Source organism: Burkholderia sp. YIM B11467 (genome assembly GCF_052952715.1).
Map to the genome: position 1 here is coordinate 55,048 of NZ_JBQVSQ010000016.1, position 57,671 is coordinate 112,718.

Consider the following 57,671-nt stretch of genomic DNA (forward strand, 5'->3'; position numbering starts at 1 on the left):
GCGGTCAAGGATGTCCGGATTGTCGAGGCGGTAACGGGCTTCGCCCGGCTCGGGCGTGCTGATCGAACCGTCCGCGCGCTGCGCGCAGCGGCGCGTCGGCGGCAGCTCGAGCGTGGTTTCGGCGCGTTCGCCATGCGGCAACGCGAAATAGAAATGGTGGCCGGCGTAGTAGGGCAGCGGCGTGTCGCCGCGATTGGTCGTCGTGAGCGCGACGTCGAGCGTGTGCGCGTCGGCCAGCCGGTAGGTCGTCTCGAACCGGAAATCGAACGGGTAGCTCGCGCGCAGCGCGTCGTTCGCGTCGAGCGTCATCGACAACGCGGTGCCGTCGGCCGACGGTTGCGCGGCGAACGGCAGGTCGCGCGCGAAGCCGTGCATCGGCAGGTCGCGGACCACGCCAGCGGCGTCGCGCCAGCGGCCGATTTCGCCGTCGACGCGGTGGCGGCCGAGGAACGGGAACAGCAGCGGATTGCCGCCGCGCACGCGCGCGAGGTTGCTCCAGTCGGCCGTTTCCGGCCAGAAGATGACCGGTTCGCCGTCGATGTCCCATGACAGCAGGCGGCCGCCGAATTGCGGGGCGACCCGGACGAGCGACGGGCCGGCGTGAAGTTCGTGAATGTCGTGTTGCTGGAAGATCGGCATGGCGAATCGGGTTGGGCGGGTGGACGGGGCACGGCGCGCTCCATTATCGGGCCGCGGCCGGTTGGGGAAAACCCTTCTCGGGAAATTGCGAGTTTTTGACAATGTCAACGGTCCGGATAATGCATCTAAACCGGTGAAGTTGCCGGGTCATGACACTTCGAGGAGGCGCCATGGATCTGGCAATGGCAATGGGACTCGCACTGTTCGGCATGTTCACCGGCAGCACGGTATTATTTTTCTACCAGCTCGGCCGCTGACGGCAATTCCTGCCGAAGTCGAAAGGCCCGCCATGCAAATGGCGGGCTTTTTGCTTTCTGTGCGCTTACAAATTGCAAGCGTTTGTGTGCATTGCCGCAATATCCGGCCAAATGCCTTGGCGCAGTAATCCTGGCTCGGCATAATCGGGGCGCGTTTTTTTCGGACGCGCATCGCGTCGTCCGTCATTCTTCCCGCTTAATCTTCACTAAAAGGACCGACGCGTGAGCCTCTGGTTTCTGGTATTCCTGAGCGTCCTGCAGGGCGTCACCGAACTCTTCCCCGTCAGCAGCCTTGGCCATACGCTGCTCGTGCCGGCGCTGTTCGGCATGCACATCGACAAGCATGCGCCGCAGCTGCTGCCGTTCCTCGTGGCGCTGCACCTCGGCACCGCGCTGGCGCTGCTGTGGTACTTCCGCGCGCGCTGGATCGCGCTGATCGGCGGCTTCTTCGCGCAGCTCGGCGGGCGCAAGAACGACGACGGACACCTGATGTGGGCGCTGATCATCGGCACGATCCCGACCGGTATCGTCGGGCTGCTCCTCGAGAAGCGCATCGAGCGCGTGTTTCACGACCTGCGGATCGTCGCGATCGCGCTGATCGTGAACGGTGTGCTGCTGTGGCTCGGCGATCGCATCCAGCGCAGCCGCGCGCATCAGGCGCCCGAGAAGATGACGTTCAAGCAGGCGTTCTTCGTGGGCCTCGCGCAGATCGGCGCGCTGATTCCGGGTTTCTCGCGCAGCGGGCTGACGATGATCGCCGGCAATGCCGCCGGGCTGACGGCGGAGAAGGCCGCGGAATTCTCGTTCCTGCTCGGCACGCCGATCATCTTCGCGGCGGGCGTGCTCGAACTGCCGAAGCTGTTCCATGCGCGCGACCAGCTCGCCGATGCGCTGCTCGGCGGCGTGCTGACGGCGATCGCCGCGTATCTGAGCGTGCGGTTCCTGATGCGCTATTTCGAGGGGCGCGGCCGGCTCGCGTCGTTCGGCGTGTATTGCGTGATTGCCGGCGTGTTCTGTCTCGGCTGGTTCATGCTGCATCCGCAGCCGGTTTGATGTTGCGATGGCCGGTCTCGCATGATCTGGCGCGATGATCGGGTATAATTTCGGGCTCGGCTCCATGCCGGGCCCGTTTTGTTTCGGGGCTTCGAGTTTGGCGGTGCTGTGCTGTCGCTCGAAGTCGCACGCGAAACGCGGTCCGTGTCAGGCCGTGTCTTTTCTCCTCGACCGCCCTTAGCTCAGTTGGATAGAGCAACGGCCTTCTAAGCCGTAGGTCACACGTTCGAATCGTGTAGGGCGGGCCAGCTTGATCCCTTGAAGACCATCACCGGTCCACCCAAGTCACACAACCCCCTCACTCCACCGTCACCGATTTCGCCAGATTCCTCGGCTTGTCGATATCCGCGCCGCGCAAGCACGCAGCGTGATACGCGAGCAACTGCAACGGCACCACATGCAGGATCGGCGACAACAGCCCGTAGTAATCCGGCATTCGCAGCACCGACACGCCTTCGCCGTTGTCGATCCGCGTATCGGCATCGGCGAACACGTAAAGCTGCCCGCCGCGCGCCCGCACTTCCTGCATGTTCGACTTGAGCTTCTCGAGCAGCGAGTCGTTCGGTGCGATCGTCGCGACCGGCATGGTGTGGGTCACGAGCGCCAGCGGCCCGTGCTTCAGCTCGCCCGCGGGATACGCTTCCGCGTGGATATACGAAATCTCCTTCAGCTTCAGCGCACCCTCGAGCGCGATCGGGTAGTGCAGCCCGCGCCCGAGAAACAGCGCGTTCTCGTGCTGCGCGAATTCCGCCGCCCAGCTCTCGATTTGCGGTTCCAGCCCGAGCACGTCGTCGAGCGCGGCGGGCAGGCGTCGCAGTTGCATCGTGTAGCGCGCGAGCTGCGCGTCGTCGACGTAGCCACGCAGCCGCCCGAGCGTGACGGCGAGGATGAACAGCGCGACGAGCTGCGTCGTGAACGCCTTGGTCGATGCGACGCCAATTTCAGGGCCGGCCCGCGTCAGGAAGCGCAGGCCGGTTTGACGCATCATCGCGCTGGTCGGCACGTTACAGATTGCCAGCGTATCGATATGGCCGAGCGCCTGCGCGTACTTGAGCGCGGCGAGCGTGTCGGCGGTTTCGCCGGATTGCGACACGCTCACCACCAGCGTGTTCGGGAGCGCGAGCGCATCGCTGTAACGGTATTCGCTCGCGATCTCGACCTGCGCGGGCAAACGCGCAATCGTTTCGAGCCAGCGGCGCGCGGTCAGGCCGGAATAGTGACTCGTGCCGCACGCGAGAATCAGCACGTTGTCGATCTGCTCGAACGCCCGCGCGGCGTCCGGGCCGAATACGGCCGGATCGAACAGCCCCGCATCGGGGATGGTCGCGGCCACGGCCTGCGGTTGTTCGAAAATCTCCTTTTGCATGAAATGCCGGTACGGCCCGAGTTCGACGACGCCCTGCGCGGAGGAAACGGTCTGTATCGCGCGCTCGACCGGTGCGCCGCGACGATCGAGCACACGCACGCCACCCGGCGTCAACTCGACGATGTCGCCTTCCTCGAGAAAGATGAAGCGGTCGGTGATGCCGGCGAGCGCGAGCGCATCGGACGCGAGAAAGCATTCGCCGTCCTTCACGCCGACGACGAGCGGCGAGCCGGCCCGCGCACCGATCAGCCGCTGCGGCTCGTGCTTGCTGAACACGGCGATCGCGTAGGCGCCGTGCAACTGCGACGTCGCATCGCGCACGGCGGCGAGCAGGTCGCCGCGATACTTGCTGTGGATCAGGTGGGCGACGACCTCGGTATCGGTCTGGCCGTCGAATTCGTAGTGCTCGTCAGAAAGTTGCTTGCGCAACGTTTCGTGGTTCTCGATGATGCCGTTGTGCACGAGCGCGATTTCGTCGCGCGAAAAGATCGGATGCGCGTTGCAGGTGGCCGGCGCGCCATGGGTCGCCCAGCGTGTGTGCGCGATACCGGTGCTGCCGGTCAGGCCGGCGCTGCGCACGTGCGCGTCGAGATCGGCGACGCGCGACATGCTGCGCTCGCGGCGCGCCTGGCCGTCGACGACCGTCGCCACGCCGCATGAATCGTAGCCGCGATATTCGAGGCGGCGCAAACCTTCAATCAGAATCGGGACGATGTCCCGTTGCGCGACCGCGCCGACGATGCCACACATCACACGTCTCCTTCCCTTTAAACATCATGGACCGCGTGCACCCTTGAATCAGCGCGACGCGGTTGCCGATGCCGCCGCCGTCGTGAACCCGCATCGGGCGGGTGCGACGGGGTCGGCCATCCGGCTCTCGAATGCCAGATAAAGCGACTCCTCCAGTACGTTCCAGTGCGCGCCGTGGCGGTACGGGCCGGATCGCGCGTGCCAGCAGGCAACCGTGCCCCAGTCGTTCATCTTGAACGCGACGAGCGCGATCAAGCCCCACGGATAATCGGTGCCGGCAAGTTGCTTCCAGGACTTGCCGTACTTCTGCATCCACTGCGCGTAGATCGTCTCGTTGGATTGTTCGGGTACCTGAATGCCGGACAGGAGCGGGAAGATCTGCGCAACTTTCGACGGATAAAAACTCGTATCGCTGACCTGCGCCGTACTGACGCGAAAACCGGATTGCGTGCCGCGCCAGAACACCTTCACGATGGCCGACGCGAGCCGGTCGGCGCGCTGGCTCCACGGGCCGGCATGCGTGTAGTCGGCGCGCCGGAGGTAGTACGCCGAGAGCGCCTGGAACGCGCTGTGCACCTCGACGTTGTCCATCAGCAGCGCGACGTGCAGCGACGACGAGATCTGATAGACACCGGTAGGCTTGTCGAGCAGCGTGTCCAGATGCGTGCCTGCACGGTTCAGGCTGAGTTCCCAGGCGGCGGGCATGCCGTCGGGTGGCGCGAAGCGGGCGAGCAGTTCGATCCAGGTCGCCATCATCGCGTCGTCGGCATCCGCTTCGGCGCATGCGTTGTACTGGCCGTTCTTCACACAGTAACGATTGAAGCCGCCGTCCAGACGCTGGCGCGGTAACAGCCAGGCGATCCATGCGAGTGCGGCTTGATGTGCGTCGAGCTGCGCATCGGACGCGGCGAGCAGCGCTTTCGCGGCGAAATACGGATCGATGCCGACGCCGTTCAGGCGCACGGTGATCGCCCCGTCGGGGCGTTGGTACAGCCCGTTGAGCTGGAGCTCGGCGGCGCCCGCGTGCAGTGCGAAGCCGCACGCGGCGACCCAATAGGCGACACGCCACCGACGGCACAGCCGGGCGGCGGCCGCCACGCATGCGCGTGCGGTCGGGAAAAGCGCGGGCCGGTTCATGATCGGGGGCTCCTGCGCGGTGGTCCTTCGCAATCGTCTCCGGGCGCGGCGTTGGCCGCGTCGCGCCCGGCGAGCGTGTCGACGTTGTGGCTCAGTGCACCCTGGCGCGGGTGAACTTGAGGCTGGTGCCGCTCCTCGTGCTCACGAGCCGGTTCGTCGCATGTGCGCTTGAAGGCGGCCCGCGGATCGCGGATTTCAACGGGGAACGGCGGCACGTTCGTCGCGCAGGGGCGGCTGCCTTTTGCCCCAGGCGGACGCGTCGTGTCGCCTCCCGGCTCGTTGCTTTGACGTCCCCGTTTGTCTGATGTCGTGCGAGTGCTCCGGGACGCACCTGTCCTGTATTAAGCAAGGCGTGAGCCATCGGCCGCGATGGCCCGTACAGCAAGGGGCGGAGGGCCGGCCGCGAGTGCGGCCAGGGTGGCAGCAGCGTGTTTTGATTCACCTGCGAATCAGCTTTTGCGCAAGGGGGGCGACCACGCGCGGCCGGCATTGCGGCCCACACGCGTTGTGCAGCGGGCGATTCATCTGCTGAACCTGTTCTGCCTTGCCGGGCAGGGCTTTACATGGTTGATGCGCGACGCGAAATTAGTTGCGTGTGCATCTGTCTAGAATCCGGCGCGGTGCCGACTTCCACTTGCGCCGGATGGGCCGGACTCCGATACAACCGCCGATTCCGGATTTGCGTTACACATTCGCAACATTTCCCGATCGTCGATTCGTGTGACGCGAACGACGCCGTATATCGGTAAATTCTGCGTGCTTGACCATGGCCGAGCGATCGAGTGCGTACCGTTCACTGCACAGACAAAAGTTGCGAATCGAGACGACGCAAAGCGTTTCGCAGCATGCGTGCGCTTCGATGCGCAATGGGCCATCGACACGAATTCGCCATTCATCGGACGACGTCGTCGGACGGATCGCGCGCACGACCGGAGGTTTGTCCGTGTCGCGTTCGCCCGGCGATGCAGCGCTCGTAGCAGTTGTGAAACATTCCGTTACGCACCGCATGTACACCATGTGTTCCGTGCGAACCGAGCCCGGTCGCAGGGCGGCTGGTTTGATTATTGCTGTATTGGAAGAGGCGTGACGAACGGACGTGACGCTCGACGCTGCGAGGAACGACTCATGACGTGACTGATCAAGTGCAACGGGACGCCGGTAGTACGACGATTCGCGTGGCGGAGACCGCGCGGACAGGACGGCGCGCTCGCCCCGCGACACCACCACGTGTTGACCGCGTGCGAGTACGGGAGGCGCCGTCTGAATACATGCTTCGCGCCGCAAGCAGGGTCGATCAGCGCGAAGTGGCTAAACGAGGATAACGATGAAAAAGATCTTGCTTGCGTTCGGGACTCGGCCTGAGGCCATCAAGATGGCGCCGCTGGTGCGCGCGCTGAAGACGCAAACAGATGTGGACGTCAGGGTATGCGTGACCGCGCAGCATCGGGAAATGCTCGATCAGGTGCTGACGCTGTTCGACATCAAGCCCGACTACGATCTCAACCTGATGCGGCAAGGTCAGACGCTGACCGACGTGACGACCGGCATTCTTCAGGAGATCGGTATGGTCTTCGACGAATTGCGTCCGGACGTCGTGCTGGTACACGGCGATACGACGACCACACTCGCGGTCAGTCTCGCGGCGTTCTACCGCTATTTGCCAGTCGGGCACGTGGAGGCCGGTTTGCGTAGCGGCGATGTCTGGTCGCCGTGGCCGGAGGAGTTGAATCGCCGCGTGACCGATGCCGTATCGTCGTGGCATTTCGCACCGACCGGGAAGGCACGCGACAACCTGCTCAGCGAGGGCGTGCCGGGAGGCGCCGTCGTGCTGACCGGCAATACGGTGATCGATGCGTTGCACGAGGTCAAACGCATGCTGGACCACACCACCGCGCTGACGGAAAAGGTTGCCGGGAATTTTCCGTTTCTCGAACCGCAGCGTCGTGTCGTGCTGATTACCGGCCATCGCCGCGAGAGCTTCGGCGAGCCGTTCCGGAATTTCTGCGGGGCGTTGAGTACGCTCGCAAATCGTTATCCCGACGCGCAGTTCGTCTATCCGCTGCACATGAATCCGAACGTGCGCGAGCCGGCGCGCGCACTGCTCGGCGGCGTGCCGAACATTTACCTGATCGAACCGCAGGAATATCTATCGTTCGTATTCCTGATGTCGCGCGCGCATTTCATCATCACCGATTCGGGCGGCATTCAGGAGGAAGGGCCGGCGCTGGGCAAACCGGTGCTCGTCACGCGCGACACGACCGAGCGGCCCGAGGCGATCCAGGCCGGCACCGCACGACTCGTCGGCACGGATCAGGAGCGGATCGTGCGGGAGGCGTCGCGGCTGTTCGACAGCGACAGCGCCTACGAGGAAATGGCGCGCGCGAGCAATCCGTATGGCGACGGCCATGCGAGCGAGCGGATCGTCCACGCGCTGATGCGTACGCCGGGCGCGAGCACGAAGACGACGAGCTTTTCGATGGGCGCGGCGGAGATGCCGCATAACGCGCTCACGCTGGGGTTGCAGGCGTTGCGGTCGCGATGAACGTGGCGGTTCGGTAGCGGCCGAATCGTTCGGTGTCGTCGCGCGAGGGACCTGTCCGGCCGAGAGGCCGGACATTCGCGTTTGCGCGACCGTACCGGGCCGGCTTGTTTGGCGCGCGCGACGTCGTAGCGCGCCAGAGCGAATCTCCTCGCGAACTCAACATTGAAGTCGTGGAATGTCCGTTTCCCGGCGTCGTGCCACGCACGGATAAGCCGGGGAATACCTGCTCCGCACCCTCCTGAAATCACATCGAAGCCCTTCGCGTCGCGCTGCTCGGCGGCGGTTCGATTGACCGCCGACTTCCTTCCCCAATTGCCTGAAACTCCAGAATCGCCGCAATCCGACGACAAATCGCAAATGGTTCGATAATGCGAGCGGCGATCCATGCGGACGAGCGGCCGGCCGGGATGTCGTTGCAATGTTGCGCAGGCAACCGGCTGGCCACATCGTTTGCAGCATCCGCCCGATCGTGTTTGCAGGCGACACGGTCCACGAAACGGCGCCACGCCTACCTGGTCGTTCGGAATGTGCGCCGCGCCGTTCGAATCCCCACTCGATGCCTGCCCGGTGCGGGCGTCGCAACCAGGAGGTGAACGATGATCACGCTGACCGTCAACGGTAGCGAGCAGCATTTCGACGGCAATCCCGACCTGCCGTTGCTCTGGTATCTGCGCGACGTCCTCGGCCATACCGGCACCAAGTTCGGCTGCGGCATGGCGCTGTGCGGCGCGTGCACCGTGCATCTCGACGGCGTTGCGATCCGGTCGTGCATCACACCGGTCGCGGCCGCTTCCGGCAAGCGCGTGACGACGATCGAGGGACTGTCGACGGACCTGACTCATCCGCTGCAGCAGGCATGGCAGGAACTGAACGTCGCGCAGTGCGGCTACTGTCAGTCCGGACAGATCATGCAGGCCGCGTCGCTGCTGAAGACGAACCCCCATCCGACCGACGCCGACATCGACGATGCGATGTCCGGCAACATCTGCCGCTGCGGCACCTATACGCGCATTCGCGCGGCGATCCGGCTGGCGGTGCGCCGCGGAGGTGCCGCATGAGCTCGCCCGAACTCTCCGTCCATAACGAAAGCCGCCGCGCGTTGCTGCTCGGCTTCGCATCCGGCGGGCTGCTGCTCGCATTCGGCGTGCCGTCGCTCGCGCGTGCGGCCGCGCCGATGCAGCCGCCCGTCAGCGCGAATCCCCAGTATGGCGGCGCGGGGATGCCGCACGGGCTGCGCGACGATCCGCATCTGTTCGTTGCGATCGCACCGGACGGCACCGTCACCGTGACCTGCATCCGCTCGGAGATGGGGCAGGGCGTGCGCACGAGCGTCGCACTGGTGGTGGCGGACGAACTGGGTGCGGACTGGGCGCGCGTGAAGGTCGCCCAGGCCGTCGGCGACGAGCCGCGCTACGGCAACCAGAACACCGATGGCTCGCGCAGCCTGCGCCAGAGCTTCGCCGCGCTGCGCCGCGCGGGTGCGGCCGCACGCACGATGCTCGAGCAGGCCGCTGCCGCGGCGTGGGGCGTCGACGCGCGCCAGGTCAAGGCGACGGTGCACGAGGTCGTCGATACGAAGAGCGGGCGCAAGCTTGGTTTCGGCGAGCTTGCGGCGAAAGCGGCCGCGCTGCCGGCGCCGGATCCGGCAACCGTGGTGCTGAAAGCGCCGGCGGAATTCCGCTATATCGGCAAGGGCGAAACGGCGCTGATCGACGGGCGCGACATCGTCGGCGGCCGCGCGCGCTACGGGATCGACACGCGGCTCGACGGCATGCTGTATGCGGTCGTCGCGCGGCCGCCGGCCTATGGCGACACGGTGGCGTCGTTCGACGCATCGGCCGCCGAAAAGCTACGGGGTGTCGTCAAGGTCGTGCAGCTCGCGTCGACGCCGCTGCCGTCCGGCTTCCAGCCGCTCGGCGGCGTGGCCGTCGTCGCCCGCGACACGTGGACGGCTATCCAGGGGCGCGCGCAATTGAAGATCGACTGGAAGCGCGGGCCCAATGCGGGTTACGACTCGGCCGCGTATCGGAAGACGCTCGAAGCGGCCGCCGCACAGCCGGGCGACGTGATCCGCAACGACGGCGACACGGCGGCGGCACTCGCCGGCGCCGCGAAACGGGTGCGCGCGACGTACTACATTCCGCATCTCGCGCACGCGACGATGGAGCCGCCCGCGGCTGTCGCGCGCGTGGCCGACGGCCGCTGCGAAGTGTGGACCTGCACGCAGGCGCCGCAGACCACGCGCGACGAGCTCGCGAAGGCGCTCGGACTGCCGACGGAGCGCGTGACGGTCAACGTGACGCTGCTCGGAGGCGGTTTCGGCCGCAAATCGAAGCCCGACTACGTGGTGGAGGCGGCGCTGCTGTCGAAGGCGGTCGGCGCGCCCGTCAAGCTGACGTTCACGCGCGAGGACGACATCGCGCACGACTATTTCCACGCCGTGTCGCTCGAAGCGTTCGACGGCGGGATCGATGCGTCGGGGAAAGTGGTCGCGTGGCAGCATCGCACGGTCGCGCCGTCGATCCAGTCGACCTTCCGGGCCGGTGTCGTGCACGAGCAGCCGGGCGAGCTCGCGCAAGGGATCGCGGACCTGCCGTTCGCGATTCCGAACGTACGGATCGAGAATCCGGCCGCGGAAGCGCACACGCGGATCGGCTGGTTCCGCTCGGTCTACAACATTCCGCACGCGTTCGGGATTCAGAGCTTCGTATCGGAGCTGGCGCACGCGGCCGGCCGCGACCCGAAGGATTTCCTGCTCGAGCTGATCGGGCCCGCGCGTCGTTTCGAGCCGCATATTACGGTGAAGAACGTGAACTACGGCGAGGACCCTGCGCTGTATCCGGTCGATACCGGGCGGCTGCGGCGCGTGGTCGAGACGGTCGCGCGCGAGGCCGGCTGGGGGCGCAAGCTGCCGAAGGGGCATGGGTTCGGGATCGCCGCGCATCGCAGCTTCGTGTCGTACACGGCGGCGGTGTGCGAGGTGCAGGTCGGCGCGGACGGCAGGATCTCGGTGCCGCGCGTCGACATCGCGATCGATTGCGGGCCGCAGGTCAATCCGGAACGCGTGCGCTCGCAGCTCGAGGGCGCGGTGGTGATGGGGCTCGGCATTGCGCTGCACGGCGAGATCACGTTCAAGGACGGCCATCCGGAACAGAGCAACTTCAACGGCTTCCAGGTGCTGAGGATGAACGAGGCGCCGCGCGAAATCCGCGTGCATCTGGTCGCGCCGGACGACTTTGCGACGCCGCTCGGCGGCGTGGGCGAACCGGGCCTGCCGCCCGTCGCGCCCGCGCTGACCAACGCGATCTTCGCGGCGACGGGCACGCGCATCCGCAGCCTGCCGGTCGCTGACCAACTCTCGAAACCGCAGGCGGGTTGACGCGCGGTCGCGCGCCGGGGCCTTCATACGGCCCGGCGCGCGCATACGCTTGAACCGGCCGCCGAAAAGACGTGCGCTGACCGACCGTCGCCCGTTTCGCGAGACCGGGGCAACGACATGGCCGGGCGCCACACAACGGGTTCGCTCGTTCTCCCGGCCATCGCGTGTGGCCGATTCATACGTTTTATTTACACGTGAATTTGATTGGTTTCACCGGGACCGTCCGGCGAGGACGGCCGCTGCCCGGAATCAACTGCGGGAATTCAATCGCCGACTTCAAGTAACGCATTCCTCGTAAAAACAGCATCAATTGGCCTCGGAGTGCGGGTTTGCCCGATGGTGCGGTATCGTACAAAGAGAGGGGCGAAAGTGTCAGATGATTGGCCCGTTGAATTCAGTGCGTAAAAATATTGATGTGGAGCATCTGATGTCGCGCGGCTGTTTTGTCATGTTTGGTTAAATCGGTGACCGGCATCTGGCTTAAATGTATTGCCGATCAATTATCCGGTGAGTATTCCTTCTGCTTGATGGCGAGCAGTGCGTCGGAACGCCAGCGCGCAATGGTATCCGCACGTCTGGAGCTGCGGGGCGCTGAATCGGATGTCCAGCATCGCGAGGATTAGCTACGTATCGGCGGATGTTTCTGTCGAATGCCGATCGATGGCGGCAATATTTTTAATAAATATATTCACATTTTTTGTTGGCGTGGATGCCGTACGCCGCTTGAATGAATCGATTCGTGGCGCATGGCGAATCAATGTAATCCCGTTAGATGAAATTTAAGTTATTAACGTGATTGACCTGCGTCGCGGATGCGGCGTGGTTCGATGCCTCGCTAGATGGGTTATCTAGCATTCTCAATCTGGAGAAAAGCAATGCAAGAACTGAATCAGCAGGAAATCGCTCAAGTTTCCGGCGGCTACTACAGCGGCGGCTCGATTTTCGACACGCTGGGTAACGTGGTCGAGCTGTACGGCCAGACGCTGTACAACGTCGGCGAAGCACTGACGACGGCTGTCGTCGGCACGGGTAACACGCTGCTCGGCCTGCTGACCGGCCAGCACGCGTAAGCCGGATGCGATTTCCGCGCAATCGCGCGCCACGCGTCGCCATTGCGTGAATCGCTCGCCGCGGCACCGAAGCGGTGTGCCGCGGCGATCTTCCCCGGCAACCGGGATGCATGTGTCGAACCCAACTGACTGTCCGTAATCCCGTATCTTGACGACCCCGACTTCTCTCTTCCGGCACGAAGCGCAACAGGCTCAGCGCGCCGGCGCGCTGGGCGAGATCGTGCTGGTGCGCCCCGTGTCGCTGACGCTGCTGGCGACGGCCGCGGTGGCGATGGCCGTCTGCGTGCTGCTGTTCTTCTCGTTCGGCACCTATACGCGCCGCACGACGGTCAGCGGCATCGTCATGCCGGATGCGGGGCTGGTCAAGGTCTATGCGCTGCAGCCGGGCATCGTCGTCGAGCGGGACGTGAAGGAGGGGCAGCACGTCGCGCGCGGCCAGACGCTCTATACGGTGTCCACCGACCTGCAGAGCGCGGCGGAAGGCGCCACGCAGGCTGCGCTGATCGCGCAGGCGCGCCAGCGCAAGGCGTCGCTGCTCACGGAAATGGGCAAGACGCGCAGCCTGCAGCAGGACGAACGCGCGACGGTACAGGCGAAGATCGCGAACCTGGGCGGCGAACTCGCACGGCTCGACGATCAACTCGCGGCGCAACGGCTGCGCACGTCGATCGCGGCCGACGGCGCGAAACGCTATCGCGGCCTGCTGGCCCAGGACTACATTTCGAAGGATCAGGCGCAGCAGCGCGAGGCCGACCTGCTCGACCAGCAGTCGAAGCTGAACGGGCTGCTGCGCGAGCGCGCGTCGACGGCGCAGTCGCTGACGGAAGCGAACAACGAACTGGCCGGCCTCGGCCTGAAGCAGCAGAACCAGCTCGCGCAGATCGATCGCAACGTGATCGACGTCGACCAGAACCTGATCGAGAGCGAGGCGAAGCGCCGGATCGTCGTCACCGCGCCGGAAACGGGCGTCGTGACGGCGGCGATTGCGGACGTCGGCCAGTCGGTCGACCCGTCGCGACCGCTCGCGAGTGTCGTGCCGGGCGGCGCGCGCTGGCAGGCGCATCTGTTCGTGCCGAGCACGGCGATCGGCTTCGTGCGGGTCGGCGAGCCGGTGCTGATCCGCTATCAGGCGTTCCCATACCAGAAGTTCGGCCAGTCTCGGGCCGTGGTCGTGTCGATCGCGCGCACGGCGCTGTCGGCGGCCGAACTCGCGAACGACGGCGGCCCGGCGGCGACGCCGGGCGAGGGGCGCGACGCGACCTTCTATCGTGTGATCGTCGCGCTCGACGCGCAGCACGTCACCGCATATGGCGCGCAGCAACCGTTGCAGGCCGGCATGACGCTGCAGGCGGACATCCTGCAGGAACGCAGGCGCCTGTACGAGTGGGTGCTCGAGCCGCTTTACAGCCTGACCGGCAAACTCTGACGAGGTCGCGCATGGCATTACTCGATCGACTGTCGTTCGGCCTCGGCCCCAGGCTTCCGATGATCCTGCAGACCGAAGCGGCCGAATGCGGGCTCGCGTGTCTCGCGATGGTGGCGGGCTTTCACGGCCACCATGTCGATCTCGCGACGCTGCGCGGGCAATTTCCCGTCTCGCTGAAGGGCGCGGGCCTCGGGCGCGTGATCGAGGTCGCGCAGCGCCTCGCGCTCGGCACGCGCGCGGTGAAGCTCGACCTGGCTCAGCTCGGCCAGCTTCGCCTGCCGTGCCTGCTGCACTGGAATTTCAACCACTTCGTCGTGCTGAAGGAAGTGAGCGGCAAGACCGCGACGATTCACGATCCGTCGCACGGTATCCGCAAGGTGCCGCTCGCCGAAATTTCGCGCGCGTTTACCGGCGTCGCGCTCGAGCTGTGGCCGGCCTCCGGGTTCGCGCCGCGCGCGGCGCGCCCGGCAGTCAGGCTGCGCGAACTGCTGGGCCCGGTGTCGGGGCTGTCGCGCGCGCTCGCGCAGATCCTGGTGCTGGCCATCGCGCTGGAAGTCTTCATGCTCGTGCAGCCGTTCTTCCTGCAGTGGGTGATCGACGAAGTGATCGTCAGCGCCGATCGCGACCTGCTGACGGTACTGGCGCTCGGGTTCGGCCTGCTGCTGCTGATGCAGCAGGCGACCGGCACGATTCGCGCATGGGCGCTGATGTATGTCGGCGTCACGCTGAACATCCAGTGGCGCGCGAACGTGTTCACGCACCTGCTGAGCCTGCCGGTGCGCTATTACGAGCGGCGCCATCTCGGCGACGTCGTGTCGCGCTTCGGCTCGATCGACACGATCCAGCAGACGCTGACCACATCGTTTCTCGGCGCGGTGATCGACGGGTTGATGACGATCGTCACGCTCGCGATGATGTTCGTGTACAGCCGCGTGCTCGGATGCGTCGCGCTGGCGACGATGGCGTTGTACGCGCTCGTCCGGTGGCTGTGGTACGGCCCGCTGCGCCGCGCAACCGAGGACCAGATCGTGCACGCGGCCAAGCAGCAGAGCCATTTCCTCGAGACGGTGCGCGGGGTGAAGACGATCAAGTTGTTCAACCGCCAGACGGAGCGCCGCGCGAGCTGGATCACGCTGCTGGTCGAACAGGTCAATGCCGGCCTGCATGTGCAGAAGCTGCAGATCTTCTATCAACAGCTCAACGGCCTGCTGTTCGGCATCGAGAACGTGCTGATCATCTGGCTTGGCGCGCGGATGGTGATGGACGGCCAGTTCACGGTCGGCGTGCTGATGGCGTTCAACGCATACAAGAACCAGTTCGACAGCCGGGTCGGCAGCCTGATCGACAAGTACTTCGAAGTCAAGATGCTGCAGCTCCAGGGCGAGCGGCTGGCCGACATCGTGTTCGCGGAAGCGGAACCCGGCGCGAGCGTGCGCAACGTGCCGGGCGAAGCGGATGCGCTCGACGCGAGCATCGAGATCGACGGGCTGTCGTTCCGCTACGCGGACGGCGAGCCGCTCGTGCTGGACGGCGTGAGCGCGAAGATCGTGGCGGGCGAGTCGGTCGCGATCGTCGGGCCGTCGGGTTGCGGCAAGACGACGCTGATCAGCGTGCTGCTCGGCATTCACGAGCCGACGGGCGGCACTGTACGGATCGGCGGTCTCGACGTCGGCCGGCTCGGCATCGAGCGGCTGCGCGCGCTGGTCGGCACGGTGCTGCAGGACGACGTGCTGTTCGCGGGCTCGATCGCCGACAACATCAGCTTCTTCGATCCGGACGCGGACCCGCGGTGGGTCGCCGAATGCGCGCGGATCGCGGCCGTGCATGACGACATCGCCGCGATGCCGATGGGCTACAACACGCTCGTCGGCGACATGGGTACCGTGCTGTCCGGCGGCCAGAAGCAGCGTGTGCTGCTGGCGCGCGCGCTGTACAAGCGACCGGGCATTCTCGTGCTCGACGAGGCGACGAGCCATCTCGACGTGCAGCGCGAGATGCAGGTCAACGCGGCCGTCACGCAGCTCGCGATGACGCGGCTGATCGTCGCGCACCGGCCGGAGACGATCGCGTCCGCGCAGCGCGTCATCATGCTGCAGGGCGGCAAGGTCGTGCTCGACCAGTCGACCGCGGCGATGCGCGCGGCCGCGGCGGCCAGGTCGTCCGCCGGTGCGTCGGGCGCGGCGCCGGCGGCGACGCACGACGCGGGCTCGGCCGCGCCGGTCGCGGGGCGTTGAGCGATGAAACGCCGACTCGCTACCGTGCTGGCCATCGTCGCGCTCGCGGCATCCGTGCCGCCTGCGTGTGCGCAGATGCTCGACGTGTATGGAACGCGCAATGAAGTCGCGGCGACGCCGGCAGCATCGATGGCGTCGGCCACCGCGTGCGGCGCGCTGCATGCCGACGACCGTCCGCTGGCGCTCGAGGACGCGATCCTGCTGGCGATCTGCTCGCATCCGCAGTTGAGCCGCACGTGGTCGGATGCGCGCGCGGCGGCGGCCGAGGTCGGCGTGTCGAAGGCCGCGTACTGGCCGACGCTGAATGCGACGGCGGGCATCGAGCGCGACAACGTGACGACCGCCTACAGCGGCGGCTTCTCGCAGGATCAGCGCAGCACCAGCCGCTACGGCATGCTCAACCTGAGCTGGGTGCTGTTCGATTTCGGCAAGCGCGGCGCGAATCTCGACCGTGCGCGCGCGCTGCTGCGCGCCGCCAACGCGGCGCACGACGACGCGTTGCAGAGCGTCTTCTACGATGCCGCGCAGGCGTTTTACGGGTTGCGCGACGCGCAGGCGGCGCTCGATGCGGCGCAGGCGGTCGAACATGCGGCTCAGGAAAGCCTGGCCGAGGCGAGCGCGCGGCACGACGGCGGCGCGGGCACGCTGAGCGATGCACTGCAGGCGCAGACCACGTATCGCAAGGCGTTGCTCGATCGCGTCAGCGCCGAGGGCGACCTGCAGAACGCAATCGGAACGCTCGCGACGACGCTGGGCGCCGACGCCGACACGCCGCTGCGGATCGCCGATGCGGAGCCGTCGCCCGATCGCGACGACTTCACGCGCGGCGTCGCCGACCTGATTGCCGAAGCGAAGCGCCATCACCCGAAGCTGATCGCCGCGCGCGAGAAGCTCGAAGCGTCACGCGAACAGATTCGCGCGGTGCGCGCGCAGTCGCTGCCGACGATTTCGCTGATGGGCAGCCTCGCGCGCAACAACCCGTCATACCAGCAGCAGGCATCGTTGTTCCAGTTGCAGAGCAGTCACAGCAATTCGATCGGCATCCAGATCTCGATTCCGCTGTTCGAAGGTTTCGCATCCGGCTACCGCGTCGCCGAGGCGAAGGCGCAGGCGGACGCGCAGGAAGCCGACGTGCGCAACACCGAACTCAAGGTGTCGCTCGACGTGTGGAAGAGCTACCAGAGCCTGCAGACCGACACGACGAACCTGGACAACTCGCGGCATCTTCTCGACACCGCGCTGCATTCGCTCGACATCGCGCGCGGCCGTTACAAGGCCGGCGTCGGCACGTTCACGGAACTGCTGAACGCGCAGTCGGCGCTGGCGGACGCACGCCGGCAGCGCGTGCTCGCGGTGTCGAAGTGGCGGATCGCGAGACTGAAGCTGGCCGAAAGCCTTGGGAGATTGGGATTATGGAACGACGCGGGTTGAGCGGCGCCGGACCGGACGCGGGCGACGCGCGGCAGCGCGGCTGCGCGTTCCTGTTCCCGGGACAAGGGGCGTTCTATGCGGGCGCGTTGCGGCAGCTTGGCCGCGACCATCGAAGCGTGCGGCAGACGCTCGACACGATCGACGCGGTCGCGAGCGAGCGGCTCGGCCGCCCGCTGACCGGCGCGCTGTGGCGCGACGATGCCGGGCTCGACACGTGGCTGCGCGAAGCGCCCGATCTGCTGCAGCTCGGGATCTTCGGCGCGTCGGTCGGGATGTTCGGCGTGCTGCAGGCGCGCGGCGTCGTGCCCGACGTGTTGATCGGGCACAGCTTCGGCGAGATTGCGGCGTTGGTGTGCGGCGGCATGTACTCGATCGAGCAGGGCGCGCGGATCGTCTGCGACCGGATCGCGTCGTTGCGGGCGGCGGCGCCGGCCGGCGGGATGATGGCCGCGATTTCCGCGGGTGCCGACGCGACGCGCGAGCTGATCGATGCGAGCGTCGTGACGCATGCGGTGCGCAACGTGTGCGTCGCGGTCGAGAACCACGCATCGCAGACCGTCGTGTCCGGTCCGCGCGATGAGCTGGAACGCTTCGTCGCGGCGTGTGCGGCGCGCGGCACGACCGCGCAGACGATCAGGTCCCCCTATGGATTTCATCACCCCGATCTGGCCGGCGCGCGCGAACAGTTCGCCGCGCGCCTTGCCGCGTATCGCCACGGCACGCTCGCGATTCCTGTGTATTCGCCGATCCTCGGCCGCCGCTACAGCGGCGCCGACGATCCGGGCGCACGCCTCGCGTCGCACTTCGTGCTGCCGGTGCGATTCGCCGATGCGATTCGCGCCGCGTGCGCCGACGGCATCGGGCGCTATGTCGAATGCGGCGCGCTCAACGCGCTGGCGCGAATCGTCGTGCGCATCGCCGGGCCCGGCACGGTCAGGACGTTCGGCGGCCCGTCGAACGCGACAGAGGAAACCAGCGTCGTCACGACGATCACCCGTTATTTCGAGGAGAACAGCATCATGAAGGACGATATTCGCATCGGCAATACCGGCTTCGGTTTCGACGCGTTCTGGCATGCGCGCGGACCGCACATCGTCGACTGGCTCAAGGGCGAACTGCGTCACGCGTTCGATGCGGCGGGCACGACGCCGGCGAGCGCCGCGCCGAATGCCACGTCGATCGCCGCCGCATTCGCACCGGAAGAGCCGGTCAGCGCGCCCGCGCCGCGTCTTGCGGCCGTGGCTGCGCCGGCGCTGACGGCCGTGCCGGCGCCGTCGGCGCCCCACGAGCCGCTCGCGGCGGTGGCCGCGAAACCCGCGCACGTACCGCGCGAGCGACTGTTCTCGGAGCTCGTCGTTATCTACGCGGAGGCGATGGAATATCCGGCCGAGGTGTTCTCCGAAACAATCGAGCTCGAAGCCGAACTCGGCATCGACTCGGTCAAGCAGACCGAGATCATTCAGCGCATCACCGCGCGCTACGCGCTGCCGCCGCTGCCCGCGAATTTCCGCAGCGGCGATTTCAAGGCGATGGGGCAGATCGTCGATTTCGTCTACGAGAACCAGGGGAAGGCGGTCGTTTGACGGCCATTGGCCGAAGCGTTGGTCGGCAGGGGGGGCCCTGCCCGGTAATGACAAGTTCTCGATAGGCAGGCGATCCATGTCGAATACCAGCATGCGCGGCAAGCTCGTTCTCGTGACGGGCGGTGCGAAAAACGTGGGCAAGGCGATCTGCAGGCGATTCGCCGAGCAGGGCGCGCACGTGATCCTGAATTTCTTCCACTCGCTCGACGCGTCGAAGGAGACGGCCGAGGAACTGCGCGCGCTCGGCGCGACCGTCGACGTGATCCGTGCGTCGGTCGCGCAGCAGGCGCAGGTCGACCGGATGTTCGACGAGATCGAACGGCGCTACGGCCGGCTCGACGTGCTCGTCAACAATGCGGCGTCCGGTGCGCTGCTCGGCGTCGACGAGATCGGCGCCGAGCATTTCGATCGCGCGCTCGACACGAACCTGAAGGGCGCGTTCTGGTGCGCGCGCCGCGCCGCGGCGTTGATGGCGCGCTCGGGCGGCGGTGCGATCGTCAACGTGTCGTCGGTCGGCGCGACGCTGGTGCCGGCGAACTATCTGGTCGTGGGCACCGCGAAGGCGGCGCTCGAATCGCTGACGCGCTATCTCGCGGTCGAGTATGCGGGGCGCGACATTCGCGTGAACGGCGCATCGTCGACGCTGATCGACGGCGACGTCGCCGCGCAGTTTCCTGACCCGGAAAACACCAAGCGTTCGAGCATCGCGGCGACGCCGCTGAAGCGGCTCGCGCGCGCCGAGGATCTGGCCGATCTCGTGGTGTTTCTCGCATCGGACGCGGCGCGCTGGATCACCGGGCAGGTGGTCGTTGCCGACGGCGGGTTGTCGCTGTGCAGCGAGGGGTTGTCGCCGCGCGCCGAGTGGGCGACGTCGACGCGTGGCGATGGCGCGGCCGATGCGGCAGCCGCTGCAGCCGCTGCCGCTGCGGCGCAACCCGCCGCAGCGATGGCGTCGACGGCGCAGGCGGCACCACACGAAGATGGGCGCGCCGAGGCATCGGCCGACGGCCTGCCGGACAGCGACGACATCGCCGTGGTCGGCATGGGGCTCGCATTACCAGGCGCGAGCGATCCGGACGCGTTTTGGCGCGCGCTGCTGGACGGCCCCGAGCTGTTCGGCAACGTGCCGCCGGATCGCTGGGACTACCGCTCGTTCTATTCGCCCGACACGTCGGCGGAAGACAAGAGCTATCAGTCGCGTTCCGTTTTCATCGAGCATTTCGAGCCGTGTCCGGCGGTGCGCGCCGAACTCGACGCGGGCACCGCGCCGCGCGAACTGACGACGCTGTGGCTGCGTCACGCGCTGTGCCAGTCGCTCGACGGCGTGACGCTGCGCGACGCCGATCGCGTTGCGTTTCTCGTCGGCTACACGGCGGATGGCAGCCAGCACCTCGAAGAGGGGATGGTGCTGGCCGCCGCGCGCGAGCGCCTGAACGCGGTGCTGATCGACGCGGGCGTCGACGCGGCCGAGCGCACGCGCCGCGTGGCAGCGATCGACGCGGTGCTGAGCGCACGCTATGCGCGCGGCGCCGGCGATCTCGCATCGTTCTTTCCACATCGTGTCGGGCTGAACGCGATGAAGGGCGTGCTGCCGGACGACGCGCAATGCATGATGGTCGATACCGCCTGTTCGTCGTCGCTGTATTCGATCGATCTCGGGATCAAGGCGCTGCTGCTCGGCAAACAGGACGTCGTCGCGTGCGGTGGCGCGTTCGCGCTCGCGCCGCGCGGCTCGATCCTGTTCTCGAAGCTGCACGGCCTGTCGCGCAGCGGCGAGGTGCGGCCGCTCGATCGCGGCTGCGACGGCGTGCTGTTCGCGGATGGCGCGGGCGTCGTGATCCTGAAGCGCCTGAAGCGCGCGCGTGCGGACGGCGACCGCATTCTCGGCGTGCTGAAATCGTTCGGCTCGTCGTCCGACGGCAAGGGCAAGGCGATCTACGCACCGAATTCGGCCGGCCAGCGCATCGCGATCGATCGCGCGTATGCGCGGACCGCGACGGTGCCGGCCGACGTCGACTGGGTCGTTGCGCACGCAACGGGCACGCCGGCCGGCGATCTCGCCGAATTCCAGAGCCTGCGCGATGCGATCCGGCGCGACCGCACGGTGCAGGTGACGTCGAACAAATCGCTGGTCGGTCATACGGGCTGGGCGGCCGGCGTCGTGTCGGTGATCCAGGTGCTGCTCGGGTTGCGGCATCAGGTGATTCCGCCGCAGCACCGCTTCAGCGAACCGCCGCCGGAATTCGACATGGCCGGCACGAACCTGCGGATTCCGGTCGCACCGGTGTCGTGGCCGCGGCGGCAGGAGTCGGCGCGCATCGCGGCGGTGTCCGGTTTCGGCTTCGGCGGGACGAACGGCCACCTGATCGTGTCGGAATATCGCGCGGATCTGCCCGCCGGTCGCGCGAGTGGCCGGTTCAAAAGCGAACCGCTCGCGATCGTCGGCTGGTCTTCCCGATTTCCGGGCCTCGACGGCGACGCGCAGGTCGCCGCGTGGCTGCGCGGCGAAGGGCGCGCGCCCGACGCGAGTTTCGGCGTCGGCTATCCGCTGCCGAGCTTCGCGCGCGTGAAGATGCCGCCGGCGGTGCTGCGCGCGCTCGATCGCTGTCAGCTGATGGCGCTCGACGCCGCACACGATCTGCGCGAACACCTCGGCGCGTTCTGGCGCGAGCACGCGGACACGATCGGGCTCGTGATGGGCCATATGGGACCGACGCGCAACGCGGCGCTCTACGCGAGCCGCTGCTATCTCGACGACATCGCCGCCGCGGTGCTCGACGCGACACGACCGGACGAACGCGCGGCGACCGAACGCCTGCTGGGCGGCTTGCGCGATGCGACGAAGCAGCTCGTCGCGCCGACGACCGAGAATTCGTTTCCGGGGATGATGCCGAACGTGATTCCGGCGCGCGTCGCGAACTATCACGACCTGCACGGAATGAACATGACGATCGATGCGGGCCACGCGTCGACGCTGGCCGCGTTCGAGGCGGCCGAGCGCTTCCTGTGCAGTGGCGAGCTCGACATGGCGATCGTCGGCGGGATCAACGGCAACTCGGCGGAGGAAGTGCGCCCGGCATTCGGGCTGCCGCTCGCGGAGGGCATCGTGCTGTTCGCGGTGACGACGGTACGGCGCGCGCAGGCCGAAGGGCTGCCCGTGCTCGCGGTGGTCGGCGGCGGCGATGCGCGAGCGGGCGTCGAGCCGGCCGCGCCGTGCGACGCGACGGGCCGCGCGGTCACGTATGCGGGCGCCGATTCGGCGATCGACGTGCTGCGCGCGATCGTCGCGCGTACGCCCGTCACGACGCTCGCGCGCGACGGCGGCGGCGATCGCGCACGCTACGCGCTGCACGTCGCATGCGAAGGCATAGACGCGCAAGCCGCGCCGCAACGCACGGCCGAGCCAACGCAGTCCGCGAATGCGGCGGCGCCGGCCGCCGCGTCAGTGGAACCCGCCGCACGCGGGACCTTGCTGCCCGGCACGCTGCGTCGAACCGGCGTCGCGGCCGACGGCGAGCCGCTCGGCGTCGCGCGCTACCGGATCGAATGGCGCGACGCGCCGTGGCGGCCCGCGGGTCAGCCGACACCGTTCATCGCGCCGCGCTGCGTGATCGTCACCGACATGCCGGACGCACTGGCCGCGCAGGCCGATCCGGGCCCCGGCTGCGTGGTGCTGTCGACGCGGCCGTTTGCCGCGCGCCGGCCGGGCTGGCACTGGATCGATCGGATCGACGAAGCGGCGCTCGACGGATTGCCCGACGACATCGGCCACGTGCGCGTGCTGACGTCGCTCGACGCGGGCACGCTTGCGCCCGGCGCCGCGGCGCCGGCCACGCCCGCGCGGCTCGCGCTGCACGACCTGGCGTTCCTCGCGACCAAGCGCTGGCACGGCGCGCTCAAGCGCGGCGGCACCTTCGTCGCGTTGCTGCTCGACGCACTCGCGGGCGAGGTGCCGCATCCGGATGCGGGGTTGTTCACGGGGCTCGTGAAGGCGCTCGCGATCGAGATGCCGGAGGCGCGCCCGATCGCGGTGCTGACCGACGCGCGCGCGCTGCCCGACGCGCTGCGCGACGCCGAGCGCGAAAGCGCCGCGCGGCACTGGCTGCCGGTCGTCGCGCTGGGCGCCGGCCGTCGCCGCACGCCGCGCGTGATCGAGGACACGGGCGAACTGCGCGCGGACGAGCGCTTGTCGCTCGGCCCGGATGCGGTCGTCGTCGCGGTCGGCGGCGCGCGCGGAATCACCGGCGAACTGATGAAGACCCTGGCCGCGCACGTGCGTCCGACGCTGTACCTGATCGGCAGCAGCGCGCTCGACGCGGTCGATGCGGAACTCCTCGCGCTCGACGACGAGGCGTTTGCGAAGAGTCGTCCCGACTACATCCGGCAGCAGAAGGCGCTGCATCCGGAGCGGCCGTTGCCCGCGATCATCCGTGCGTTCGAGCGTCGCGCCGACGCGCGCACCGCGTGCATGAACATCGAGGCGATGCGCGCGTTCTGCGGCGCGCATCGCGTCACGTACCTGCGCGCCGACGTGCTCGATGCCGACAGCGTGCGCACGGCCATCGACACGATTCTCGCGCGCGAGCGGCGGGTCGACCTGCTGGTCAACGCGGCCGGGCTGAACCGCTCGGCGTCGGTGCTCGTGAAGTCGCTGGACGATTTCGTCGCGGTGCGCGACATCAAGGTGCGCGGCTACTGGAACCTGCGCGACGCGTTCGGCACGCGGCAACCGCGGCTGTGGTGCAACTTCGGCTCGTTCATCGGCCTGACCGGGCAGGCGGGGGAAACCGACTACGCGTCGGGAAACGACTTCCTGAACACGCAGGCGTCGTATCACCGCGCGGCGCTCGGTCACGACGAATTCACGATCGGGTGGACGCTGTGGCGCTCGGTCGGGCTCGGCGCGAACCCGGTCACGCGCGCGTTTCTCGAGAAGAGCGGCCTGTTTACGAGCATGCGCACCGCGGAAGGGCAGCATCACTTCATGCGTGAACTCGGTCTCGGCGAGCGCGCGGCGATGTCCGTGCATCTCGGCGAGGCCGAGCGGCGCGCGATCGAAACACATCTGCCCGGCTATTTCGACCTGGACGAAGCGGCGCCGGCTTCCGCCGCCGCTTCGCGTGATCCCGATTTCTATCTCGGCGCGGAGCTCGCGCGCACCGACGACAGCGTGACCTTCGAGCGCGTGTTCGATCTCGAACGCGATGCGTATCTGCAACATCACGTCGTCAACGGCTTCCCGACATTACCCGGAACGTTCGTGCCGGAAGTGGCCGCCGAGGCGGCGCTGCGGCTCGTGCCGGGGCTCAAGGTCGTCGGCTTCGCGGACGCGGCATTCCTGCACTTCCTGCGCGTCTACGACGCGAAGCGCCCGAGCGTGAAGCGCATCCATGCGCGGATCGTGTCGCGCGACGGCGACGCCGTGCTGGTGCGCGTGCGGATTTCCGGCGACGTGCTGGCGCCGGGCGGGCAGGTGCTCGTGCGCGACAAGCCGCACTTCGAGATCACCGTTCGCCTGGCCGACGCGTACGCGCCGGCGCCGGTGTGGAGCGAACCGCCGTGCGGCACGTTGACGCCCGTCGCCGATCCGTACCACTTCGACGCGGCACCGGTGCGGCTGACCGGCATGTTCGTGTCGACGACCGACACCGGCATGAGCGATGCGGGCAAGCAGGCGCGTTTCCGGCTGAACGTGCCCGGCGGCGACCCGGTGTTCTCGCGCTTCGTAGTACCGAGCATCCTGCTCGACGGGCTGGCGCGCGTGGCCGCGCTCGATCATGTCGCGGGCGACTACATCCCGCTCGCGGCGCCGATTTCGATCGGTCGCATCGACCTGTACGAAGCCGGGAACGACTGCGAACTGTCGAGCCGCCACGCGTCGATCGCGCTGCGCGTGACGCCGCGCGCGTTCGCGCTCGAAGGGCCGGCCAGCAGCGGCAACCGGTTCGTCGCGGTGCGCCCGGACGGCCGGATCCTGATGCAGATGCGCGACGTGACGGGCATCGTGATCGGCTACGTGCACCGCGTGACCGGCGCGTTCGCCGCACGCGGCGAGATCGACGCGCAACTGGCCGCACGCACGCCCTCCGAACAGGTGTCCGCATGAGCACGAAGCGACTCGCACCCGGCCCGCGCGGCAGTGTCGTGATGGGCAATCTCGCGGCGTACAAGCGCAATCCGGTCACGATGCTGCTGAAGCTGCAGCAGCAGTACGGCGACGTCGCGCGCAATCGCCTCGGCCCGTTCCTCACGCATGCGCTCGCGCATCCGGACGGCATCCAGCACGTGCTGCAGGACAATCACCGCAACTACGTGCGCGGCCGCTTCTACGACAACTTCAAGATGTTCTTCGGCGACGGGCTGCTGACGACCGACGGCGAATTCTGGCGGCGTCACCGGCGCGTGGTGCAGCCGCTCTTTCACCGCAAGCAGGTGGAGTCGCACACGACCGCGGTCGGCGATGCGGCGGTCGCACTCGTCGAGCGCTGGCTGAAACGGCCGGCGCACGCGCCGTTCGACGTCGTCGAGGAAATGATGCGCGTGAGCCTGCGCATGCTCGGGCTGATGCTGTTCAACGCGGACATCTCGCGGCATGCGGACGACGTCGGGCCGGCCGTGCGCTTCGGCATCGAGGCGATGATGCCGCAAGGCAACATGAACGATTTCGTGCCGCGCTGGATGCCGACGCCGTTCAATCGCCGGATCGCGCGCGCGCGCCGCGGGATCGACGCGATCGTCGACGCGATCGTCGCCGAGCATCGCGCGGGGCGCTGTGAAACGAGCGACGTGATTTCGCTGCTGCTCGCCGCGCGCGACCCGGACACGGGCGCGCCGCTGACCGAGCGCGAAGTGCACGATGAGGTGATGACGGTGTTTCTTGCCGGCCACGAAACCACCGGCAGCGGGATGGCGTGGGGGCTGTATGCGCTCGCGCAGCACCCGGGCGTACTGCGCCGGCTGCGCGAGGAACTCGACGCGGTGCTCGGCGGTCGCGCGCCGGATGCGGGCGACATCGAACGCCTGCCGTATCTGGTGCAGACCGTCGACGAGATCCTGCGTCTCTATCCGCCGATCTGGGGCTTCACGCGCGATCTGGTCGACGACGACGAAATCGGCGGTTATCACGTGCCGGCCGGCTCGTCGGTGTTCATGTCGCCGTACGTCACGCATCGCCATCCGGCGCTGTGGGCCAACCCGGACGCATTCGATCCGGAGAACTTCGGATCGCACGCGCCGGTGCGCCACAAGTACGCGTACTTTCCGTTCGGCGGCGGGATGCGCAAATGCATCGGCTACCAGACCGCGTTGTTGCAGATGCGCGTGCTGATCGCGGTCGTCGCGCAGCACGTCGATCTGAGCGCGGTGCCCGGCCGCTCGCTCGACACCGGTGCGACGATCTCGCTGCGCCCGCGCGACGGGATTCAACTGATCGCGAAGGCGCGAGTGCGCGAGTCGGGGCCCACGGGGCGTGCCGGGCTCGAGGCCAGCGCGCCGGCGTCGCGCATGCCGGTGGGCCCGGTCACAGGCACGCAGGCGCCGGCAAGCGATGGCGCACGACCGGCGGACGAGGCGCCGCCCGCACCCGATCATTCCGTCGGCCCCACGCTGTCAGCCGGCGTGCTGGCCTTCCTGCAGCACGACGCGGGTGCGCCCGAGGCGCAGCCGGGCTTGGACGACGCGCCGACGCACCGCTTCACGTGGCGGCCGGTCGGGATCGAGCCGCTGCCCGACGTGCCGGCGGCGGAACTGAGCGGCAAGCGGATCGCGATCGTCAACGGCCTTGGCCGCACGGTCGAGCGTGTGGTGGCGGCGCTCACGCGCGCATGCGCGAAGGCGAGCGTGTTCGTGCCGGTCGACGGCCCCGATTACGCGACGGCCGCGAGCACGTTCGTCGCGCAGTCGGGGCCGTTCGACGGGATCGTCGATCTCGGCGTCGAAGCGCCGTTCTCCATCGACGCGCGCGATCAATGGGAAGTGCCGCTGCGCCGCACGGTCGCGTTGCTGCAGGCGTGCTACGGCGACTGGTCGCAGGAGGAATCGACGTCGCGGCTGTTCTATCTGGCGCTGACCTGGCAGGACGGCCTGATGGGATATGGCGACGACGCGCTCGTGCAGCCGCTCGGCGGACTGTGGGCCGGGCTCGCGAAGACGCTGCCGCAGGAACTGCCGAACTGCAACGTGCGCGTACTCGACATCGCGCCCGACGAAACGGGCCGCGTCGACGGGCTGATCGCCCGCGAGCTGTATCGGTGGGGGCGCTTCGAGGTCGGCCATCGCGGCGGACGCCGCCATACGCTCGTCGCGACCCGCGACGATCTGCCGGCCGATGCGGCGCCCGACTGGGGGCCCGACGACGTCGTGCTGTTTTCGGGCGGTGCGCGCGGCATCGGCTTCCTGGCCGCGTGCGAGATCGCGAAGCGCCGTCGCTGCACGGTGGTCGTCACCGGGCGCGATGCGCTGCCGGCCGGCGACGAGCCGTGGCTCGCGCTCGACGCCGCCGGCTTCAAGCGCTACGGGCTCGACCAGTTGCGTCAGGCCACCCCGGAACGGCCGCCGAAGGCGATCCGGCACACGCTGCGGCAGCTCGAACGACGTCGCGAGCTGAAGGCTTCGCTCGATGCGGCGGCGGCGCTCGGCCTGCCGGTGCGCTACCGCGTATGCGACGTGACCGATGCGGATGCGGTGCGCGCGCTCTGCGACGAATTCGGCGAGCGGCTGCGCGGCGTGATCCACAACGCCGGGATCGACCAGCCGGTGCGGCTGTCGCGCAAGACGGCCGACGAATTCGTCGGCACCGTGCGCGTGAAGGTGCTCGGCTTCATGAATCTTCACGCGGCGGTGCGCAACCGGCCGCGCGTCGAATACTTCATCAACGTCGGGTCGCTGACCGGCCGCTGGGGCGGCATGACGGGCGAGACCGACTATGCGGCCGCGAACGAGGCGCTCGCGCGGCTCGGCTGGTGGGCGCGGCGCGACGCGGGCGGCCGTATCGTGAAGACGCTCGTGTGGCCGACGTGGGACGGGGTCGGGATGATCACGAACCTCGCCGTCACGCGGCGCTACGTGAGCCCGATGCGCATCGACGACGGCGTGCGGCACTGGCTCGCGGAACTCGCGGCGCCCGGCAGCGGCGAACCGATGTACATGGGTGCGGTCGGCCGCGCGCTGACGCCGATCCAGCTCTGCGGATTCGACGCCGTCGACGGCTTGCCGAACCTGGGCGAGCTCGCGACGCGCCGGCATCACGCGGGTGCGCCGCGGCGATTCCGGCCGTTCGCGCGCTTCTCGACGCGTTATCGCGCCGTGGGCGTGCCCTATACGCGCGCCTTCCGCCTCGGCGGCCGCGCGGCCGTACCGGCGTCGCTGCTGCTCGAGCATGCGCGCGTCGTGGCCGACTGGGTCGCGCTGCCCGATGGCGAGCGCGCGTACCTGCACGAAGCCGTCGACGTGACGATCGCGCTCGACGCGCTGGCCGACGCGCTCGATCGCCACGGCGATCTCGCGCTCGATACCGACGTGACCGGCCGGACCGCGGACGACGGCTGGCGCGTGACGGTGCGGTGCGTGTCGCTTGCGGGCCGCGCGCTGCTCGATGCGACGTTCGTGTACCGCAGCCTGCCGCCCGCCGGCGCGATGGTACGGCTGCCGCGAGAAGCAGGCCACGATCCGGCCCGGGCAGCCGTGCACGCGAGCTGGCGCGGCGACTTGTTGCCCGAGGCCCGGTGGAGCGACGGGATCGGGCAGGCGAAAGCCGCCGACCCCGACGCGCTGTGGCGTGCGCCGGGCGACGCCGGCGCCGCGCCGTGTCCGCAGCTGTGGCTGCCGGTCAATCACCTGGAAAACGTGCTGCGCGTGCTGCTTGGCGCGTGGCCGGACGACGGCGAGCCGCCGCGCGCATGGTGCATCGGTCGCATCGTGTTCGGTGCCGCGCAGGCCGGCGACGCCGAGATGCTGCTGCGCGGTCCGGACGGTCGTTTCGCGATTGCCGATCGCGCGGGCGCGCTGATCGCGGAACTGCGCGGCGCGGCGCTCGTCGTCGCAACCGGCACGCAGGCCGTCGCGGCGTCGGTTCTTTGAACGGGAAGAGGAGGTCCACCATGACGGAGCGCAACGACGGCGCGCGGTACTGCATCATCGGCGCGGGTGCGGCGGGCATCACCGCGGCGAAGAACCTGCTGGCGGCCGGCATCGGCTGCGACGTGATCGAGCGCGAGGACGACGTCGGCGGCAACTGGTACTACGGCCGGCCGAGCGGCGCGGTCTATCGCTCGATCCACATGATCAGTTCGAAGCGGTTTTCCGAGTACCCCGACTTTCCGATTCCCGACGACTATCCGACGTACGCGCGCGGCGACCAGGCGCTCGCGTATCTGCGCGCCTACGCGCGCCGCTTCGGCGTGTACGACCGGATCGAGTTCGGTCGCTCGGTGCTCGAGGTCGCGCCGGTGCCCGGCAGCACGCAGTGGCGGGTCGAACTGGATCGCGGCGAAGTGCGGACCTATCGCGGCGTGATCGTCTGCAACGGGCACCTGTCGCATCCGCAACTGCCCGACTATCCCGGCCGCTTCGACGGGCTGCAACTCCATTCGTCGCAATACCGCACGCCGGACATCTTCCGCGACAAGCGCGTGCTCGTGGTCGGCGCCGGCAATTCGGGCTGCGACATTGCGGTGGAGGCGTCACATCACGCGCGCGCGGTGTTCCACAGCACGCGGCGCGGCTACTACTACTGGCCGAAATTCCTGTTCGGGATACCGGCGGACCAGTGGGCCGAATGGCCGCTGCGGCTGCGCATGCCGCTGTGGGCGCGACGCTTTTTCGGCGAGCGGCTGCTGCGCCTGACCACGGCCGGGCAGCCGGAAGACTACGGGCTGCGCAAGCCCGACCACAAGCTGTTCGAATCGCATTTCATCATCAACTCGACGCTGTTCTATCACCTCGGCCATGGCGACCTCGACGCGCGGCCGGACGTGCGCGAACTGAAAGGCGACCGCGTTGCGTTCGTCGACGGCAGCGAGGAGGCGGTCGACGTGATCGTGTACGCGACCGGCTACCAGCCGAGCTTCCCGTTCATCGATCAGGCGCACTTGCAATGGCGCAAGCCGCAACCGTCGCTGTACCTGAACATGTTCGACGCGCAGCATCGCGACCTGTTCTTCGTCGGGCTGTTCCAGACCTCGACCGGCAACTGGCCGCTGATGGACTATCAGGCGCAACTGCTCGCACGTTATCTGCATGCACGCGACGCGGCGCCGCGCAAGGCCGCGCGCATCGACCGGCTGATCCGGCGCGGCCGCTCGGACTGGAGCGGCGGCATCGCGTTTCATCGCACGTCGCGGCACGTGATCGAGGTCGAGCATTTCGCGTATCGGCTGCAATTGCGGCGACTGATCCGCACGCTGCCGGCCGTGTCCGGCGCCGCGGCGGCGGGCGCGGAAGTATCGCAGCCAGCGCCGGTGCGCGCCGCGCGCGCGGGAGGCGCATCGTGAGCCTCGTCAACGTTGAGAACCTGTCGAAGACCTATCTGCTCGACAGCGTGCGCGTGACCGGTCTCGCCGACGTGTCGGCGACGCTCGACGCGGGCCGCTTCACCGTGCTGAGCGGCCCGTCGGGCAGCGGCAAGACGACGCTGCTGAACATGATCGGCTGCATCGACCGCCCCGACAGCGGGCGCGTGACGATCGCCGGTCACGACACGGCGGCGTTGTCCGACGATGCGCTGTCCGATTTTCGCGCGCGCCACGTCGGCCACGTGTTCCAGACGTTCAACCTGCTGCCGGTGCTGTCCGCGCACGAGAACGTCGAATATCCGCTGCTGATGGCGGGCTGGGCGCCCGCGCGGCGCTTGGCGCGGGTGCGGGACCTGCTCGACGCGGTCGGGCTGGCCGACAAGGCGCGGCACCGGCCGAGCCAGCTGTCGGGCGGCCAGCGGCAGCGTGTCGCGATCGCGCGCGCGCTGGCGGCCGAGCCGGCGATGGTCCTCGCGGACGAGCCCACCGCGAACCTCGACAGCGCGACCGGGCACGCGATCATCGAACTGATGCGCACGATCCAGCGCGAGCGCGACGTGTCGTTCATCGTGTCGTCGCACGATCCGCAGGTGGTGAGCGTGGCCGACGAGGTGATCCGGATTCTCGACGGCCGCATCGTCGGTCACGAACGGGCCGGCGACGGCGCGGCGACGCAGGAGATGTGCCGATGACCCATACGCTGATGCTCGCGCTGCGCAACCTGCAGCGAAACCGCCGGCGCTCGCTCACGACACTGCTCGCGATGATCGTCGGCGTCAGCGCGATCCTGCTGTTCGGCGGCTTCAGCCGCGACATCACGCTCGGGCTGCAGACCGATTTCGTGCAACGCAGCGGCCACCTGCAGATCCAGCGGCAAGGCTATTTCCTGTACGGCACGGGCGACCCGGCCGCGTACGGAATCCGCGATTATCCGGCGCTGATCCAGAAACTGCGGCGCGACCCGCCGCTCGCGGCGCTGCTCGAGGTCGTCACGCCGACACTGCAGTTCGGCGGGATCGCCGGCAATTTCGCGGCCGGCGTGTCGCGCACCGTGATGGGGTTCGGCGCGATTCCGGACGACCAGTACCGGATGCAGCAGTGGAACGCGTATGGCTTCCCGCTGCGGCCGCGCACGTTCGCGTTGCGCGGCACCGCCGCCGACGCGGCGATGGTCGGCCTCGGCGTCGCGCGCGTGCTGCATCTGTGCGGGCCGCTGCGCGTGCCGGATTGCCGCGACGCGCCGCCGGGCCCGGCCGAGCCGGCGGCGGACGGGCCGGCCGCGAACGCGCCGCCCGACGTGCTGGCGCTCGCCCAGGGCGAGGCCGGCACGCGGCCGGCCGACGACGGCGCGACGCACATCGAGGTGCTGACCGCGAGCGCGGGCGGCGCGCCGAACGTCGGCCGCTTCTCGGTCGTGAAGGCCGAGCAGCAGGGCGTAAAGGAACTCGACGACGTCTATCTCGCGGTGCGCCTGGCACAGGCGCAGCGGCTCGTGTATGGCGGCGGTGCGCCGCGCGCGACCGCGATCGAGATCCAGCTCGCGCGTACGGCCGACCTGCCCGCGGCGCGCGCGCGCATCGAACAGTTGCTGCATGGCGGCTTCGACGGCCAGTCGCTCGACGTGGTCGATTTCGCGACGCTGAACCCGTTCTACGACCAGACCAACCGGATGTTCTCGGTGATCTTCGGGTTCGTGTTCGTGCTGATCAGCGCGATCGTGCTGTTCGTGATCAGCAACACGATGAGCACCGCGATCATCGAGCGCACGGTCGAGATCGGCACGCTGCGCTCGATGGGCATGCGGCGCGGCGGCATCCAGGCGCTGTTCGTCTGCGAGGGCGTGCTGCTCGGTGTGGCCGGTGCGTCGCTCGGCGTGCTGGTCGCGCTCGCGATTGCCGCAGCCGTCAATCACAGCGGGTTGGCCTGGACGCCGCCCGCGCGGATCGACGCCGTCGCGCTGACGGTGCGCGTGTGGGGCGAGTGGCGAACCATTGCCGTCACGTTCGTCGGGCTCGCGTGCGTCGCCGGGCTGTCGGCATGGTTGCCGTCGCGCCATGCGGCGCGGCTGTCGATCGTCGACGCGCTGCGGCATGTGTGAAGCCGCGTGTGCCGCCGTTTTGATCCAATCCACTTTCGGGAGAGCGTTCGTGCGTCGCCTGTTCGTTTCATGCTGTCTGAGTCTTTCGTTCGTCGCCGGCGTCGCGCATGCGCAGCCGGCACCCGATCCGCAGAAGGTGCTCGCGGCGAGCGACGCGATCCGCACGCCGGAGAAATCGTTCGTGCTGACCGCGACGTTGATCGAGTACCGGTCCGGCAAGCAGGTCGACGGCAATACGCTGTCGATCTATTCGAAGCCCGACGCGCCCGGCGGCGCGTTCCGCACGCTGGTGCGCTTCGTCGCGCCGGCGCGCGACACGGGCAAGCTGATGCTGAAGAACGGCAACGACCTGTGGTTCTACGATCCGGCGAACCAGGCGAGCGTGCGGATCTCGCCGGATCAGCGGCTGCTCGGACAGGCCGCGAACGGCGACGTCGTGACGATCAATCTCGCGCACGACTACACGGCCGAGATGAAGGGCGTCGAGGACATCGCCGACGGCGACCGGCAGATGCGCCGCGCGTACCGGCTCGCGCTTGCCGGACACGGCGACGGGCTCACTTACCGCCGCATCGAGATCTGGATCGACGCGGTGAACAACCGGCCGTTGAAGGCGCGCTTCTATTCGGAAAGCGACCGGTTGCTGAAGACTGCGTTCTATCGCCGCTACACGATGCAGCTCGGCGTCGAGCGGCCGACCGAAACCGTCATCATCGACGGGCTCGACAGCAACTGGGTCACGGTCATGCGCTTCTCCGACTACGCGTGGCGCGACATTCCCGACGCATGGCTGCAGCGCGACTATCTGTCCCGCTTCCAGGCGCAATGACGGCGCGGCGCCGATGCCGGATCGCCGCGCTCGCGTTCGCGCTGCTGCCGGTGCTCGTGCGCGCGACGGATGCGGATGGCGCGGGCGGTGTGGATGCGACCGGCGTGGATACGGCCGACGTGGACACGGCCGACGCTGCGGCGCTCGATCTCGCCGACCGGCCGGCCGCGCCGCCGCCCGACACCGCGAAGCCGTGGAAACTCGACGTGCAGGACGCGCTGCGCACGAGCCGCTATCGCGACGGCGGGGACGCCGGCCGCAATCAGCTTTCGATCGAATTCGAGTACGGGCAGTGGCTGACGCCGTCGTTCGCCGCGCACTTCTCGATGCGCTTCGACCGCTTCGATCCGCTCGGGACGTCGAGCACGTCGTCGCGCGACGTGACGCTCGTGAAGGAGGCGTATGCGAGCTGGCGCGCGTCGCCCGCGTTCGTGGTCGACGCGGGGCGCGTGAACGAGCGGCTCGGTGCGGCGATCGGCTACAACCCGACCGACTTCTTCCGCGCGGGCGCGGTGAGCCTCGACGTGCCGCCCGATCCGGACAGCCGGCACACGAACCGGCTCGGCACGATCGGGCTGCGCGCGCAGCAGGTGTGGGACACGGGTTCGCTCACGGCGTTGCTGTCGCCGCGTCTCGAACGCCGCGGCCTGCCGGGCGATCCTGCCGCGTCGTCCGACCTGCAGCGGACCAACGGCGTCGACCGCTGGATGCTCGTCGCGAGCCAGCGGCTGAGCGCGGCGATCCAGCCGCAATGGATCGTCTACGGCGAAAGCGGGCAGGCGCCGCAGTTCGGCCAGAATCTGAGCGTGTTGCTCGGCAACTCGGTGGTCGCGTATCTCGAATGGGCGGGCGGCTACCGGCGCTCGCTGATCGCGCGTGCCACCGGCGCGGCCGACGATCGTGCGTTCCGCACCAGCTCGTCGGTGGGTGCGACGTGGACGCTGCCGGTCGACCTGTCGCTCACCGCGGAATTCCAGAGCAACGGCGGCGGCGCGGACGCGGCGCAGTGGCGGTCGTTGCAGCGTGCGAACCCGTATGCATGGGGCAGTGCGGTGCAGACGTCGATCGCCGCGCAGGAGCTGCAAACCCGCCACGGGCTGTTCGTGATGGCAGCATGGCGCAATGTCGGCGTGCGCCGCCTCGACCTGTCGGGCTTCATGCAGGCCGATCTCGGCGGCGGCCGGCAATACTGGGTCGAGCTGCGGCGGCGCTTCGACCGGTTCGACGTCGCGCTGCAATGGCTGCATCAGGGCGGGCCGTCGTGGAGCCGCTTCGGTGCGATGCCGGAGTCGACGAGTGTTCAGGTGCTGGGTATTTTTTATCGATGATGCAAGGAGAGTTCGAATGAGCAAACGCGCGCTTCAGGCGGCGACCGCCGTGCTTGCGCTGGTCCCGTCGATCACCGGGGTGCTCGGCATGATGGGCATCGGCGATCCGCTGTATGCATCGCTCGGCATCGCGCTGCCGGCCGACGCGACGCTGGACGGCAACCTGCGTTTCTACGCGGGCGTCTGGCTCGGTGTCGGGCTCGCGGCGTTTTCGGTGATTCCGCGGATCGAGCGTCAGGGGCGGCTGTTCGCGACGCTGTGGACGATGATCTTCCTCGGCGGCGTCGGGCGGCTGATTTCGCTCGCGACGCTCGGGCTGCCGTGGCCGCCGTTCGTCGGCTTCACGGTGCTCGAAGTCGTCGGTGCGCCGCTGTTCATCATGTGGCAGCGGCGAGTGGCGGCGCAGGCGGCCTGGGAGAGCGCGAATGCATGACATCGATCCGCGTTTTGCGCCGCGCCGCCGTGCCGATAACGCCGCACGGCACCCCGCGGCGGCCCTCCTGTCGAGCGTGTTACGCGCGGCGATGGCACGGCGCTTGCCGCGCGCGTGCATGCGGTTCGTCGCCCGCGTCGCGTTGCTGGCATGCATCGGGCTGCTCGCGCCGCAAGCCGGCGCGCAGACGTCGGCCGCCACCGCGGTCGACGACTACGCGGCGACCCGCTATCCGATCATCCTCGTTCACGGCCTGACCGGAACGGACGACTATTTCGGCGTGGTGCCTTACTGGTACGGCATCCAGGCCGACCTTCAACGGCACGGCGCGACGGTCTACGTCGCCGACCTGTCCGGCTTCCAGAGCGACCTCGGCCCGAACGGGCGCGGCGAGCAGTTACTGGCCTATGTGAAGCAGGTGCTCGCCGTCACGGGCGCGGCCAAGGTGAACCTGATCGGACACAGCCAGGGCGGGCTGACATCGCGCTATGTGGCTTCGGTCGCGCCCGCGCTTGTCGCATCGGTCACGACGATCGCGACGCCGCACCGCGGCTCGCAGTTCGCCGACTTCGTGCTGGGCGCGCTGAAGCTCGACCCGACCGGCCTGTCGACGCCGGTGTTCGGCGCGCTGCTGAACATCATCGGCATCCTGACCAGCGATACGCACAACACGAACCAGGATGCGATCGCCGCGCTCAACGCGCTCGACACGACCTATGCCGCGCAGTTCAACCGGTTGTTCCCGAGTCCGGGTCTCGGCGCCGGTGCGTGCGGCACCGGCGCGCCCGCCGAAACGATCGGCGGGAACGTGCACCTGCTGTATTCGTGGAGCGGGGCCGCGTACCAGCCCGTGTCGCTGCTCGGCATCGTGACGGGCGCCGTCGATACCAGCGTGATTCCGGTCATCGATCCGGCGAACGTGCTGGATCCGTCGACGCTCGTGTTCCTGACGGCCGGCAACATCATGGCACTCGCCGGCGCGGGCCCGAACGACGGCTTCACGTCGACCTGCAGTTCGCGGTTCGGTACGGTGATCTCGACGCGCTACCACTGGAATCACTTCGACGCGATCAACCAGCTGCTCGGCATTCGCGGCGCGTATGCGGAAGACCCGGTCGCCGCGCTCCGCGTGCATGCGAACCGGCTGAAACTGCAGGGCGTCTGAGCGATGGAGGTCCGGACGACACTGTCGCGCGCCGTGCTGTACGGCGCCACTGGCATGATCGCGGTGGCGGTCGTGTGGCATGCGCTCGGCGGGTCGACGCAGGCGCCCGAGGCTGCCGGCGCTGCGCGGGCCGTCGATGCCGCGTCGCCCGGTGCGGCGGCGCCACAGCCTGCGCTAGCGGCATCCGCGGTCGTGCTGCCCGCGTCGCTGGCGGGTTCGCGCGCGCCGCGCCTGCCGGTCGGCCCCGACGGGCACCTGGCGAAAGTGCACGCGGTACGGGAATTCTTCGATTATTTTTTGCTGGCGCAGCACGACCTGACGGCCGCCGGGCTCGATGCGCTGGTTGCGCGCGAGATCGCCGCGCAACCGGTCAGCGCGCTGGCACGGCGCGAAGCGCTCGACGTATGGCCGCGCTATCGCGCGTACCTCGCCGCGTTCGCCGCACCGCCCGGCGGGCGTATCGATCCGGACGGGATCGCGGGCGAGCTCGCACGGCGCGAGGCGCTCGCGAGCCGATGGCTCGGCGACTGGAGCACGCCTTTCTTCGGCGCGGAACGCCAGCGGCAGCGCGACAACCTCGAGCGGATCAGGATCGCGCGCGATCCGACGCTTACCGATGCACAGAAGCGCGAACGTCTCGCCGCACTCGACCTGTCGCTGCCGCCCGGCATGCGCGACGCACGCGAGCGGCTGGCGCGGCAGCACGACGAGATTACGATGGTCGCGCGGCTCGAAGGGCAGCGCGCGACGCCCGACGCGTTGCGGGCGCAGCTCGGCGCCGATGTCACCGCGCGCGTCGTGCGGATGCAGCAGGACGACGACGCGTGGCTGGCGCGCTATCGCGACTACGCGGCCGAACGCGAACGGCTCGACGCGCAGCAGCTTGCGCCCGACGCGCGCGATGCGCAGATCGCGCGATTGCGGCAACGCGACTTCCCGGACCCGGCTGACGCCCTGAGGGCCGCGTCGCTCGACGCCGGCAGCGCGGCGGCATCGGTGCACTAGCGCGCGACATCGTGCCCGGCTCCGGCGCGTGCATTTCATGCCTGCTACATCCGCCGCCAGGGAAGTGTGGGATATGTCACTTATCCCGCATTGTGTCGATTCGGGAATGATTTTCAGTTATTGACTTTATTGCATTCCGGCATATTGCCATTCATGGAGAATTTTCAATGTTTCGTTGAGCAATCCTCTTTATATGGCGTGGAATTAAATGGCTAATCCTTGATTGACAATGCAAGGATATCCGGGTGGCGGATTGAACTGTCAAATTACTTCATGTAACGAAATCGGAATGCCGCGGACGGTTGGCCTGCGTGATACCTTTTTGCCCAATGCCACCGGGAAGAAAACGGAAAAACCGTCAAACCGGTCCGGTAAAAAATGGCATGAAGGTTCGGTGGCCGAGGGCAGGAATACAACGTACGAGGTGCGCCGTGACACATCAGGCAAACAACGTCATCGAGTTGCCGCATGCACTTGGTGCCAATTATTTTCTGTCCGCGCTTGACGGAATAAATCGTTCGGAATTCGCGCCCCATTTGCAGCTTTCGAATCTCAAGACCGGGCAGGTGCTGTGCGATGCCGGCGAGAATCTGGAAGCCGTCTATTTTCCCGTGACGGCCGGCATTTCCCTGCAATGCACGGCAGGCGGCAAGACGACGCTCGGCGTGACGGAAATCGGTCGCGAAGGCGTCGTGTGCGACGACGTCATCGGCAGTGCGATGCAGCGACGCGCCGTCGTCTATTGCGGCGGGTTCGCCTATCGGCTGTATGCGCGCCGGTTCGACGACGCATGCGACGCATCGGCGGCCATCCGGAAGCAGGTGTTCGTGCGCATGCAGCTGATTCTTGCGCAGGCGTCGCAGGTGATGTTCTGCAGCCGTCACCACCTGATGCGCCATCAACTGGGCCGGTGGCTGCTGATCGCGTACGAGCGATCGCGCAGCATCGAAATCCCGGTCACGCACGGCATGCTGGGCCAGATGCTGGGCGTGCGGCGCGAGACCGTCACCGATGCCACGCGGCAGCTTCACGAGCTCGGTCTGATCCATCAGCACCGCGGTGCCATCGTGCTGACGGACCTGGCGAATCTCGAGCGGCAGGGATGCGACTGTCATCGGGTCATCCGGGACGAAACGTGCCGCATCCTCACGGTCGATTCCGGGATCGATGCCGGGGTATCGCCGCCGCGCCGCGTGCGGACGACCTAGTCCGTCGCGCCGCGCGGGAGAGCGCGGCCGGCAACGGCTTCTTGTGCCGCGATTGCACGAAAGGCGGCACGTCGCGAGCGTGCGGAATGGGAGGTGCCTGAACGCCGGAAGTCCGGGCGTGCGCCAGGCCAGAGACGTCGAGAATAATCAGAAAAGCAGTCACCAGGTATGGAAAACATTTCGAAGCTCCCGAGTCAGCGCAGTTCGTTTCACGTGTGGCCATGGAGTCCGGCGCTGGGCATCCTGCCGATCGTCGTCGTGATCGTGGCGCTGGCCGGGTTCGTCGCCGTCAGCCTGATCGTGATCATGTCGCTGCGCGTGTATGTCGGCGGCGAAAGCAGCTGGTCGAAGGCGCAGAAGGACGAAATCATCCTGCTGAGCCGCTACGGCGAGACCAGCGACGAAAAGCTGTTCGGCGATTACCTTGCGGTCGACCGGACCCTCGTATTCCTGGGCGTCGCGCGCCGGGCGATGGTCGGCGTGCCGGCGGATCACGGGGTGGCGCGCCGGGCGATGATCGAGGCCGGCATCAATCCCGTCGATGCGGCGGCGGTGGTGTGGTTCTATCCGATCCTGAGCAGCTTCGCACGCCTGAACGCCGCGTTGCAGTACTGGGAAGACGCGGACCGGCAACTGGTCGATCTGCGCCGGGCCGCGGACGCGCTGCGCGAATCGGTGCGTGCGGGCGACATCCGGCGCACGAGTCGTCTGAATCGCTCGATCTGGGACATCAATTCGCGCATCGAACCGCTGCCGAAGCGCTTTTCCGACGAGCTGAGCGCCGAGTTCCGCTCGGCCGTCATCCAGCTGATCCTGTCGTACATTGCGGCGTCGCTGCTGATCATCCTGCTGTCGGTGCGATGGGCGAGCCGCGCGCAACGCCAGCAGCGGTCAATGCAGACCGAGCTCGACCGGAGCCAGGCATTCGCGGAAGCCGCGCTTCGCTCGGTTGCCGACGCGATCGTCACGATCGGCCTCGCACGCAGCATCGAAACGGTCAACCCGGCGGCCGAGCAGTTGCTCGGGTCGTCTTCGGATCTGTGCGTCGGCAAGCCGATCAACGATGTGCTGGACCTGATCGACACGTCGACCGGGATGTCGATCAAGCTGCTCGCGTCGCTGAGCAACAGCGGCGACCACACGTTCACCCGCGATCTCGACCTGATTCGCGTATGCGGCTCCGCCGTGGCCGTGCGCGCGTCGCTGTCGAAGATGGACAACGCCGCGGGCCGCTGCGTCGGCTACGTGCTGATCCTGCGCGACATGACGCACGAATACCAGTTGATCGGGAAGCTGACCTGGCAGGCGTCGCATGATGCGCTGACCGGGCTGATCAACCGGACGGCGTTCGAGCGGCGCGTGGGCGAAGTGCTGGTGGAGCGGGCCGGCGGGATGCTGCTGGTACTCGATCTGGACGGCTTCAAGGAAGTCAACGACGTATGCGGGCACGCGGCCGGCGACGCGCTGCTGCGCGACGCGACGGCGGTGTTCCGGCGCTGTCTCGACGACGACGACGTGTTCGGCCGGCTGGGCGGCGACGAGTTCGGCATCCTGCTGCCAGGCAGCCGAAACGTCGCGCCGGACGGCGGCAAGGCGGAGCGGATCCGCGCGAGCCTCGACGACTTCACGTTCTTCTGGGAAGGTGAGCCGTTCAAGATCAGCGTCAGCATCGGCGTGCTGGATCTCGCATGCCGCCCCGAGAGTGTCGAGAAGGCCATGCAGATGGCCGACATCGCATGTTATGTGGCGAAGGATCGCGGCCGCAACCGCGTGCACGTCGCGGATTCGCGCGACATGAGTTCGAGCCGCCAGGCGTACCACAAGCAATGGAGCCGTCGCGTGAAGACGGCGCTCGAAACGAATTCATTCCAGTTGTATGCGCAACGAATCGTGCCGATCCAGGCCGGGCTCGGCGCGCAGGAGCGCGCGGAGATCCTGCTGCGTATTCCGGATGCCGACGGCAAGCTGATCTCGCCGGTATTCCTGCCGGCCGCCGAACGCTACGGCCACATGACGATGATCGACCGCTGGGTCGTGCGCACCGTCATCCGGCGCCTCGCGCGGCTCGAACGGCGTCACTACGTCGAATACAACGTGAACCTGTCGGCGATGTCGATCACCGACGAGCGCTTCGTCGAGTTCGTGATCGCCGAGCTGTCCGCGTCGGGGCTCGATCCATCGCTGCTGTGCTTCGAAATCACGGAGACGAGCGCGGTTCGGAACCTGGAGGTCGCATCGCGCTTCATGTGCGAGCTGCGCGACCTCGGCTGCCGGTTCGCGCTGGACGATTTCGGCGCCGGCATGTCGTCGTTTTCGTATCTGCGCCAGCTGCCGATCGACTACCTGAAGATCGACGGCGGCCTCGTGTCGGACATGACGTCCGACAGCATCAAGCGCGGCATCGCGTGCGCGATCAACGACATCGCGCACGTGATGCAGTACCGCACGGTGGCGGAGCACGTCGAGGATACGACGACGGCCGAGATGCTTCGCGCGCTCGGCGTCGACTTTTGCCAGGGCTATTACTTCGGCCGCCCCGCGCCGTGGCAGGAAGGGGGATTCCATTGAAACAACGAGGAATGAACGCATGAGTGCTCCATTTGAACTGACCGGCGACCTGACGGATCTGGCCAGCTATCCGGCCTGGCTGCGTGACGTGGTCGGCGCGACCGACGAACTGAAGGCGCGCATCCGGTCGCATCCGGTATTCGCGGCCATGAGCGGCGGAACCCTGCGCGCGCCGCAGTTGCGCGCGTTCTTCGTGACCGGCTGGGCGGTGGTCAGCCAGTTTCCCGAGTACATGGCGATGAACCTGGTGAAGACGGCCGCGTATCGGTCGCGCGGCGAAGAGAAGGCCAGGCGCTATCTGATCCGCAATATCCGCGTCGAGCAGAATCACGTCGATCACTGGGCCAACTGGGCCGCCGAATCGGGCGTGACCATCGACATGATGCTGTGCGGCGACGCGCCGCTGGCCGGGTTCGCGCTGAGCCACTGGTGCTGGAAGAGCGGCAGCGCCGATGCGCTGGCGCCGAGCATCGCCGCGACCAACTACGCGATCGAAGGCGTGACGGGCGAATGGAGCGCGATCCTGTGCGCGTCGCCGTACGAAGAGCAGTTCGATCCGGCGGTGCGGCATCGCGCGATGCGCTGGCTGAAGCTGCATGCCGACTACGACGACCGGCATCCGTGGGAAGCGCTGGAGATCGTCGCGACGCTGCTCGGCCAGTCGCCCGCGGCCCGCGACGTGCGGGAAGTCGAGACGTCGATCCGCAAGAGCCTGAGCTATTTCCTGACGAGTCTCGATTGCTGCATGCATGTGTAGTCGCCGGCACCGCGCTGTCGCCGGTTCGCGCATGCCGGCCGTTCCGGTCGGCCGGCTGACCGGCGTGATGCCCGGATTCGCGGTCCAGGCTGTCGTGTTGGGCGATTTTCCATGGCCACCCAAGTTCTTGTTGTAGAGCCCGACGCGCGGTTGCGCGACATGATCGGCGTATTCCTGCGCGGCTGCCAGATCGACACGTCGGTGCTGGAAGACGTGTCGATGCTGCCGGCGTGCGTGGCGGCAGCGCCGCCGACGCTGATCGTGCTGCGCGTCGAACGGCCGACAACGGCGGCCTATATGGCGCTCGGCGCGCTGCGGCGCGCCGGCCACGACATGCCCGTGATCGTGCTCAGCCGTTGCGCGGGCGTGGTCGACAAGGTCGTTGCGCTCGAGATCGGCGCGGACGACTACGTCGTCGAGCCGTTCGAGCTGATGGAGCTCGTCGCGCGCGTGCGCAGCGCGATGCGCCGTTATGCGCTGAACGGGTTCGGGCCGCCGCGCGCGCCCGGAATCGCCGAACCCTATGCGTTCGGCGACATCGAGGTGAATTTCGTGAGCCGGCGCGCGACCCGCGCGGGGCGCGATCTCGGGCTGCGCGTCAGCGAATTCGCGCTGCTCGAGCTGTTCATCTCGCAGCCGATGCGCGTGCTGTCGCGCACGGAGATCCTCGCGCTGCTGGGGTCGAAGGCGGCGGGACGCTCCGAACGCGGGCTCGACGTGCTGATCTTCCGGCTGCGCAACCTGATCGAGCAGCCGGTCGGCGATTATCGCTACATCCGGACCGTGCGCGGGAAAGGCTACATCTTCGTGCCGCTCGGCACGTTGGCGGACGACGACACACACCCGCCGCAACCCGCCTGAGCGGATCGAGCGGGCGCAGGGGATCGCCGCGCGCCGCTTCCCGATCGCCAGGCGCCGGCACGAATCCGGATGAGCGGGCTTGCGCGTGCCGCCGTCGTCGCGGCTCGCTGGCGCGCAACCGGGCATTGTCGTTATAGAACGACCGTGCTAAATTTCCGCCAGCACTTGCAGTCACCGACCGATTCATCCGGCCCCGGCAACCGGAGCCCATGGGCGCGCCCGGCGCGCCGCCCGACAGGAGACAGACGTGATGAAGCATGCATCGATCGAGCGCAGGCGGATCGACCGGCGGGCGCATGAGCGGCCGTCGCCGACGCGGGCCACCCGGAGGGCAGCACGATGAGCCTGTTGATGTCGCGACGCGATCTCGCGTTCCTGTTGTACGACTGGCTCGATGCCGAAGCGCTCGTCGCGCTGCCGCGCTACGCGGAGCACAGTCGCGAGACCTTCGATGCGGTGCTCGACACCAGCGAGCGGATCGCCGAAGACCTGTTCGCGCCGCACGCCGCGCGCGGCGACCGCGAGGAGCCGCATTTCGACGGCGAGCGCGTGACGCTGATTCCGGAAGTCGAACCGGCCGTGCGGGCTTTCGCGGACGCCGGGCTGATCGCCGCGGGCCATGACGAAACGCTCGGCGGCATGCGCTTGCCGAAGCTGGTCGAAGCCGCGTCGTTCCTGTACTTCCAGGCCGCGAACATCGCGACCGCCGCTTATCCGTTCCTCGCCGTCGCCAATGCAAACCTGCTCGTCGCGCACGGCAGTCCCGCGCAGATCGACGCGTTCGCGCGCCCGGAACTGGACGGGCGCTTCCTCGGCACGATGTGCCTGTCCGAACCGCAAGCCGGCTCGTCGCTGTCCGACATCACGACGCGCGCGGATGCCGACGGCGACTCGCCGCTCGGCCCGCGCTACCGGCTGACCGGCAACAAGATGTGGATTTCCGGCGGCGAGCACGAACTGGCGGAGAACATCGTCCACCTCGTGCTCGCGAAGATTCCCGACGAACACGGCCGGCTGCCGACCGGCACGCGCGGCATCTCGCTGTTCATCGTGCCCAAGTACCTGCCGGCCGATGGCGGCGCGCGCGGCGAGCACAACGACGTCGTGCTTGCCGGGTTGAACCACAAGATGGGCTATCGCGGCACGACCAACTGCCTGCTGAATTTCGGCGAAGGCACGCGTTATCGTCCGGAGGGGCGTGCGGGCGCCATCGGCTACCTGGTCGGCCAGCCGAACCACGGCCTGGCTTACATGTTCCACATGATGAACGAGGCGCGCATCGGTGTCGGCGCGGGCGCGGTGGCGCTCGGCTACACCGGTTATCTGCACGCGCTCGACTACGCACGCAACCGGCCGCAGGGGCGTCCGCTCGGCCCGGCCGGCAAGGACGCGGCCGCGCCGCAGGCGCCGATCGTCGCGCATCCGGACGTGCGGCGGATGCTGCTCGCGCAGAAGGCCTATGTCGAAGGTGGCCTCGCGTTGATCCTGTACTGCTCGAAGCTGGTCGACGAAGGGCGCGCGCACGACGACGAACAGGTGCGTGCCAATGCCGCGCGCCTGCTCGATATCCTGACGCCGATCGCGAAAAGCTGGCCGTCGCAGTGGTGTCTCGCCGCGAACGACCTCGCGATCCAGGTGCACGGCGGTTATGGCTACACGCGCGACTACGCGGTCGAGCGGCTCTATCGCGACAATCGCCTCAATCCGATTCACGAAGGCACGCACGGGATCCAGGCGCTCGACCTGCTGGGCCGCAAGGCTGTGCAGGACGACGGCGCATTGCTGCGCGCACTCGACGTGCGTATCGGCGCGACCGTCGAACGCGCGCGGGCGCTGGATGCCGACCTGCGCGCGCAGGCCGATGCGCTGGCGCAGCGCTGGGCGCGGCTGTGCGACGTCACGCGACAGCTGGGCGCGATCGGCGATCCGCAGCAGCGGCTCGCGAACGCGAGCGTCTATCTGGAAGCGTTCGGCCATCTCGTCGTCGCGTGGCTGTGGCTCGACGTGACGCTCGCCGCGCACGGGCATGACAGCGATTTCCACGACGGCAAGCGTGCGGCGGCTCGTTACTTCTTCCGCTGGGAATTGCCGAAGGTGGATGCGCAGCTCGATCTGCTGTCGAGCGTCGACACGACGACGCTCGACATGCGCGACGCGTGGTTCTGAACGTCGCCGCGTCAATATTCCGGAATGCTGACGATGTTGCGGATGCCGATCCTGCCGGCCACCGCGTATTCGTCGTGACCCGGCCGTGCGGGCGTGTCCCGCAGGCTGAACCGATCCGCGGCCACGCCGCGCAAGGAGAGAGAAGAGCATGAAAGCCCTGTTGTGTACCGCATTCGGCCCGATCGACCGCCTGCGTATCGAGGACGTGGCGATTCCGGAGCCGGCCGCGGGGCAGGTCCGGATTCAGGTGAAGGCGGCGTCGCTCAATTTCCCCGACGCGCTGATCGTCCAGGGGTTGTATCAGGTGAAGCCGGCGCTGCCGTTCTCGCCGGGCGCCGAGTTTGCCGGTGTGATCGATGCGGTCGGCGAAGGCGTCGCCAAATGGCGGCCCGGCGATTCCGTGGTCGCGTTCACCGGGCATGGCGGGTTCGCGGAACAGTGCGTGGCCGACGTGCACCAGATCGCCGCGCTGCCACCGGGCATGACGTTCGAGCAGGGCGCGGCGCTCGTGCTCGCCTACGGCACGTCGTTGCACGCGTTGCAGCAGCGCGCGCGCCTGCAACCGGGCGAGACGCTGCTCGTGCTGGGCGCGGCGGGCGGGGTCGGGCTCGCCGCGATCGAGATCGCGAAGGCGCTCGGCGCGCGCGTGATCGCGGCGGCGTCGAGTGCCGACAAGCTGGCGCTGTGCCGCGAAGCGGGCGCGGACGAGACGATCGACTATGCGACCGAAGACCTGCGCCGCCGCGTGGACGAACTGACCGGCGGGCGCGGCGCCGACGTCGTCTACGATCCGGTGGGCGGCGCCTACAGCGAGGCGGCCTTGCGCGCGACCGCGTGGCACGGCCGGTTCCTCGTGGTCGGCTTCGCGGCCGGCGAGATTCCGAAGATCGCGCTGAATCTGGCGCTGCTCAAGGAGCGCGACATACTCGGCGTGTTCTGGGGCGACGCGGTGCGCCGCGATCCCGCGCAGCATGTCGCGAACATGCGTCTGCTCGCCGAATGGTTCGCGGCCGGCAAGGTACGGCCCGCGATCACCGAGCGCGTGTCGCTGGCCGGTGCGGCCGACGCGATCGCGCGGATCGCGAACCGGCAGGTGAAGGGCAAGGTGGTGATCCTGCCGGACGCGTGATCCGGACCCGACGCGCGTCATCGCGCTGCGTGTGCGGCCGCGCCGGCGGCCGCTACGCGATCCGGTTCAGTTCGTCGAAGCCCGCGACGAGCGCATCGAGCAGATGGCGAACGGCGGGCACCATGCCGCGGCGCGTCGGGAAGATCGCATGGACCAGCGCCGTCGGCGCCGACAGCGCGGGCAGCAGGTGGAGCAGCCGGCCGGCCTGAAGGTCGGCGCTCACCAGTTCGCGCGGCAATTCGGCGACGCCGATGCCGCCGAGCGCCGCCAGCCGCAGACTCCCCAGATCGTCGGTGGCCAGTCGCGGCCGATGCGCGAAAGAGATGGCCCGCCCGTCGGCGTCGGCCAGACTCCACACGTACTTGTCGCCGCTACTGGCCGTTGAAACTGTCGGCCAGTCCTTCAGGCTGTCGATCGACTCGGGTGCCGGAAAACGTGCGGCCAGTGCCGGGCTGGCGACGAGAATCCGGAACGACCGCCCCAGTTGCCGAATCGCGAGATCGGTGTTCTCCAGCGGCGGAACCCTGACCCGGATCGCGAAATCCAGGCCTTCCTCGACCACATCCACGCGCCGGTTGGTCGCATCGAGCAGCACCTGAACCTGCGGATTGTTCTCGATGTAGCGCGCCAGCATCTCCGCGACACCGGAACTCAGCAGCCCGACCGGGCAACTGATGCGCACGGTGCCCTGCGGCTGCGTCCGCGTGCGATCCACGATGTCCTTCGCGGCCTTCGATTCCGCGACCAGCGCGACGCAATGCTGATGGAACTGCCGCCCGGTTTCCGTCAGCGACAGGCTGCGGCTCGTGCGATTGAGCAGGCGCACGCCGAGCTCCTCCTCGAGCGCGCGAATGCGCCGGCTGAGCTTCGAGGTTTGCGCGCCGAGGCTGCGGGCGGCGGCCGTGAAGCTCCCGTGTTCCACCACTTCCGCAAAGAGCCGCAGATCGTTCAGGTCGGCGATGGGGTTCATGGCGACGGCTCCGTTCGATGAGATCGTTCTACTGGGAGCAATGATACGTTGCAATTCAGGAGATATGCGAGCGATCTTTGCGAATTTAGCATTCGTCCAACGTTCGGTGCTTCGCAGATTCCGGTGAGGCGCCGCCAGGCAACCGCCCGTCGTTCGGGCACCAGGAAACAGGAGGCGGACATGCTGACTCATCGACGCTGGGCATCACTGGATGCGGCGAACCATGGCTGGCTGCGTGCGAAATACCATTTCGCGGTCACGGCCGAGGGCACGCCGGAGCACGCGCCGCTCGGACCGTTGATCGTCTGGAACGACGACGAGATCGCCGTCGGCAGCGGGTTCCCGATGCACGGGCACCGCGACGTGGAAATCATCACGTACGTGCGGCAAGGCGTGCTCGGCCATCGCGACACGTTGGGATCCGAAGGAACGATCAGCGCGGGCAACGTGCAGGTCATGAGTGCGGGAACGGGCATCCGTCATGCCGAGTTCAACCGGGGCGACATGCCGCTCAAGCTCTATCAGATCTGGTTGATGCCGCGCACGAACGGCGGGGTGCCCGGGTGGGACACGAAGCAGTTTCCGAAAGGCGACCGGTCCGGACGTTTCGTCGTGCTGGCGAGCGGCTTTGCCGGCGACGACGGTGCGCTGCCGATCCGTGCCGATGCACGGGTGCTCGGCGCGACGCTGAAGGCGGGCGAACAGGTCCGGCAAGTATTGGGCGCATCGCGCCGCGCGTATCTCGTCGCGGCTTCGGGGCGCATCGAAGTGAACGGAGAACGCGTGGGGCCGCTGGACGGCGTCGCGATCACGAACGAGGCCGCGCTCGAGATTGTCGCGGTCGAAGATTCTGAGCTGGTGATGGTGGACGCCGGCTGAGTGCCTTGATTTCCCAGTCCACCGAATCATTTCATTTCAGGAGTTCATCATGGATCGTTACAAGTATCTTCCGCTTCTCGGCCGCATTCTGATCGGCGCGCCGTTTCTGATGAGCGGGTTGAGCAAGCTCGCCGCGCATGCGACAACCGTCGGCTACATCGCGTCCGTCGGCCTGCCGGCGCCGTCGCTCGCTTTCGTGGTCGCGGTGCTGGTCGAGGCGGGCGGCGGCCTGCTGCTGATGTCGGGTTATCGGGCCCGTCCGGTGGCGCTGGCGATGGCGCTGTTCAGTCTGGTGACCGCGGTGTTCTTCCATCACAACTTCGCCGACCAGAACCAGATGATTCACTTTTTGAAGAACGTGATGATGGCCGGCGGCCTGCTGCAGATCGCGTACTTCGGCGCGGGCGCGTTCAGCCTCGACGCACGGATCGGGCGCACCGCGTTGCGTATCGCACCGGCGGCGTGAGCCGAACGGGCCGATCCTCCGGGGCGACCAGGCGCGTGACAGGCCCGGCCGTCTCGTCAGGACCACCGCACGGTCGTTCCGACTTTCATTCCGTCACACCACACGGCGTGCGTCAGCCGGCGCGCGTTGATACCGTCGCGACTTCCTCGCGACCATCGTTAGGAGTTCGTCATGTCTAAAGTTCTCGTGCTGTATTACTCGTCGTACGGTCATATCGAGGCGCTCGCGGATGCGATGGCCGAAGGCGCCCGCTCGGCGGGCGCCACGGTCGACGTCAAGCGGGTGCCGGAAACGGTGCCGGAAGCTGTCGCCCAGGCCGCGCACTTCAAGCTCGCCCAGCAGGCGCCGGTTGCGACGGTGGCCGAACTGGCCCACTACGACGCGATCATCGTCGGCACGCCGACCCGCTTCGGCCGCATCTCGTCGCAGATGGCGGCGTTCCTGGATCAGGCCGGCGGCCTGTGGATGAGCGGCGCGCTGAACGGCAAGGTCGGCGGCGCGTTCACGTCGAGCGCGAGCCAGCATGGCGGCCAGGAAACCACGCTGTTCTCGATCATCACCAACCTGCTGCATTTCGGCATGACGATCGTCGGGCTGCCGTACACCCACCAGGGGCAAATGACGCTCGACGAAATCGTCGGCGGCGCGCCGTATGGTGCGACCACGATCGCGGGCGGGCAGGGGCAGCGCCTGCCGAGCGAGATCGAGCTGGCCGGTGCGCGTCATCAGGGCGAATTGATCGCACGGACCGCGAACAAGCTGTTCGCCTGAACGTCGGCGCGCCTCGCGCGGTCTGGCGGGGGCAGCCGTACGCGATGACTTTCCGAATCAGAAGGGCTGACGATGAACAACGTTTCGAACGACGGCGGGCCGAGCGAGCACGTCGTGATGCATCCGCTCGATCCGGACGATGCGGCGGTCGTTGCCGCGATGCGGGCCGGCATGCGTGCGATGAAGGGGGCGCGGCTGGGCATCGAAGCGCGTGACGCGTTCGATGCGGCGATGGAAAACGTGCAGCGCCGCGACGATGTCACGTTCGCGTTCGACACGGTCGGTGGCGTGCCGGGGTACTGGGTGTTTCCCGCGCATGTGCGCTCCGGCGACGCGCTGCTCCATCTGCATGCCGGCTGGTTCAATTTCGGATCCGCGGCGGCGTTCCGCCATTCGGTCGCGCAACTGGCGGTGCGGGTCGGCGTCAGGGCCTTCATTCCGGACTATCGCCTGGCGCCCGAACATCCGTTTCCGGCCGCCATCGACGACGTGCTGGCCTGTTATCGCGGGCTCGCCGAAAAAGGCATTCGCCGGATCGCCGTCACCGGCGATTCGGCCGGCGGTGCGCTCGCGCTGGTGCTCGCGTCGCGGGTCGCGGCCGATGCGGTTTCGGTCTCGGCCTCGGTCACGGCCGATACGACGCTCGTGGGTGTCGCGGCATTGTCGCCGGTGACGGATCTGACGCTGTCGGGCGCGACCTACGACACGCGTGCCGACGCCGATCCGCTCTTCACGCGGGCGCAGGTGTCGGAACTGGTGCGTGCTTATCTCGGGGCAGCCGATCCGAAGCATCCGCTGGCGTCGCCGCTTTACGCGCGTGTCGCGGGCTTGCCCGCGGTGCGGATTCATGTCGGCGACGACGAAGTGCTGCTGGACGATTCGCGTCGCTGGGTCGAGCGAGCGGTCGCGGCCGGCGTGGATGCGCGGCTCGACGTGTGGCACGGGATGTCGCATGGATTTGCCGGCGGGATCGGCAAGCTGAAGGCATCCGCGCAGGCACTCGACGCGATCGGGCTGTTTCTCGTCGAACAGCTGCAAACCGGTGGCGGCGCGCGCGTCCGGCCGCGATCCGCAGCCTGAGTGCTACCGCGCGTGGTCGAGACGCGCGCGGGTCAATCCTTCGGCAGACGCAGCGTGTCGAGCGCATCCTGCGAGAACTCGACCCAGAACCGCTCGTTCGCGATGCCGGCCTGCAATACCAGGTGCTGAAGGCGCTTCGCGCGCGAATCGGCGCCTTCCGGGAAATCGCGCGCTTCGATCTGCAGATACAGGTCGAGCTTCTCCTGGTGGAGCGCGATGCGCCGCCTGATTTCTTCCTCGAGCCCCGCCGGGCCCAGCACCGCTTCCGCGCGCAGGCGCACCATCAGCGCTTCGCGCAGCGGCGTCGGATCTTCCGGTTCGGCGATCCAGCGCCGCAGTTCCTTCTTGCCGGCCGGCAGGATCCGGTACGCACGCTTGCGGCCGCGCCCCGATTCGGCGGGCAGCGATTCGATCCAGCCCGTTTCCTCGAGACGCCCCAGTTCGCGATAGATCTGCTGGTGCGTCGCCTGCCAGAAATAGCCGATCGAGCGATCGAAGCGGTCGGCGAGTTCGGAGCCCGAACCGGGGCGTTCGGCGAGAGCGGTGAGGAGCGCGTGAGGCAGGGACATGTCGGGTCGGAAGCGGCGGCGGAATGAACCGCATCTTGCCATATCGGGGCCACAGTACAAGCGGGGAGTCTTGTTAATGCAACATGTTGCATAAACAGAATCGGCGAGCTAATATTTCTGCAACTTGTTGCATTAACAGGAGCCGACCGATGACCCGCTATCCGCATTTGACGACCCCGCTCGAACTCGGCTTCACGTCGCTCAGGAACCGCGTACTGATGGGGTCGATGCACGTCGGCCTCGAGGAAGCGCCGAACGGCTTCGAGCGGATGGCGGCATTTTATGCGGAGCGCGCGCGCGGCGAGGCCGGTTTGATCGTCACGGGCGGCTTCGCGCCGAACGAGCGCGGCCGTCCGGCGCCGGGCGGCGCGATGCTGACGACCGAAGCGGACGCCGAGCGCCATCGTGTCGTGACGCGCGCGGTGCAGGCGGAGGGCGGCAAGATCGCGCTGCAGATCCTGCATTTCGGGCGTTATGCGTATCACCCGGCGCTCGCGGCGCCCAGCGCGCTGAAGGCGCCGATCAACCCGTTCACGCCGCACGCGTTGAGCAGCGACGAAGTCGACGAGACGATCGCCGATTTCGTGCGATGCGCGGCGCTTGCGCAACACGCGGGCTACGACGGCGTCGAGATCATGGGGTCCGAAGGCTACCTGATCAACGAATTCATCGCCGCACGCACGAACCATCGCGACGATGCGTGGGGCGGCGCGTACGAGAACCGCATCCGCTTCGCGGTCGAGATCGTGCGGCGCGTGCGCGAGCGGGTCGGCGCGAACTTCATCGTCATCTACCGGCTGTCGATGCTCGATCTCGTCGAAGGCGGCTCGACGCTCGACGAGGTGATCCGGCTCGCGCAGGCGATCGAGGCGGCCGGCGCGACGATCCTCAATACCGGCATCGGCTGGCACGAGGCACGCATTCCGACCATCGCGACCAAGGTGCCGCGTGCCGCATACGCGTGGGTGACGCGGCAACTGATGGGCAAGGTCGGCATTCCACTCGTCGCGACCAACCGGATCAATACGCCGGAAGTCGCCGAGCAACTGCTCGCCGACGGCTATTGCGACATGGTGTCGATGGCGCGGCCGTTCCTCGCCGATGCCGCGTTCGTTCGCAAGGCGCGGGAAGGGCGCGCGGACGAAATCAACACGTGTATCGGCTGCAATCAGGCGTGCCTCGACCATACGTTCAGCGGCAGGATCACGTCCTGTCTCGTGAATCCGCGCGCATGCCATGAAACCGAGCTCGTGATCCAGCCCGCGCAGCAGCGCAAGCGGATCGCGGTGGTCGGCGCCGGGCCGGCGGGCCTCGGCTTCGCGGTCACGGCGGCCGAACGCGGTCACGCGGTGACGCTGTACGAAGCCGGCGCCGAGATTGGCGGCCAGTTCAATATCGCGAAGCAGGTGCCCGGCAAGGAAGAGTTCCACGAAACGTTGCGCTACTTCCGCCGGCAGATCGAACTGCGCGGCGTGACGCTTCACGTCAATACGCGCGCGACCGCCGAGATGTTGCTGCAGGGCGAATTTGACGAAGTGGTGATCGCGACCGGCATCGTGCCGCGCACGCCACCGATCGACGGTGTCGACCATGCGAAGACGCTCGGTTATCTCGACGTGCTGCGCGACGGCAAGGCCGTGGGCCGCAACGTCGCGATCGTCGGCGCGGGCGGAATCGGCTTCGACGTCGCGGAATTCCTCGTCCATCGCGACGACGGCGCGCGCATCGACGTCGACCGTTTTTTTGCCGAATGGGGCGTCGATCAATCGTACGCAAGGGCCGGCGGCTTGCGCAATGCGCAGCCCGAGCCGGCGGCGCGGCGCGTGCATCTGCTGCAGCGCAAGGCGTCGAAGGTCGGCGACGGGCTCGGCAAGACCACCGGGTGGATTCATCGCACGGCGCTGAAGGCGCGCGGCGTCGGGATGTCGTCGGCGGTGACGTACCGGCGCATCGACGACGATGGATTGCACGTGACGATCGACGGTGTCGAGCAGACGCTGCAAGTGGACAACGTGGTGATCTGCGCCGGGCAGGAGCCGTCGCGCGAACTGGCGGAGCAACTGCAGGCCGCCGGATGCAAGGTGCACCTGATCGGCGGCGCTGACGAAGCCGTCGAGCTCGATGCGAAGCGCGCGATTCACCAGGGCACGACGCTTGCCGCGACCCTTTGACACCGATTCGTTCTGTTACCGCCCGACGCTACAGGAGTCTTCGATGACGAATTCACCGATGCATCTTCATCCCGCTGTCGCGACCTCGCTCGACACATGGCATGCGCTGATCGAACGCAAGGATCTTGGCGCGCTGGATTCGATCGTCCATCCGGACGCCGTATTCCGTTCGCCGATGGCGTTCAAGCCGTATGGCCCGGCGCCCGCGCTGCTGATGGCGCTGCGCACGGTGGTCACGATCCTCGAGAATTTCACCTATCACCGCCAGTTCGTCGCCGACGACGGCAAGAACGTGGTGCTGGAGTTCAGCGCGAACGTCGGCGACAAGGCGTTGAAGGGGATCGACATGATTCGCTTCGACGACGACGGGCGCATCGTCGAGTTCGAGGTCATGATTCGGCCGTTCAATGCGCTGCAGGCGCTCGGCGCGGAAATGGGCGCGCGGCTCGGGCAGCAGCTTCCGGCGTTCAAGGTCGGCGGCTGAAACGGTCGGCTGCCGGGCGGCGACCGCTGTCCGATCAGCGCGCGAGCTGCGCTTGTGCGAGCCGGCCGAGGCGCCGGATGCCGTCCTCGATGCGTTCGTTCCACACGTGACCCGCGCTCAGGCGCAGGCAGTGGCGAAAGCGCCGGCTGGCGGAGAAGACGTCGCCCGGCGCGAAGCAGATGCCCTGTTCGAGCGCGGCGTCGAACAGCGCGCGGGAATCGAAACGCTTCGGCAGTTCGAGCCAGAGCACGAAACCGCCGGCTGGCCGGCTCACTTTGGTGTCGGCCGGAAAGCTGGCTTCGATCGTGCGCGTCATCCGCGCCAGGTTCTCTTCGAACAGCCGCCGGATACGGCGCAAGTGCGCATCGTATGCGCCGCTCGCCAGGAAATCTGCCAGAGCGACCTGGAGCAGCGTGGGGCCGCAGAGGCTGAGCGCGAGCTTGCGTTCCATCACCTGTTGCGCGCGGGCGCCCGCGGCGATCCAGCCGATCCGGTAACCAGGCGCGAGGCTCTTGGAGAACGAGCTGCAGTAGATCGTATTGGCGCCGCCGTCGAGTGCGATGAACGGCCTGGGCCGATCGCGCCCGAAGTGGATGTCGCCGTAGACGTCGTCTTCGATCAGCGGCACGCGATGCCGAGCGAGTAGCGCTAGAAGCGTCCGTTTGTCGTCTTCGGTCATCGTCGAGCCGAGCGGATTGCCGAAGCTCGACGACAGCACGCAGGCGGCGATCGGTTCCGATTCGAGCCGCTGCGCGAGTACGCCGACATCGACACCGCGCAGCGGGTCGGTCGGCAATTCCAGCGCCTTCATCCCCAACGCTTCCAGCGTGTGAAGCAAGCCGAAATAAGTCGGCGATTCCACCGCAATCGTATCGCCGCGCTTCGCGACGGCATTCAATGCAAGCGTCAGCGCTTCGGTGCAGCCGTTCGTGACGAGGATGTCGTCGGCGGACAGCGGATGCCCGAAGCGCATGGCCCGCCTCGCGATTTCGCGGCGCAGCGCCGGCTCGCCGTAAGGCGGGCAGTAGACGTTGTAGCGCATGCCGTGCTGACGCGCCGCGCGAGCGAGTGCGAGATCGAGCCGTTTCGATTGCAGCAGCGCCGTGTCGGGTACCGCGCAGCCGAGCGGCACGAGTGCCGAATTGGCGGCGTGTTCGAGCAACGCGGCGACCGCGCCGCTGATCGACACCGTCGACGCCTTCGCGCGTGAGCGCGACGCCGACGGCAACGCGAGCGTCCCGCCGCTCGAGGCCGCGACGTAAAAGCCGGACTGCGGCCGCGACACGAGCACGCCGCGATCCTCGAGCAGACGGTAGGCCTGCAGCGCGGTGGAGACGCTGATGCGCTGCTGCTCGCTCACGGCGCGCACCGACGGCAGCCGCGCGCCGGGTGCGAGCGTGCCGTTGTCGATCATGCCGACGATGAGATCGGCCAGTTGCCTGTAACGGTACGGCGTATGCGTGTCCATGGGGCGTCTGCGGCAGGGGAGTGGCCGATTATCGATCGTGCGCGGGCATCTCGCCAAGCAGAATTGTGTTGGTCCAATCGTCGGAAAATTGTGGCTGTTATGGTTTTCGTGCGAACGCTACGATGGCGCTGTTCCGGTCGGTTGACCAGCAAAGCAAATTGAGGGGCAAGCGCATGCAAGCAACACAGACGCAATCCGGTGAGTGGCGCGGACGATTTCCGTACAACGAAATCATCTCGCTGCTCGATGTGAATCGAACCTTCAACCTGGCGGAGAGCACGTCGCAAGACCTGACGGTCGGCGAGCTGCTGGATCTGGCCGGCGTCGAACCGGTTCGCAACCTGAAGCTCGGCTACAGCCAGTCGGCAGGCGCGGCCGCGCTGCGCGACGCGATTGCCGATACCTGCAACGTGCCGGCCGCGCAGATCGTGACGACGCAAGGCACCGCGCTCGGGCTGTTTCTGCTTGCGTACGAGTTATGCCGGCCCGGCGACGAAGCCGTGCTCGCGACGCCGTGCTTTCCGCCGAGTCGCGATTGCCTGGTCGGCGCCGGCGCGACGGTGCGCGAGGTGCGGCTGTCGTTCGAGAACGGTTATCGACTGGACCTCGCGCAGTTCGAAGCGAACCTGTCGCCGAACACCCGGCTGGTCAGCATTGCGTCCCCGCAGAATCCCGGTGGCGTACAGGCGTCGCGCGCCGAGATCGACGGGCTGCTCGCGTTGATGGCGCGGCAGTGTCCGGACGCGATACTGTTCATCGACGAGACCTATCGCGAGGCGACCTATGGCGATGCCGCCTCGGCCGCCAGTTTCGCGGGTGTCGATGCACGCATCGTCACGGGCTCGTCGGTGTCGAAGGCGCTGGGTGCGCCCGGTCTGCGGACCGGGTGGCTCACCGTGGCCGACGCGGGGCTTCGGGCGCGCTTGCTCGTGGCCAAGCTGAACACCGTGATCTCGGGTTCGGTGCTCGACGAAACGCTTGCCGCGACCTTGCTGCGCAACCGGGAGCGTGTGCTCGCGCCCCGGCGCCGGCTGCTTGCCAGTGCGCTGGACGTCGTGTCGGGCTGGTGCGAAGGCGAGCGCGGGCGCGTCGAGTGGGTACGGCCGGATGCCGGTGCGCTGTGCTGTGTGCGGTTGCGCGCGGATGCATTCGACGAGCAGGCCGTGGCGCGTTTCTGGCAAGTGCTGCCCGAGTACGATCTGCAACTGGCGTCCGGCACGTGGTTTGGCGAAAGCAGCCGCGTGTTCAGGCTGGGCTTCGGTTATCTTCCGCTGGAACGCCTGTCGCCGGCATTGTCGGCGCTGTCGCAGGCGATGGATGCGGCTGTGGCATGAACCGGGCGCCCGGCGGGCGAGCGGGGCGGACATCATGGAACGTCAGGAGTAACACGATGAAAGTAAGGATTGCGTATATCGAGGAGCCGCCGTTCTACTGGACGGGCGAAGACGGCACCGTAACCGGCGCGGATATCGAGCTGGCCGAGGTGGTGCTGCGCGCGATCGGCGTGACGGAAATCGAGTATCACCCGACCTCGTTCGACGCACTGCTGCCGGGCGTGCAGGCCGGCCGCTGGGACATGAACGTGCCGATCTTCGTGACGGCCGAACGCGCGCAGCACGTTGCGTTCAGCGTGCCGGTGTGGGCGATCGGCGACGGGTTTCTGGTTCAGGCCGGCAATCCGAAGGCGCTGACGAGTTACGCGGCCGTCGCGGCACGCGGCGATGCACGGCTGGGGTGCGTGGCCGCGCAGGTGCAGATCGACTCGGCCCGGTCGGCAGGTGTGCGCGACGATCAGATCGTCGTGTTCAAGGATCAGCCCGACGCAGTCGCCGCGTTGCTTGCGGGGCAGATCGATGCGTATGCAAGCACGGCGATCGGGAACCGCGTTGTCGCGGGTGCGATCGAAGGCGTGGCAGCCGTCGCGCACGAGCGTGGCGCGGGTGCGGCGGCGCCGGTCGGCGCGTTCTCGTTCAGCAGGAACAACGATGCGCTCGTGCAGGCCGTGAATGGGAAGCTGCGCGAGTATCTCGGCTCGGCCGATCATCGCGAGCGGACGGCGAAGTATGGTTTTACGCGGGCGGAGATCGACGGCGTGGTGGCGGGCGGCGGCGCGCAGTCGTAGCGTTGCACGCAACGTTACGCGCCAGCCGCGCGCGGATTCAGCGTACGGTCGAGCGGGGCAGGCTGCCGTCGAATGCATCCTGCAGCAGCGCGCGCAGGCCGTTGCGTTCGATCGGGCGCGGGTTCCAGTACGGATTGGCGGCCGCGAGATCGGCCGCGCGATCGAGGTCGGCTTCCTGCATGCCGATCGCTTTCAACGAGACCGGTGCGCCGTTGTCGAGCGCCAGCGCGTAGATGCCGCGCGCCGCGTCGTTGGTGCCGATTGCGCGGGCGATCCGCTGCATCGCGTCCGGCGCATGCGCGGCGTTGTACGCGAGTGCATGCGGCAGCACGACCGTATGGGTCGGCGCGTGCGGCAGATTGAAACTGCCGCCGAGCGTGTGACAGAGCTTGTGGTGCAGCGCCATGCCGACGTTGCCGAGGACCATGCCGCACAGCCACGCGCCGTAGAGCGCATCGCTGCGTGCGGTGAGATCGGCGGCGTTGCGGCGCACGCCGGGCAGGCCGCGCGCCAGCGCGCGAATGCCTTCCTCGGCGACGAGGCTCATGACCGGATTCGCGTTGTTCGCGTAGAGGCCTTCCGCCGCGTGCGCGATCGCATTGATGCCGCTCGTCACCGACAGCTCGACCGGCAGCGTGACGGTGAGCTCGGGATCGTAGATCACCGTCTTCGGCAGCACGCGTGCGTCGGACCCCGTGCGCTTGACGCCGCCTTCGGTCAGGCCGTAGATCGGCGTCATTTCGCTGCCGGCGTAGGTGGTCGGTATC

General features: G+C 67.8%; 40 protein-coding genes and 1 tRNA gene (2 of these 41 only partly in view). 34 read left to right on the forward strand and 7 right to left on the reverse strand.

The window, feature by feature from the left end:
- Positions 1–639: the 5' portion of an aldose epimerase family protein gene (locus tag ACTRWB_RS34955; RefSeq protein ID WP_446904545.1), read on the reverse strand. It extends 273 nt beyond the left edge of the window; the window shows 639 of its 912 coding nt (coding positions 1–639); it begins with the start codon at positions 637–639; its stop codon lies beyond the left edge, outside the window.
- 479 nt (positions 640–1,118) lie between these two features.
- Here ACTRWB_RS34955 and ACTRWB_RS34960 point away from each other — a divergent pair, with 479 nt between their 5' ends.
- Both ACTRWB_RS34960 and ACTRWB_RS34965 read left to right on the forward strand, forming a co-directional pair.
- The gene (locus tag ACTRWB_RS34960; protein WP_021157259.1) at positions 1,119–1,949 is read left to right on the forward strand and encodes an undecaprenyl-diphosphate phosphatase; all 831 of its coding nucleotides are present in this window, start codon (positions 1,119–1,121) and stop codon (positions 1,947–1,949) included.
- Between the two features lie 171 nt (positions 1,950–2,120).
- Positions 2,121–2,197, forward strand: a tRNA-Arg gene (locus ACTRWB_RS34965).
- A 50-nt stretch (positions 2,198–2,247) separates the two neighbouring features.
- Here ACTRWB_RS34965 and glmS read toward each other — a convergent pair.
- Positions 2,248–4,065 (reverse strand): glutamine--fructose-6-phosphate transaminase (isomerizing), encoded by a 1,818-nt coding sequence (gene glmS, locus ACTRWB_RS34970; RefSeq protein WP_446904546.1) that lies wholly within the window; start codon positions 4,063–4,065, stop codon positions 2,248–2,250.
- 48 nt (positions 4,066–4,113) lie between these two features.
- Positions 4,114–5,202, reverse strand: coding sequence for a hypothetical protein (locus ACTRWB_RS34975; protein WP_129514252.1), 1,089 nt, complete (start codon positions 5,200–5,202; stop codon positions 4,114–4,116).
- Positions 5,203–6,526: 1,324 nt separating this feature from the next.
- Between ACTRWB_RS34975 and wecB the strand changes: the two genes are divergently transcribed.
- From wecB to ACTRWB_RS35095, 24 genes are all read left to right on the forward strand, one after another.
- Complete coding sequence (gene wecB, locus ACTRWB_RS34980) at positions 6,527–7,744, forward strand: non-hydrolyzing UDP-N-acetylglucosamine 2-epimerase (RefSeq protein WP_446904547.1); 1,218 nt, start codon at positions 6,527–6,529, stop codon at positions 7,742–7,744.
- Positions 7,745–8,340: 596 nt separating this feature from the next.
- The gene (locus ACTRWB_RS34985) at positions 8,341–8,802 is read left to right on the forward strand and encodes a (2Fe-2S)-binding protein (protein WP_048244327.1); all 462 of its coding nucleotides are present in this window, start codon (positions 8,341–8,343) and stop codon (positions 8,800–8,802) included.
- Complete coding sequence (locus tag ACTRWB_RS34990; RefSeq protein ID WP_446904548.1) at positions 8,799–11,123, forward strand: molybdopterin cofactor-binding domain-containing protein; 2,325 nt, start codon at positions 8,799–8,801, stop codon at positions 11,121–11,123. Before ACTRWB_RS34985 ends, ACTRWB_RS34990 begins: the two co-directional genes overlap by 4 nt.
- An 875-nt stretch (positions 11,124–11,998) precedes the next feature.
- A complete protein-coding gene (locus ACTRWB_RS34995) occupies positions 11,999–12,193 on the forward strand; it encodes a hypothetical protein (RefSeq protein WP_129514256.1) in 195 nt (64 codons plus the stop codon).
- Positions 12,194–12,341: 148 nt separating this feature from the next.
- Positions 12,342–13,619, forward strand: a complete 1,278-nt coding sequence (locus ACTRWB_RS35000) for an HlyD family secretion protein (RefSeq protein WP_446904549.1) — start codon at positions 12,342–12,344, stop codon at positions 13,617–13,619.
- An 11-nt stretch (positions 13,620–13,630) separates the two neighbouring features.
- On the forward strand, positions 13,631–15,853 hold the full coding sequence (locus ACTRWB_RS35005; RefSeq protein WP_446904550.1) for a peptidase domain-containing ABC transporter: 2,223 nt from the start codon (positions 13,631–13,633) through the stop codon (positions 15,851–15,853).
- Positions 15,854–15,856: 3 nt separating this feature from the next.
- A complete protein-coding gene (locus ACTRWB_RS35010; protein ID WP_446904551.1) occupies positions 15,857–17,284 on the forward strand; it encodes a TolC family protein in 1,428 nt (475 codons plus the stop codon).
- Complete coding sequence (locus ACTRWB_RS35015) at positions 17,266–18,867, forward strand: acyltransferase domain-containing protein (protein WP_446904552.1); 1,602 nt, start codon at positions 17,266–17,268, stop codon at positions 18,865–18,867. The genes ACTRWB_RS35010 and ACTRWB_RS35015 overlap by 19 nt, the downstream gene beginning before the upstream one ends.
- A 76-nt stretch (positions 18,868–18,943) precedes the next feature.
- Positions 18,944–24,973, forward strand: a complete 6,030-nt coding sequence (locus tag ACTRWB_RS35020) for an SDR family oxidoreductase (RefSeq protein ID WP_446904553.1) — start codon at positions 18,944–18,946, stop codon at positions 24,971–24,973.
- On the forward strand, positions 24,970–28,944 hold the full coding sequence (locus tag ACTRWB_RS35025; RefSeq protein WP_446904554.1) for a cytochrome P450: 3,975 nt from the start codon (positions 24,970–24,972) through the stop codon (positions 28,942–28,944). Before ACTRWB_RS35020 ends, ACTRWB_RS35025 begins: the two co-directional genes overlap by 4 nt.
- Positions 28,945–28,964: 20 nt before the next feature.
- Entirely contained in the window at positions 28,965–30,356 is a 1,392-nt protein-coding gene (locus ACTRWB_RS35030; protein WP_446904555.1) for a flavin-containing monooxygenase, read from the forward strand.
- Positions 30,353–31,069, forward strand: coding sequence for an ABC transporter ATP-binding protein (locus ACTRWB_RS35035; RefSeq protein WP_446904556.1), 717 nt, complete (start codon positions 30,353–30,355; stop codon positions 31,067–31,069). Before ACTRWB_RS35030 ends, ACTRWB_RS35035 begins: the two co-directional genes overlap by 4 nt.
- Positions 31,066–32,475: an ABC transporter permease gene (locus ACTRWB_RS35040; protein ID WP_446904557.1), complete on the forward strand. Its 1,410-nt coding sequence runs from the start codon at positions 31,066–31,068 to the stop codon at positions 32,473–32,475. The genes ACTRWB_RS35035 and ACTRWB_RS35040 overlap by 4 nt, the downstream gene beginning before the upstream one ends.
- 49 nt (positions 32,476–32,524) lie before the next feature.
- Positions 32,525–33,304, forward strand: a complete 780-nt coding sequence (locus ACTRWB_RS35045) for an outer membrane lipoprotein-sorting protein (RefSeq protein WP_446904558.1) — start codon at positions 32,525–32,527, stop codon at positions 33,302–33,304.
- Complete coding sequence (locus ACTRWB_RS35050) at positions 33,301–34,632, forward strand: hypothetical protein (protein WP_446904559.1); 1,332 nt, start codon at positions 33,301–33,303, stop codon at positions 34,630–34,632. Before ACTRWB_RS35045 ends, ACTRWB_RS35050 begins: the two co-directional genes overlap by 4 nt.
- A gap of 16 nt (positions 34,633–34,648) precedes the next feature.
- Positions 34,649–35,065: a DUF4345 domain-containing protein gene (locus ACTRWB_RS35055; RefSeq protein WP_129514266.1), complete on the forward strand. Its 417-nt coding sequence runs from the start codon at positions 34,649–34,651 to the stop codon at positions 35,063–35,065.
- A 91-nt stretch (positions 35,066–35,156) separates the two neighbouring features.
- Entirely contained in the window at positions 35,157–36,230 is a 1,074-nt protein-coding gene (locus ACTRWB_RS35060) for an esterase/lipase family protein (RefSeq protein WP_446904560.1), read from the forward strand.
- Positions 36,231–36,233: 3 nt separating this feature from the next.
- Entirely contained in the window at positions 36,234–37,235 is a 1,002-nt protein-coding gene (locus ACTRWB_RS35065; protein ID WP_446904561.1) for a lipase secretion chaperone, read from the forward strand.
- A 431-nt stretch (positions 37,236–37,666) separates the two neighbouring features.
- Complete coding sequence (locus ACTRWB_RS35070; protein ID WP_129514762.1) at positions 37,667–38,443, forward strand: Crp/Fnr family transcriptional regulator; 777 nt, start codon at positions 37,667–37,669, stop codon at positions 38,441–38,443.
- A 168-nt stretch (positions 38,444–38,611) separates the two neighbouring features.
- Positions 38,612–41,011, forward strand: a complete 2,400-nt coding sequence (locus ACTRWB_RS35075; RefSeq protein WP_446904562.1) for a putative bifunctional diguanylate cyclase/phosphodiesterase — start codon at positions 38,612–38,614, stop codon at positions 41,009–41,011.
- 19 nt (positions 41,012–41,030) lie between these two features.
- Positions 41,031–41,768: a TenA family transcriptional regulator gene (locus ACTRWB_RS35080; RefSeq protein WP_446904563.1), complete on the forward strand. Its 738-nt coding sequence runs from the start codon at positions 41,031–41,033 to the stop codon at positions 41,766–41,768.
- 111 nt (positions 41,769–41,879) lie between these two features.
- A complete protein-coding gene (locus tag ACTRWB_RS35085; protein WP_446904564.1) occupies positions 41,880–42,629 on the forward strand; it encodes a winged helix-turn-helix domain-containing protein in 750 nt (249 codons plus the stop codon).
- 339 nt (positions 42,630–42,968) lie between these two features.
- Positions 42,969–44,795 carry an acyl-CoA dehydrogenase gene (locus ACTRWB_RS35090; protein WP_446904565.1) on the forward strand — a complete coding sequence of 609 codons (1,827 nt, stop codon included), beginning with the start codon at positions 42,969–42,971 and terminating at the stop codon, positions 44,793–44,795.
- A 148-nt stretch (positions 44,796–44,943) separates the two neighbouring features.
- Positions 44,944–45,924: an NADPH:quinone oxidoreductase family protein gene (locus tag ACTRWB_RS35095; protein WP_446904566.1), complete on the forward strand. Its 981-nt coding sequence runs from the start codon at positions 44,944–44,946 to the stop codon at positions 45,922–45,924.
- Positions 45,925–45,976: 52 nt separating this feature from the next.
- Here the strand turns inward: ACTRWB_RS35095 and ACTRWB_RS35100 are convergent, their stop codons facing one another.
- Positions 45,977–46,894, reverse strand: a complete 918-nt coding sequence (locus tag ACTRWB_RS35100) for a LysR substrate-binding domain-containing protein (protein ID WP_446904603.1) — start codon at positions 46,892–46,894, stop codon at positions 45,977–45,979.
- A 180-nt stretch (positions 46,895–47,074) separates the two neighbouring features.
- On the opposite strand from ACTRWB_RS35100, the gene ACTRWB_RS35105 reads away from it, so the two are divergent.
- The 4 genes from ACTRWB_RS35105 to ACTRWB_RS35120 all read left to right on the forward strand — a co-directional run bounded on the left by ACTRWB_RS35105 (position 47,075) and on the right by ACTRWB_RS35120 (position 50,090).
- Positions 47,075–47,773, forward strand: a complete 699-nt coding sequence (locus tag ACTRWB_RS35105; protein WP_446904567.1) for a pirin family protein — start codon at positions 47,075–47,077, stop codon at positions 47,771–47,773.
- A 49-nt stretch (positions 47,774–47,822) separates the two neighbouring features.
- A complete protein-coding gene (locus ACTRWB_RS35110; RefSeq protein ID WP_122166525.1) occupies positions 47,823–48,239 on the forward strand; it encodes a DoxX family protein in 417 nt (138 codons plus the stop codon).
- Positions 48,240–48,410: 171 nt separating this feature from the next.
- Complete coding sequence (gene wrbA / locus ACTRWB_RS35115; protein WP_412022063.1) at positions 48,411–49,010, forward strand: NAD(P)H:quinone oxidoreductase; 600 nt, start codon at positions 48,411–48,413, stop codon at positions 49,008–49,010.
- Between the two features lie 72 nt (positions 49,011–49,082).
- A complete protein-coding gene (locus ACTRWB_RS35120) occupies positions 49,083–50,090 on the forward strand; it encodes an alpha/beta hydrolase (protein ID WP_446904568.1) in 1,008 nt (335 codons plus the stop codon).
- A gap of 32 nt (positions 50,091–50,122) precedes the next feature.
- Here the strand turns inward: ACTRWB_RS35120 and ACTRWB_RS35125 are convergent, their stop codons facing one another.
- Positions 50,123–50,659 (reverse strand): PadR family transcriptional regulator, encoded by a 537-nt coding sequence (locus ACTRWB_RS35125; RefSeq protein ID WP_048244274.1) that lies wholly within the window; start codon positions 50,657–50,659, stop codon positions 50,123–50,125.
- Positions 50,660–50,808: 149 nt separating this feature from the next.
- Here ACTRWB_RS35125 and ACTRWB_RS35130 point away from each other — a divergent pair, with 149 nt between their 5' ends.
- Positions 50,809–52,830 (forward strand): oxidoreductase, encoded by a 2,022-nt coding sequence (locus ACTRWB_RS35130; RefSeq protein ID WP_446904569.1) that lies wholly within the window; start codon positions 50,809–50,811, stop codon positions 52,828–52,830.
- 43 nt (positions 52,831–52,873) lie between these two features.
- A complete protein-coding gene (locus tag ACTRWB_RS35135; RefSeq protein WP_446904570.1) occupies positions 52,874–53,314 on the forward strand; it encodes a nuclear transport factor 2 family protein in 441 nt (146 codons plus the stop codon).
- Positions 53,315–53,348: 34 nt separating this feature from the next.
- Here the strand turns inward: ACTRWB_RS35135 and ACTRWB_RS35140 are convergent, their stop codons facing one another.
- Positions 53,349–54,782, reverse strand: coding sequence for an aminotransferase-like domain-containing protein (locus tag ACTRWB_RS35140; protein WP_446904571.1), 1,434 nt, complete (start codon positions 54,780–54,782; stop codon positions 53,349–53,351).
- Between the two features lie 173 nt (positions 54,783–54,955).
- Here ACTRWB_RS35140 and ACTRWB_RS35145 point away from each other — a divergent pair, with 173 nt between their 5' ends.
- A complete protein-coding gene (locus tag ACTRWB_RS35145; RefSeq protein WP_446904572.1) occupies positions 54,956–56,116 on the forward strand; it encodes a pyridoxal phosphate-dependent aminotransferase in 1,161 nt (386 codons plus the stop codon).
- A gap of 56 nt (positions 56,117–56,172) precedes the next feature.
- Positions 56,173–56,904: a transporter substrate-binding domain-containing protein gene (locus ACTRWB_RS35150; protein ID WP_446904573.1), complete on the forward strand. Its 732-nt coding sequence runs from the start codon at positions 56,173–56,175 to the stop codon at positions 56,902–56,904.
- Positions 56,905–56,941: 37 nt separating this feature from the next.
- Here ACTRWB_RS35150 and ACTRWB_RS35155 read toward each other — a convergent pair whose 3' ends face one another.
- Positions 56,942–57,671, reverse strand: partial view of a maleylacetate reductase gene (locus tag ACTRWB_RS35155; protein WP_446904574.1) — the 3' portion only. It continues 338 nt past the right edge of the window; the window shows 730 of its 1,068 coding nt (coding positions 339–1,068); the start codon falls outside the window, past its right edge; its stop codon occupies positions 56,942–56,944.

Bases quoted from the DNA above. Each gene is read 5' to 3' on its own strand.
- glmS (WP_446904546.1), bottom strand. From the start codon at position 4,065: ATGTGTGGCATCGTCGGCGCGGTCGCGCAACGGGACATCGTCCCGATT.
- ACTRWB_RS34975 (WP_129514252.1), bottom strand. From the start codon at position 5,202: ATGAACCGGCCCGCGCTTTTCCCGACCGCACGCGCATGCGTGGCGGCC.
- wecB (WP_446904547.1), top strand. From the start codon at position 6,527: ATGAAAAAGATCTTGCTTGCGTTCGGGACTCGGCCTGAGGCCATCAAG.
- ACTRWB_RS34985 (WP_048244327.1), top strand. From the start codon at position 8,341: ATGATCACGCTGACCGTCAACGGTAGCGAGCAGCATTTCGACGGCAAT.
- ACTRWB_RS34990 (WP_446904548.1), top strand. From the start codon at position 8,799: ATGAGCTCGCCCGAACTCTCCGTCCATAACGAAAGCCGCCGCGCGTTG.
- ACTRWB_RS34995 (WP_129514256.1), top strand. From the start codon at position 11,999: ATGCAAGAACTGAATCAGCAGGAAATCGCTCAAGTTTCCGGCGGCTAC.
- ACTRWB_RS35005 (WP_446904550.1), top strand. From the start codon at position 13,631: ATGGCATTACTCGATCGACTGTCGTTCGGCCTCGGCCCCAGGCTTCCG.
- ACTRWB_RS35010 (WP_446904551.1), top strand. From the start codon at position 15,857: ATGAAACGCCGACTCGCTACCGTGCTGGCCATCGTCGCGCTCGCGGCA.
- ACTRWB_RS35015 (WP_446904552.1), top strand. From the start codon at position 17,266: ATGGAACGACGCGGGTTGAGCGGCGCCGGACCGGACGCGGGCGACGCG.
- ACTRWB_RS35020 (WP_446904553.1), top strand. From the start codon at position 18,944: ATGTCGAATACCAGCATGCGCGGCAAGCTCGTTCTCGTGACGGGCGGT.
- ACTRWB_RS35025 (WP_446904554.1), top strand. From the start codon at position 24,970: ATGAGCACGAAGCGACTCGCACCCGGCCCGCGCGGCAGTGTCGTGATG.
- ACTRWB_RS35030 (WP_446904555.1), top strand. From the start codon at position 28,965: ATGACGGAGCGCAACGACGGCGCGCGGTACTGCATCATCGGCGCGGGT.
- ACTRWB_RS35040 (WP_446904557.1), top strand. From the start codon at position 31,066: ATGACCCATACGCTGATGCTCGCGCTGCGCAACCTGCAGCGAAACCGC.
- ACTRWB_RS35050 (WP_446904559.1), top strand. From the start codon at position 33,301: ATGACGGCGCGGCGCCGATGCCGGATCGCCGCGCTCGCGTTCGCGCTG.
- ACTRWB_RS35055 (WP_129514266.1), top strand. From the start codon at position 34,649: ATGAGCAAACGCGCGCTTCAGGCGGCGACCGCCGTGCTTGCGCTGGTC.
- ACTRWB_RS35060 (WP_446904560.1), top strand. From the start codon at position 35,157: ATGGCACGGCGCTTGCCGCGCGCGTGCATGCGGTTCGTCGCCCGCGTC.
- ACTRWB_RS35065 (WP_446904561.1), top strand. From the start codon at position 36,234: ATGGAGGTCCGGACGACACTGTCGCGCGCCGTGCTGTACGGCGCCACT.
- ACTRWB_RS35075 (WP_446904562.1), top strand. From the start codon at position 38,612: ATGGAAAACATTTCGAAGCTCCCGAGTCAGCGCAGTTCGTTTCACGTG.
- ACTRWB_RS35080 (WP_446904563.1), top strand. From the start codon at position 41,031: ATGAGTGCTCCATTTGAACTGACCGGCGACCTGACGGATCTGGCCAGC.
- ACTRWB_RS35085 (WP_446904564.1), top strand. From the start codon at position 41,880: ATGGCCACCCAAGTTCTTGTTGTAGAGCCCGACGCGCGGTTGCGCGAC.
- ACTRWB_RS35090 (WP_446904565.1), top strand. From the start codon at position 42,969: ATGAGCCTGTTGATGTCGCGACGCGATCTCGCGTTCCTGTTGTACGAC.
- ACTRWB_RS35095 (WP_446904566.1), top strand. From the start codon at position 44,944: ATGAAAGCCCTGTTGTGTACCGCATTCGGCCCGATCGACCGCCTGCGT.
- ACTRWB_RS35100 (WP_446904603.1), bottom strand. From the start codon at position 46,894: ATGAACCCCATCGCCGACCTGAACGATCTGCGGCTCTTTGCGGAAGTG.
- ACTRWB_RS35105 (WP_446904567.1), top strand. From the start codon at position 47,075: ATGCTGACTCATCGACGCTGGGCATCACTGGATGCGGCGAACCATGGC.
- ACTRWB_RS35110 (WP_122166525.1), top strand. From the start codon at position 47,823: ATGGATCGTTACAAGTATCTTCCGCTTCTCGGCCGCATTCTGATCGGC.
- wrbA (WP_412022063.1), top strand. From the start codon at position 48,411: ATGTCTAAAGTTCTCGTGCTGTATTACTCGTCGTACGGTCATATCGAG.
- ACTRWB_RS35120 (WP_446904568.1), top strand. From the start codon at position 49,083: ATGAACAACGTTTCGAACGACGGCGGGCCGAGCGAGCACGTCGTGATG.
- ACTRWB_RS35125 (WP_048244274.1), bottom strand. From the start codon at position 50,659: ATGTCCCTGCCTCACGCGCTCCTCACCGCTCTCGCCGAACGCCCCGGT.
- ACTRWB_RS35130 (WP_446904569.1), top strand. From the start codon at position 50,809: ATGACCCGCTATCCGCATTTGACGACCCCGCTCGAACTCGGCTTCACG.
- ACTRWB_RS35135 (WP_446904570.1), top strand. From the start codon at position 52,874: ATGACGAATTCACCGATGCATCTTCATCCCGCTGTCGCGACCTCGCTC.
- ACTRWB_RS35140 (WP_446904571.1), bottom strand. From the start codon at position 54,782: ATGGACACGCATACGCCGTACCGTTACAGGCAACTGGCCGATCTCATC.
- ACTRWB_RS35145 (WP_446904572.1), top strand. From the start codon at position 54,956: ATGCAAGCAACACAGACGCAATCCGGTGAGTGGCGCGGACGATTTCCG.
- ACTRWB_RS35150 (WP_446904573.1), top strand. From the start codon at position 56,173: ATGAAAGTAAGGATTGCGTATATCGAGGAGCCGCCGTTCTACTGGACG.